50 protein-coding genes and 2 tRNA genes are annotated in these 57,671 nt (G+C 37.5%); 23 read left to right on the forward strand and 29 right to left on the reverse strand.

The genetic code is table 11. From position 1 onward, the window contains the following. The 6 genes from FHK88_RS11770 to FHK88_RS11795 all read right to left on the reverse strand — a co-directional run. The coding region (locus FHK88_RS11770; RefSeq protein WP_227430943.1) for a leucine-rich repeat domain-containing protein at window positions 1-730 on the reverse strand (730 nt) is incomplete at its 3' end. Between the two features lie 1,590 nt (window positions 731-2,320). After that, window positions 2,321-5,566 (reverse strand): CRISPR-associated endonuclease Cas1, encoded by a 3,246-nt coding sequence (gene cas1 / locus FHK88_RS11775; protein ID WP_227430944.1) that lies wholly within the window; start codon window positions 5,564-5,566, stop codon window positions 2,321-2,323. 119 nt (window positions 5,567-5,685) lie between these two features. Next, window positions 5,686-6,003 carry a CRISPR-associated protein Csx16 gene (gene csx16, locus FHK88_RS11780; RefSeq protein WP_227430945.1) on the reverse strand — a complete coding sequence of 106 codons (318 nt, stop codon included), beginning with the start codon at window positions 6,001-6,003 and terminating at the stop codon, window positions 5,686-5,688. A 73-nt stretch (window positions 6,004-6,076) separates the two neighbouring features. Next, window positions 6,077-7,387 carry a DUF4407 domain-containing protein gene (locus tag FHK88_RS11785; RefSeq protein ID WP_227430946.1) on the reverse strand — a complete coding sequence of 437 codons (1,311 nt, stop codon included), beginning with the start codon at window positions 7,385-7,387 and terminating at the stop codon, window positions 6,077-6,079. Window positions 7,388-7,782: 395 nt separating this feature from the next. Next, window positions 7,783-8,415, reverse strand: coding sequence for a hypothetical protein (locus FHK88_RS11790; protein WP_227430947.1), 633 nt, complete (start codon window positions 8,413-8,415; stop codon window positions 7,783-7,785). A 71-nt stretch (window positions 8,416-8,486) separates the two neighbouring features. Continuing rightward, window positions 8,487-8,684 (reverse strand): hypothetical protein, encoded by a 198-nt coding sequence (locus FHK88_RS11795; RefSeq protein WP_227430948.1) that lies wholly within the window; start codon window positions 8,682-8,684, stop codon window positions 8,487-8,489. A 291-nt stretch (window positions 8,685-8,975) separates the two neighbouring features. On the opposite strand from FHK88_RS11795, the gene FHK88_RS11800 reads away from it, so the two are divergent. Further along, entirely contained in the window at window positions 8,976-10,361 is a 1,386-nt protein-coding gene (locus FHK88_RS11800; RefSeq protein WP_227430949.1) for a Card1-like endonuclease domain-containing protein, read from the forward strand. Window positions 10,362-10,488: 127 nt separating this feature from the next. Here FHK88_RS11800 and csm6 read toward each other — a convergent pair whose 3' ends face one another. The 5 genes from csm6 to FHK88_RS11825 form a co-directional block, all read right to left on the reverse strand. Further along, window positions 10,489-12,000 carry a CRISPR-associated ring nuclease Csm6 gene (gene csm6, locus FHK88_RS11805; RefSeq protein WP_227430950.1) on the reverse strand — a complete coding sequence of 504 codons (1,512 nt, stop codon included), beginning with the start codon at window positions 11,998-12,000 and terminating at the stop codon, window positions 10,489-10,491. A gap of 302 nt (window positions 12,001-12,302) precedes the next feature. Continuing rightward, window positions 12,303-12,737: a tetratricopeptide repeat protein gene (locus FHK88_RS11810; RefSeq protein WP_227430951.1), complete on the reverse strand. Its 435-nt coding sequence runs from the start codon at window positions 12,735-12,737 to the stop codon at window positions 12,303-12,305. Window positions 12,738-12,789: 52 nt separating this feature from the next. Next, window positions 12,790-13,026 (reverse strand): hypothetical protein, encoded by a 237-nt coding sequence (locus tag FHK88_RS11815; protein ID WP_227430952.1) that lies wholly within the window; start codon window positions 13,024-13,026, stop codon window positions 12,790-12,792. Window positions 13,027-13,404: 378 nt separating this feature from the next. Further along, window positions 13,405-13,941, reverse strand: a complete 537-nt coding sequence (locus tag FHK88_RS11820; protein WP_227430953.1) for a tetratricopeptide repeat protein — start codon at window positions 13,939-13,941, stop codon at window positions 13,405-13,407. 12 nt (window positions 13,942-13,953) lie between these two features. Further along, window positions 13,954-14,313 carry a tetratricopeptide repeat protein gene (locus tag FHK88_RS11825; protein WP_227430954.1) on the reverse strand — a complete coding sequence of 120 codons (360 nt, stop codon included), beginning with the start codon at window positions 14,311-14,313 and terminating at the stop codon, window positions 13,954-13,956. A 780-nt stretch (window positions 14,314-15,093) separates the two neighbouring features. Here FHK88_RS11825 and FHK88_RS11830 point away from each other — a divergent pair. The 3 genes from FHK88_RS11830 (at window position 15,094) to FHK88_RS11840 (ending at window position 17,633) form a co-directional block, all read left to right on the forward strand. Next, complete coding sequence (locus FHK88_RS11830; protein ID WP_227430941.1) at window positions 15,094-15,747, forward strand: hypothetical protein; 654 nt, start codon at window positions 15,094-15,096, stop codon at window positions 15,745-15,747. A 37-nt stretch (window positions 15,748-15,784) separates the two neighbouring features. Further along, the gene (locus tag FHK88_RS11835; protein ID WP_227430955.1) at window positions 15,785-16,786 is read left to right on the forward strand and encodes an SMI1/KNR4 family protein; all 1,002 of its coding nucleotides are present in this window, start codon (window positions 15,785-15,787) and stop codon (window positions 16,784-16,786) included. A 433-nt stretch (window positions 16,787-17,219) separates the two neighbouring features. Then, window positions 17,220-17,633, forward strand: a complete 414-nt coding sequence (locus tag FHK88_RS11840; protein WP_227430939.1) for a DUF6911 family protein — start codon at window positions 17,220-17,222, stop codon at window positions 17,631-17,633. Window positions 17,634-18,147: 514 nt separating this feature from the next. Here the strand turns inward: FHK88_RS11840 and FHK88_RS11845 are convergent. Then, window positions 18,148-18,606, reverse strand: coding sequence for an Rrf2 family transcriptional regulator (locus tag FHK88_RS11845; protein WP_227430938.1), 459 nt, complete (start codon window positions 18,604-18,606; stop codon window positions 18,148-18,150). 69 nt (window positions 18,607-18,675) lie between these two features. Here FHK88_RS11845 and FHK88_RS11850 point away from each other — a divergent pair, with 69 nt between their 5' ends. Continuing rightward, window positions 18,676-19,116 (forward strand): CopD family protein, encoded by a 441-nt coding sequence (locus FHK88_RS11850; protein ID WP_227430937.1) that lies wholly within the window; start codon window positions 18,676-18,678, stop codon window positions 19,114-19,116. A 92-nt stretch (window positions 19,117-19,208) separates the two neighbouring features. Here FHK88_RS11850 and FHK88_RS11855 read toward each other — a convergent pair whose 3' ends face one another. Continuing rightward, window positions 19,209-20,441: an NnrS family protein gene (locus FHK88_RS11855; protein ID WP_227430936.1), complete on the reverse strand. Its 1,233-nt coding sequence runs from the start codon at window positions 20,439-20,441 to the stop codon at window positions 19,209-19,211. A gap of 348 nt (window positions 20,442-20,789) precedes the next feature. Between FHK88_RS11855 and FHK88_RS11860 the strand changes: the two genes are divergently transcribed. The 4 genes from FHK88_RS11860 (at window position 20,790) to FHK88_RS11875 (ending at window position 24,069) form a co-directional block, all read left to right on the forward strand. Then, complete coding sequence (locus tag FHK88_RS11860; protein WP_227430935.1) at window positions 20,790-21,275, forward strand: hypothetical protein; 486 nt, start codon at window positions 20,790-20,792, stop codon at window positions 21,273-21,275. 246 nt (window positions 21,276-21,521) lie between these two features. Further along, window positions 21,522-22,397, forward strand: coding sequence for a molybdate ABC transporter substrate-binding protein (gene modA / locus FHK88_RS11865; protein ID WP_227430934.1), 876 nt, complete (start codon window positions 21,522-21,524; stop codon window positions 22,395-22,397). Between the two features lie 76 nt (window positions 22,398-22,473). Further along, window positions 22,474-23,187 carry a molybdate ABC transporter permease subunit gene (gene modB / locus FHK88_RS11870; protein ID WP_227430956.1) on the forward strand — a complete coding sequence of 238 codons (714 nt, stop codon included), beginning with the start codon at window positions 22,474-22,476 and terminating at the stop codon, window positions 23,185-23,187. 420 nt (window positions 23,188-23,607) lie between these two features. Continuing rightward, a complete protein-coding gene (locus tag FHK88_RS11875; RefSeq protein WP_227430957.1) occupies window positions 23,608-24,069 on the forward strand; it encodes a hypothetical protein in 462 nt (153 codons plus the stop codon). Window positions 24,070-24,196: 127 nt separating this feature from the next. Here the strand turns inward: FHK88_RS11875 and FHK88_RS11880 are convergent, their stop codons facing one another. The 8 genes from FHK88_RS11880 to FHK88_RS11915 form a co-directional block, all read right to left on the reverse strand. Beyond that, window positions 24,197-24,661, reverse strand: coding sequence for a molybdenum cofactor biosynthesis protein MoaE (locus FHK88_RS11880; protein ID WP_227429712.1), 465 nt, complete (start codon window positions 24,659-24,661; stop codon window positions 24,197-24,199). 86 nt (window positions 24,662-24,747) lie between these two features. Beyond that, window positions 24,748-25,002, reverse strand: coding sequence for a molybdopterin converting factor subunit 1 (gene moaD, locus FHK88_RS11885; protein ID WP_227429710.1), 255 nt, complete (start codon window positions 25,000-25,002; stop codon window positions 24,748-24,750). After that, window positions 24,999-25,511 (reverse strand): cyclic pyranopterin monophosphate synthase MoaC, encoded by a 513-nt coding sequence (gene moaC, locus FHK88_RS11890; protein ID WP_227429709.1) that lies wholly within the window; start codon window positions 25,509-25,511, stop codon window positions 24,999-25,001. The genes moaD and moaC overlap by 4 nt, the downstream gene beginning before the upstream one ends. Beyond that, window positions 25,501-26,235 carry a molybdenum cofactor guanylyltransferase gene (locus FHK88_RS11895; protein ID WP_227429708.1) on the reverse strand — a complete coding sequence of 245 codons (735 nt, stop codon included), beginning with the start codon at window positions 26,233-26,235 and terminating at the stop codon, window positions 25,501-25,503. Before FHK88_RS11895 ends, moaC begins: the two co-directional genes overlap by 11 nt. A 10-nt stretch (window positions 26,236-26,245) precedes the next feature. Next, window positions 26,246-26,779, reverse strand: a complete 534-nt coding sequence (moaB, locus tag FHK88_RS11900) for a molybdenum cofactor biosynthesis protein B (protein ID WP_227429707.1) — start codon at window positions 26,777-26,779, stop codon at window positions 26,246-26,248. Between the two features lie 42 nt (window positions 26,780-26,821). Beyond that, window positions 26,822-27,802, reverse strand: coding sequence for a GTP 3',8-cyclase MoaA (moaA, locus tag FHK88_RS11905; RefSeq protein ID WP_227429706.1), 981 nt, complete (start codon window positions 27,800-27,802; stop codon window positions 26,822-26,824). Between the two features lie 194 nt (window positions 27,803-27,996). Next, on the reverse strand, window positions 27,997-29,376 hold the full coding sequence (gene glp, locus FHK88_RS11910; protein ID WP_227429705.1) for a gephyrin-like molybdotransferase Glp: 1,380 nt from the start codon (window positions 29,374-29,376) through the stop codon (window positions 27,997-27,999). Window positions 29,377-29,457: 81 nt separating this feature from the next. After that, window positions 29,458-30,174: an NYN domain-containing protein gene (locus tag FHK88_RS11915; protein ID WP_227429704.1), complete on the reverse strand. Its 717-nt coding sequence runs from the start codon at window positions 30,172-30,174 to the stop codon at window positions 29,458-29,460. Window positions 30,175-30,744: 570 nt separating this feature from the next. Between FHK88_RS11915 and FHK88_RS11920 the strand changes: the two genes are divergently transcribed. The 9 genes from FHK88_RS11920 (at window position 30,745) to FHK88_RS11960 (ending at window position 45,918) form a co-directional block, all read left to right on the forward strand. Continuing rightward, entirely contained in the window at window positions 30,745-33,567 is a 2,823-nt protein-coding gene (locus FHK88_RS11920; RefSeq protein WP_227429703.1) for a LuxR C-terminal-related transcriptional regulator, read from the forward strand. 532 nt (window positions 33,568-34,099) lie between these two features. Beyond that, window positions 34,100-36,019 (forward strand): hydantoinase/oxoprolinase family protein, encoded by a 1,920-nt coding sequence (locus FHK88_RS11925; RefSeq protein WP_227429702.1) that lies wholly within the window; start codon window positions 34,100-34,102, stop codon window positions 36,017-36,019. Between the two features lie 73 nt (window positions 36,020-36,092). Then, on the forward strand, window positions 36,093-36,545 hold the full coding sequence (locus tag FHK88_RS11930) for an acetone carboxylase subunit gamma (RefSeq protein ID WP_227429701.1): 453 nt from the start codon (window positions 36,093-36,095) through the stop codon (window positions 36,543-36,545). Window positions 36,546-36,559: 14 nt separating this feature from the next. Then, window positions 36,560-38,716, forward strand: a complete 2,157-nt coding sequence (locus FHK88_RS11935) for a hydantoinase/oxoprolinase family protein (protein WP_227429700.1) — start codon at window positions 36,560-36,562, stop codon at window positions 38,714-38,716. A 10-nt stretch (window positions 38,717-38,726) separates the two neighbouring features. Then, the gene (locus FHK88_RS11940; RefSeq protein ID WP_227429699.1) at window positions 38,727-41,033 is read left to right on the forward strand and encodes a hydantoinase B/oxoprolinase family protein; all 2,307 of its coding nucleotides are present in this window, start codon (window positions 38,727-38,729) and stop codon (window positions 41,031-41,033) included. Window positions 41,034-41,152: 119 nt separating this feature from the next. Further along, window positions 41,153-41,935 (forward strand): hypothetical protein, encoded by a 783-nt coding sequence (locus FHK88_RS11945; protein WP_227429698.1) that lies wholly within the window; start codon window positions 41,153-41,155, stop codon window positions 41,933-41,935. 182 nt (window positions 41,936-42,117) lie between these two features. After that, the gene (locus tag FHK88_RS11950; protein ID WP_227429697.1) at window positions 42,118-42,393 is read left to right on the forward strand and encodes a hypothetical protein; all 276 of its coding nucleotides are present in this window, start codon (window positions 42,118-42,120) and stop codon (window positions 42,391-42,393) included. Window positions 42,394-42,695: 302 nt separating this feature from the next. Next, a complete protein-coding gene (locus FHK88_RS11955) occupies window positions 42,696-44,606 on the forward strand; it encodes an AAA family ATPase (protein ID WP_227429696.1) in 1,911 nt (636 codons plus the stop codon). 157 nt (window positions 44,607-44,763) lie between these two features. Then, on the forward strand, window positions 44,764-45,918 hold the full coding sequence (locus FHK88_RS11960) for an McrC family protein (RefSeq protein ID WP_227429695.1): 1,155 nt from the start codon (window positions 44,764-44,766) through the stop codon (window positions 45,916-45,918). A gap of 290 nt (window positions 45,919-46,208) precedes the next feature. On the opposite strand, the gene FHK88_RS11965 is transcribed toward FHK88_RS11960, so the two are convergent. Beyond that, a tRNA-Asp gene (locus FHK88_RS11965) sits at window positions 46,209-46,285 on the reverse strand. Window positions 46,286-46,304: 19 nt separating this feature from the next. Next, window positions 46,305-46,380, reverse strand: a tRNA-Val gene (locus FHK88_RS11970). A 207-nt stretch (window positions 46,381-46,587) separates the two neighbouring features. Between FHK88_RS11970 and ftsY the strand changes: the two genes are divergently transcribed. Beyond that, entirely contained in the window at window positions 46,588-47,754 is a 1,167-nt protein-coding gene (gene ftsY, locus FHK88_RS11975) for a signal recognition particle-docking protein FtsY (protein ID WP_227430958.1), read from the forward strand. A gap of 309 nt (window positions 47,755-48,063) precedes the next feature. On the opposite strand, the gene FHK88_RS11980 is transcribed toward ftsY, so the two are convergent. Continuing rightward, window positions 48,064-48,624 (reverse strand): hypothetical protein, encoded by a 561-nt coding sequence (locus FHK88_RS11980; RefSeq protein ID WP_227430959.1) that lies wholly within the window; start codon window positions 48,622-48,624, stop codon window positions 48,064-48,066. 220 nt (window positions 48,625-48,844) lie between these two features. Here FHK88_RS11980 and FHK88_RS11985 point away from each other — a divergent pair, with 220 nt between their 5' ends. Continuing rightward, complete coding sequence (locus FHK88_RS11985) at window positions 48,845-49,543, forward strand: hypothetical protein (protein WP_227430960.1); 699 nt, start codon at window positions 48,845-48,847, stop codon at window positions 49,541-49,543. A gap of 41 nt (window positions 49,544-49,584) precedes the next feature. On the opposite strand, the gene FHK88_RS11990 is transcribed toward FHK88_RS11985, so the two are convergent. Next, window positions 49,585-50,328 (reverse strand): YebC/PmpR family DNA-binding transcriptional regulator, encoded by a 744-nt coding sequence (locus FHK88_RS11990; RefSeq protein WP_227430961.1) that lies wholly within the window; start codon window positions 50,326-50,328, stop codon window positions 49,585-49,587. Window positions 50,329-50,498: 170 nt separating this feature from the next. Here FHK88_RS11990 and FHK88_RS11995 point away from each other — a divergent pair, with 170 nt between their 5' ends. Beyond that, window positions 50,499-51,329: an ion transporter gene (locus tag FHK88_RS11995; RefSeq protein ID WP_227430962.1), complete on the forward strand. Its 831-nt coding sequence runs from the start codon at window positions 50,499-50,501 to the stop codon at window positions 51,327-51,329. Between the two features lie 44 nt (window positions 51,330-51,373). On the opposite strand, the gene FHK88_RS12000 is transcribed toward FHK88_RS11995, so the two are convergent. Together FHK88_RS12000 and aroQ are read right to left on the reverse strand one after the other, a co-directional pair. Continuing rightward, the gene (locus tag FHK88_RS12000) at window positions 51,374-52,672 is read right to left on the reverse strand and encodes an ABC1 kinase family protein (RefSeq protein WP_413680513.1); all 1,299 of its coding nucleotides are present in this window, start codon (window positions 52,670-52,672) and stop codon (window positions 51,374-51,376) included. 99 nt (window positions 52,673-52,771) lie between these two features. After that, entirely contained in the window at window positions 52,772-53,284 is a 513-nt protein-coding gene (gene aroQ / locus FHK88_RS12005; protein ID WP_227430964.1) for a type II 3-dehydroquinate dehydratase, read from the reverse strand. Between the two features lie 445 nt (window positions 53,285-53,729). Here aroQ and FHK88_RS12010 point away from each other — a divergent pair, with 445 nt between their 5' ends. Both FHK88_RS12010 and FHK88_RS12015 read left to right on the forward strand, forming a co-directional pair. Next, window positions 53,730-53,942: a cold shock domain-containing protein gene (locus FHK88_RS12010; RefSeq protein WP_227430965.1), complete on the forward strand. Its 213-nt coding sequence runs from the start codon at window positions 53,730-53,732 to the stop codon at window positions 53,940-53,942. A gap of 433 nt (window positions 53,943-54,375) precedes the next feature. After that, window positions 54,376-55,578, forward strand: coding sequence for a DEAD/DEAH box helicase (locus tag FHK88_RS12015; RefSeq protein WP_227431000.1), 1,203 nt, complete (start codon window positions 54,376-54,378; stop codon window positions 55,576-55,578). Here the strand turns inward: FHK88_RS12015 and FHK88_RS12020 are convergent. Further along, the gene (locus tag FHK88_RS12020; RefSeq protein WP_227430966.1) at window positions 55,567-56,601 is read right to left on the reverse strand and encodes a threonine aldolase family protein; all 1,035 of its coding nucleotides are present in this window, start codon (window positions 56,599-56,601) and stop codon (window positions 55,567-55,569) included. The two genes, FHK88_RS12015 and FHK88_RS12020, sit on opposite strands and share 12 nt — an antisense overlap. Window positions 56,602-56,668: 67 nt before the next feature. Next, window positions 56,669-57,604 (reverse strand): HpcH/HpaI aldolase/citrate lyase family protein, encoded by a 936-nt coding sequence (locus FHK88_RS12025; protein ID WP_227431001.1) that lies wholly within the window; start codon window positions 57,602-57,604, stop codon window positions 56,669-56,671. Window positions 57,605-57,671: the final 67 nt, after the last annotated feature.

Below are 57,671 nucleotides of genomic sequence, written 5' to 3' on the forward strand. Positions count from 1 at the left end.
ATATATAATATTCCAATTCACTTATTTTTTTTAGTGTATTTTCATGCCACTTTATATATACGTTATATGATTTTTCTTTCTCTATTTCTTGCAATATTTTTAATTTATTTTCATGAATAATAATTTTGTCTGAGAAATCAATACAATCTAGAGGTTTGTTTATATCATTATGTGAAATATCTAGTTTGGTTAAATTAATTAAACTACTAATACTATTGGGTAAGTTGGTTAATTGATTGAAACTGATATCAAGTTTAATCAAATTAGTTAGTTTTCCAATTTCATCGGGTAGTGTAGTTAATTTATTGTTATATATAATTAATCTATTTAAATTAGTCAAACAACTAATATAATTAGTTATTTTATTGAGGTTATTATGCGAAATATCTAGATCAGTTAAATTAACTAGATTGCTAATACTATCAGGTAAGCTAGTCAATTGATTGAAACTGATATCAAGTTTATCCAAGTTAGTTAGACTACCAATCGAATTAGGTAACTCAGTCAGATTGTTACAACTGATATCAAGTTCTTTTAAGTTAGTTAAGTTACAAATACAACAAGGAAAATAAGACAATTCTAGACTACTCAAATCAAGTTTAGTTAACTTAGATAACTTATCAATATCCCTTGGTATTTTAGAATATGGTATACCATGATTATCTGCCCAAGAAATTATGGGGTAATACTTATTTAGTAACATACGTGCCTCTATATTTTGTATGCTCATATTAAAATTAGTCTTCTATACTATGATATAGGCAATCTAATATAATTTCACCATAAGAAAATTAAGTGAAGATAGTATATCTAGAGGGTATGTCGTCACAAGAAAAATAAGGTAGTAAAATAGTGAACCATCCTGATATAGTCAATTCAAGATAATACTGTTATAAGGAAAACGAGCGAAGGTGTACAAGTAGTCATACCAGAGATTGAGTATACATTGAATCAATCAGAAAAGTCTTAATGACATGCATATCTAGTACTATACCGTACCTCTTGTGTTTTATAGCCCTTATTTTATAAGGCTTTCTGCCGATAAAATTTGGGATATGGATAGATACACTCTAATATTTAACCTGTTTTAGCATAGGTTACAGTAAATCAGATATTTCTTAGCTATATATTGTGCTAGGAGGTTAAGTATATTTTGTACTATACCGTACCACTTGAGTTTGCTCAACACAATAATATAAATGTCTTAATGACATGCATATCTTGTACTATACCGTACCGAGGTAGATAAAAAAGTCGCTGTGTTGACTAGTCTTAATGACATGCATATCTTGTACTATACCGTACCTCTTGTATTTTATAGCCCTTATTTTATAAGGCTTTCCACTTATAAAATTCGGGATATGGGTAGATACACCTTAATACTTGACTTATTTTAGCTTAGGTCACAGTAAATCAGATATTTCTTAGCTATATATTGTGCTAGAGATTTAAGCATATCTTGTACTATACCGTACCCCAGACGATTTATGCTTACTTCACACCTTAGTCTTAATGACATGCATATCTAGTACTATACCGTACCTCTTGTATTTTATAGCCCTTATTCTATAAGGCTTTCCGCCGATAAAATTCGGGATATGGGTAGATGCACCCTAATACTTGACTTATTTTAGCATAGGTCACAGTAAATCAGATATTTCTTAGCTGTATATTGTGCTAGAGATTTAAGCATATCTTGTACTATACAGTACCACAAAAGAAAACCAATATATTACATATACTCCGTCTTAATGACATGCACATCTTGTACTATACCGTACTCTTGTATTTTATAGCCCTTATTTTATAAGGCTTTCCGCTGATAAAATTCGGGATGTGAGTAGATGTACCTTAATACTTGACTTATTTTAGCATAGGTCACAGCCACCCAAATATTTCTTAGCTATATATTGTGCTAGGAATTTAAGCATATCCTGTACTATACCGTACCCCGCTATTCTAATAGTTATGGACAGGAATGTCTTAATGACATGCATATCTTGTACTATACAGTACCCCAGACGATTTATGCTTACTTCACACACCTTAGTCTTAATGACATGCATATCTTGTACTATACCGTACCTAAATAATTAATATACAATATTAGGAAAGTTTTAGTCTTAATGACATGCATATCTTGTACTATACCGTACCCATGGGAGAAAAACTCAATGGAACAATCAAACTGTCTTAATGACATGCATATCTTGTACTATACCGTACCTCTTGTATTTTATAGCCCTTATTCTATAAGGCTTTCCACTTATAAAATTCGGGATATGGGTAGATACACCTTAATAATTATTTTAGCATAGGTCTACGCTGTTCCAAAAGGTAAAACTGTTGCCTCTTTACGCCAGCGAAACCAAACCAGTGACCCTTGAGCAGTCGCCCACTGCTTGATGATGCGTATTTGCATCAGCAGTATGTCATGAATGATGGTTTGATTAATCTCGCTATTAAAAGTAGCTTCTAGTTGGCTAGTGTATAGCCCAATCGCTTGATTGGTCAAACGCCAGCCTTTATCTGTATGTTGATAAAAATCCTTAGCTTGTATTTGTTTACGATTAATCAATCTAAGTGCCGTTTTATCAACTTGTACTCGAAACAATTCTATGACGTCATAAACAAGGGTTTCATAGCTGGTATCTTCATGTACAAACCCCAAATAAGGATTAAGACCATGACTTCTTAATAGGGCACTGGTACGAGTAAATAACCAATAATAGCCAAAATTTAATAGTGAATTTAATCTATCCACACCCCCTCTGGCACGTTTTTTACTATAAAAGCTGGCTTGTTGCTCCTCAATAATCAACCCTCGTAGTCGATTATAAAAATACTTATGGGTACTGCCTTCATATCCTCTTAGTTGTTGTAGGTCTTTTGCGTTTAATATACTTAATTTAAACGTTTCAGTATTTAGTAATTTTAACAGTGCTTGATCAGTATTAATATTTGGTAGTGATTGACTGGCTGTTTTTGTAGAATTTTGGTAGTCATCTGATACTTTTTTGTCTAGCCATAGTTGTTTACGATAGCTGTTTTGTACCCATATTTTATAGTTATTTATCTTAGCCAAAATGATGTCTTTAGCTACAGCAAGTTTGGCAGAGGGTGATAATAGTTGATACATTTGTGCTTGCTTGGCACTCACTGAAAAATATTCGGCATTCATAGGGGCAAGTGTACCAATTTGAAACCCCCAATTATTCACCATATGCAGGCTAATATTTTCTCTAGCCAGTGCGCTCATCAATCCTGTAGATACACTATGATTGCCTAATACCACGACTTCACTGATACGTCTAAGAGGCAAGGCTTGTATTAGCCTTTTTTGAGCGACTATTTTGCTATTACTTTTGGTGTTTTTGCGGAGTTTATGTGATGGTTTTTGATAGTAGCGAATTTCCAGCGCACTACCATTAATACCAAGATACATGCCTGAGCCAGTAATAAATACGGGTTTACGCTGTTGAATAATAGGTACAATATGGTGGTCTTGTTTAGATTGAGTATCAAATCGGTAACCTAAAAAATCAAAGCCAGAAGCAATATTGGTAATCGCTGTTTTATCCACAGCTAATGATAACCCCATTTCTGCCAGTGTTGTACTAACCAAAGCAAGTGCATCAGTGGCAGACTTTTGCTGTTTACACAATATTAAAAAATCATCACTATAACGTACAAAAGCCAGTTTATTGTTCTGCAAAGTGGTGTCAAATTGGGTCAAATATAAGTTAGCAAGCGTTGGTGAAAGTGGGCTACCTTGCATAAGCCCTTTTTGGCGTTCAATCAAATTACCTTTAGCGTCAAAATAAGGGGCTGTGATGAGTGTTCGTACCAATGCTATCAACAGTTGTTCTTTTTTGGGTAGTAGATTAGCCAAGCGTATCAGTAATGGCTCAAGAGGTACGTTAGCAAAAAAATCAGCAATATCTGCTTCTACTACCCAATGATAACCTTGTTCTAGTAGAGTAACGATTTGTTGATAAGCATCTTGTCGAGATTTACCTTTTTGATATGCCAAAGAGGCAGGGTGCTGGATGTCATCAATAATAGGTGCAAGTGTGTTATGTACAAGGCGATGTACAACCATATCTTTTTGGTTAAGATGCTCTATTTGACGGATATTTTTAGTGGCTAGTTTCGTGGTGTTTTTGGGTAAGTTACTACTATGTAGATGCCGTATGTTTTTATCAATCAAAACACTTTGGCTAGGTGATGGTTTGTATTGAGTGGTTTTTAGTGCTTCATAGAGCTCTGATGCAAGTTCATTTGTGGTTTTTAGGCTACCATTTTTATTAAACATATCAAACATTGGAACAGTATCATGACGAAGCGTCATATCTTCAAATGCTTTAATGATACTTTTTGGATCAAGTATTTGCTCTTCCCATAACACTGCTCGTTGCTTTGGCAAATGATAGTCAGTTTGGTTAATCAGTGGGGCATTTGCAAATTGTATATAACTTAGCCCATTATCACGTAAGCTTTGTCCTTGTAAATGGATGGAATTTAACGCTTGCCATAATTCTATAAGTTCTGCCCAAGCACCTTTGACATAAAACCAACCAATTCTACCAGCATGAGGTTGTTGGTGTAGTGAGCCGTCCGCTTTTTTACCAGATGATTTAGAATAAGTGATGATTTTTTTGTAGTGCATGTCATTTAGATAAACGGGACTTGCTTTTAGTTGTTTTTCGTACTTTTTAAACCACCGTTTGATTTGACCTCTTTGATCTGGAAACCAGTCTTGTAGTCGCTTATAAATATTGTCATATAAAGTAAACTCAATATGATTGGGCTGATTTTGATGACTTTCCTCATTGTCTGCAATGATGTTGGTAGGCATATCTGCATAAATAGCCAACTCAGGCATTATCTTATTATCTTTTAAAGCGTCACTGTTAGTCCTATGGCTTTTCAATACCTGACTCATTTGGTTTAAATATAATGATTTATTAATAATCTCGTAAGTTTTAGCCAGTGAGAATCCAGTATTTTTTAGTGTTAGCCGTACAGTCAGCCAGTTTAGCCACTGTTTGGCAAGGTATGCGTATTGTCCACCAAAGGCAATATGGACGCATACTTCATGATTACTTTTAAGATGAGCTAGTCGAAAGCTATGCGGGTGGTTTTTATTGGATGATTTTAAGATATGTACTGCAAATAACGGATAGTCATCTGATGGATAATGCTCAAGCTTTGCACTAAGAATCCTCTTTATATTGGTAATATCCTCTTGTAGCCTGACTATATTTTGTTTGGCGGTTTCTATGTTTTTAAAATTCTCTTCAAGTTGTGCTAAGGCTTCCTCTGCTAGAGTACTTGAATTTTTTTGTATGTTTTTTTTGAATCGTTGAATATTATTTTGTTCTTTTATGATTATAGAGGTTTTTTGATTAATCTTGGTATTAAGCTGGGCGGAAGTTGTATTAATGGTTTTTAGTAGCCCCATAATTTTAATATAAGCTACTCCTTCTTCAGTGACAGGATTACCATGCCAAATGAAATTTACAATAGCTTGTTGCCAATATAATGTATCATTATAAGTTGTCATAAGTTACAAATCATTTTTGAGTGCAACTGTATTAAGACAAACAGCGATATCAATACAGTTGCTAAGATAGATAATATGGATATCTCATCTTCCCATGAGTCAGTTATGTTTGCAATATGTCATTTAGAGTGTGGTGTATGATCATCACTGCGGATGACGCTAAAAGTTTCTAACTTTGCCTCCAGTCTAATCAATTGCTCTAGGCTTAACTCAACTCCTCTTAGCTCCTCAGGAATGACTAAACTTAAGTGCACATACTTTACTCCTAGTTGATTAATATCTGCGACGATATTAATAGGTAAAGAGCCAATCACAGTGTCGCCTTTGGCTAAATTATCATAACTGGCAAGATGGTTAAGATGTTTATCGTAATGATGTCCCATTGCTTGCATCCATTTTACGGCTCCAACATGTCGGGTTAATAAATAAGTGGTCATAACAACGCTCCTAGTTCTTCGATTATCAGTTGCTAAATTATTTCAGGGTGATATTTGGCTTAATTCTTACTCCTTAGAACTCTGTATCATCGATATCGGTATCAGTACTCTCATCTAATTTAGAGTTATACTTATTTCGAGCAGTTCGCTTGGCGCGCTCTGCCATCTCTTCAACCTCTTTAATCTCAGAAAGGATCTTTCGTCTAGCGTTAAATTTCAAAAAGTTGGTACGTTTCAGCTGTTTTTTTCGATGTTCGTTGACACTCTCATCAATTTTTTCTGACACATCTAATATATCTTGCAGACTGGTTTTACTTGCTAACGCAGATATTACTCCTGTATAATAATCAGCTTGCTCTTTGTATCTATTTTGTTGGACTTGCTTTTGAAAGTCATAATACAACTCATCTTCTGAAGTATTGAGCCTATCAAAGCATTTTAGTTTTGATTCATACACATAGTCGCTTGCCAACTTTGGCATCAGTATCTTAATGCTAATGACTAGCATCTCCGCTAAGATGAGTAAGCCAGCGAAAAAAAAGTGGGTTTTGGCGACAGAAGGATGTCGATCCTTCAACTCCCCCAATGCTTCTGTACGAGCGATCATATCGTTAGCATAATCTGTACTCTTAGTCGCCCTATCTAGCTCTGCTTGAATTGGTGTTAGCATATCTGCAAGATCAGCTTTTACCTTTGCAATTTCCTGTTCTTTTTCTGTAATCTTACTTTGGATCTGCCGACAGTCGTCTCCACATGATGCACCCTCTCCCGAGGTACTGCCACAGATAACACCACTATCGGTTCTAATGGTCTTTATGGTCGTATTGTCGCTACCTTTCTCTTCACGTAAGAGGGTTGTCAGGCAAATACTTTCCTCTTCTAAGGTACGAAGCCGTGATGCAAAAAGATTATTAGTATCAGTGACTTTAGTCTGTAGATTTTCAATTTCTTGTAAACGTTTTTTGTTGCTATTCTCTACTAATATCTCAGTGATAGAGTCATCATAAAAATAATTTACTACCACACTATCAGTAATTGTCACCGATGCAAAAAATGTTAAAAGTAGTCTAAAGGCTACTAATACAAAATTTTTCCAAATATCTTCATGATTCATTGGTATTACAATCATAAATTTTTCTATGATTAGTATCACTAGCCCCCAAAGGATAGCAACAAACCATTGAACTATTTTTGAATCAGTAAAAGTTTCAGCAAAAAAGTAACCTCCTGCACCTCCTATTACAGCAATTATAATTATCCAAATCCCACATAATGCATAAAAAGTAGTAATACGTGGTTTAAAATCACCTGTCGCATCTCTTGTGATTTGATCTGATCCAGAAAAATTTGCAAGTATATCCTTGATAGGTGTGTTAAGCTTCATGGTAGATGACTCCTTTGTCAAAGATAGTAATGAGGCAGGGATATCCTTATAGGTCATCTTTAATATACATGGCTATGGTCATCATGGGCTAAATGACAACCTTGTTATACAAATCTTCTAAAGCAAACTAACTTTGTCAAAATCGCTTAGCTTAATATTTGGATAGTCAGTTGAAAACAAAGTCATCACAAAGTGCCTGACGGTTGTACAGCAAACGAGGAGGATACAGTAGCTGTTTAACTATATATAAACTAGTTTTAGGTTACTAGGAGGTTGGTTCATCGTGATTAGATCTTAAGTGAGTTATTCAAGAGATATCATGATGAGTGTTAGTGAGTCAGATTCTAATCTAACTCACTAGGTACTATACTGATCAATAAACTTTCCAAAATTACTTATAAATCTATAAAGTATGGTTTGGCATCACTTGGCAAGCGTTGTTTTAAGCTTTTAGTTGCCTTTTTTAACAGCTCATCCATCGCCTTTTTCTGTAGCTTTAACTGCTTACGTAAACTTTCTGCAGCAAATTCTTTTGTTTCAGCTTGAGTGTACAGACTATCAATTTCCCCCATTCTCTTATCAAATTTCATGGCAAATTTATGGTTTGACTGTGCAACCATTTCAGATACCTCATCAATACATGATGTAATCGTATATGAAAGGCTTGTAAGGTTGTGCATTGATAGGGTTTGTAAGTATGTTTCAGCTTGTTCTCTAAGAAAACCTATCTTGATTTGATGAGCCAGTTGTTCCAGCTCTTGTAGCTGTTTTAGTTGTTCTTTATAACTTAGCTTATAAAATTCACGTAACTCTGGATCTGGCTTTCCTTGGATCATACGCTTTAATAAATTGGGTTTTTTAGATAACAGTTCCTGCAATTGATTTTTCTTTTTTTCAGGATCTGATTGTTTTAATAGCTCCTGTAGTTGATAGGATGTTGATTGGCTCAATGTATGGCGCTGTTGATCCAGTTGTTGATGACTTTCATTATAGGTTGTAACTGATTGATGCTGATTAGAATTACTCATAGCAATACTCCTGATTGGTAGTTTATAAATATATAGTGTGTAACAAAGTTAATAATTCCCTGTATCTAACTTTATATCTCATCTTCAATGCTATCTTTATGTTCTTCTAAAAGCTTTAGCTGCATTTCAATATACTCATGATGCATTTGCCTGATTTTTTGACTAATCTGAAGTATTTCTTGCATTTTTTTATTATAGTTTGCATGCTCAATTTGTTTACGAGGTTCATTGTAGGTTGTAACTGATTGATGTTGATTAAAATTATTCATAGCAATACTCCTGATTTGTAGTTTATAAAGGTTTAGTGCTTATCAAAGATAATTATCACGATAATCAAACATAGTAATCACATACTCCATATAATTGCATTTATAGATAATCTTTAATATGGCTTTATACTAGCATTGCTATGATCGTCATTGTCTAAATGACAACCTTGTTAAATAAGATAATGTTATAAATAAATTGTTGTAGTAGTGATTGACTGAGCCTTGCTAATCAGTGCTATACTTCTGTTAACTTACTTATAGTTTTTAATACATAAACATACAGGTTTGGCTATGACAGAACATACTTTCCGACCATACACTATTAAAGACAAAGCACTTAAGCAATTTGATAAACAGATTAAAACCATACGCAACTCAACAACTAACCATGATGTTGTATTAAAAGCCTATATCAAGCTAAATCAATATTTACGCCCTTCTGATACCAAAGTATTATTTATTACTGCTACAGCCCAAGCAGAAGCAAATTATTATCTCATTTGGCAATTAATAAAAATTAATGAGCAAGATATCCAAAAAATTGTCATTATTAGTACGGACTTTAGTCGTAAACGTGGTTTTGTGGGTCAATTAAAAAGTCTACTGTCGCTACCACCTTTCTCTCTTGATGCCAACCTAGTAACAGAGCTCCATATCCCTAATGGTAAAGAAGAAACAGATATTAATTTTATAAAAAATATCATTATTGATTGGATATTCACTCATCATCCCAAAGAAATTATTTTTAACATTACAGGCGGTACCAAGCTTATTTCAATCGCCCAAGATCAAGTGGCGACTCTCTCACCTCTTTATTACTGTGCATATCAAAGTAGAGCCAGTAATCAACTTATCTGGTATAACCGTGCTTATAAGAGCAAACAGGTTGAGCAACTTGTGTTACCTGAAGACATCAGTACCAGACTCAAAGCTAGAGGTTATATAAAGCAAGGAGGAACTTCTGTACTTAATACTCTAGATGCACGAGATTATGTTTCTGTAATACATGAATACCTCCAACAAGATTTTGAAAAGACTCAAAGTTTTATTAGTTTTATGAACTATCTTTGCCATGTTAAAGTGAATGAAGAAATTAATAGTAAATCGATGGCAAATAGACAAGAATCCATATTCCCTATATCTATTAAACTTAATTATAATGAAGTTAGTAGATATGATGATTATCTATCTAGTTTATCTGCTGTAGATCAACCTTATTTGGAATATCATTCAGAAGGCTCTAAATTAGTCATTAAGTCTGAAAAAGCAGTACAGTTTCTTGGTGGGGAGTGGTTTGAAGTATTAGTAGCCTACTTTATTTTTCTACATTTTAGCAGTCAAAAACAGCAAGTAGATGTGCAAATCGGTTTAACATTTTCAAAAAATAGTAATGGCAACGAAGTGGATGTGGCATATCTCGAGTCCAATGGCTATTTTAGTTTTTTGGAGTGTAAAACAGTAAACTGGAAAAACAATAATAGCCCAACAACAACAGTAAATGAAAAGCTACATAAGCTTGCCTCTATTGCGAGCGTAGCAGGGCTAAATAGCCACGTTTATTTTGTCAGCTTATATGGACTTACACCACAATCCATGCAAGTTGCCAAAGAATTGAATATTCGTATCATTCAAGGCAAGCAACTCTTAAATTTTACCGATTCATTGATCAAGATTTAGTGATCATAAAACTTTTATTTTTATGAAATAACTGAGCCAAATTTGTAGTAATAGACTCAGCAAGTGACTTCAGTCACTTGCTATTATCAAACAAAAACACTGGTATTGAGAATATTAATATATGTGCTTATTTATCAATCTCAAACCTCATTTTATCAAGTGGAATATATAGCGAATTATTATCAATCGTATGAGTCTTAATACCAATCTCTTCTGCAATTTGTGTAGTAAATTTATTCTCAATATCTTTATTAATTTTAGCAATGATACTTTTTAACTTCTCATCATCCATATATTTAAAAACATCATAAATTGATTTGTCAATACTTGGTTGATATTTCAATAATTTTTCGCACAACTCTTTTATCTCGCGTAAATGGTCATGTAAAGGATTGTCATTTTTAGATAATTCAATTATTGCTTTGTTATCCAGCTTTCTTATGATAATCCATAGATATAATATAAACTCTGTAGCATCAAGTTTATAGACTTCATTTTTAATAGTAATAGAAGCATCTTTTAAATATAAAGTAACCTTATAACTGCTATTTTCATTGTCTATAATTTCTGGATCTTCTACCCATATAATTGAAATATCAGCAGGTTTGATATTACCCAAAAAACTTTGATAATTTTCAGTGCGAATATGTATTTTTTCAGCAATATTAATACCAAATGAAGATATGAACTTATTCTTTATCTTAGAGTAATTTGCTGTAATATCAGAAATATCGTAGGTTCTATTTTGTATTTTTTTATTAAATTTATCAAATTCATCTTGGTAATTTGTTATATCGACACTGGGCGATGGAATGGAAGGTTCTTTTAATTCCATGTGCCGGTAAGCTAGCCAGCTATATATACTAAATTCTAAGGGAGGTAACTTACAGCTTAAATCATTAATATTTATTGTTTTATCTTTTGTATTTATTTTCATTTTTAATGGTCGTAATGCTTCATTAACTACCTCAATGATTTCAGTAAATTCCTGTGAAACTAAGTGTGCTTTATATATTTCTTGAGGAAGAATATATCGTAATCTGATAAACGGTACATCAATAAACCACATCTGTGCACCATAAGCATCTAATGCTTTTCCATTTCTATCATAAATTAGAGTATCTTTGTTTTTTGCAGGATAAAAGAATTCTTGTAGATTCTCAAAATCTTTTCCTACTCTGACATGCGACATACTGTCATTTTCACGACCATATAATGACATGGCATAACCAGCATAATAAGTCATGGTTTTGAGACCACCAGCTATAGACATATGCACTTGAGTATTTTTGTCCTCTGTATATTGATGAACCAGTTTTAAAATTTGATTGGCTGCTAAATTATTTTCTCTTGGTTCTCTTAAGTCTTCTAAAAGATTGCCATCTTCACCTTCTAGTGTATGTAAAGACAAATTATTTTTGATATCAAATTGCAAGTTAAAATCATCCAACATTTTTTGCAAATTGCCCTCACAAAGTAAACGTTTTTTCACCTGATTGATGCCATAAGCAGTACTCATAATATGGATCTCATCTGGTATCCATGCCTCATCAGAGTTAGGCATAATCGCAAGCCCATATAAAGTTTCTGTAATAATCTGTGGACTACCACCAGTTACCATCAATAAAATATTTTTCATATCAAATCCTTATCAAGTATTAATTATACATTCAATGATGCTCACTAATTATGAGCGCTATATTATAGTTGGGAGTTGGGTTTATATTTAATTATGAAAATTTAAACATTGCCCTCAGCTCACCTTGTTTTTTAGGAATAGCTAAACTTCAATACACATACTTTACTCCTCGTTGATTAATATCTATGATGATATTTATGAATAGAGAATTAATAATCATGACACCTTTTACTAAACTATCATATAAATATAATGATAAAAACGAAAGATAATAGCTTAAAATAAATAGATCGTATCTCTTGTCAATTGTGTTCTACTATTGCAATTGCTTTTTCTATCCAGTAATCTGCCCTTCCATCTGATTTTGTAGTACCCTCTCCCCAGATATAACGATAACCTAAAGTGTACATGGCTTCAGGGTGACCATTTTCAGCAGCCTTCCTATACCAATATGTCACCTCATCTTCTGCTACATCAGTAAAACCTTTGTTCCAGTCCATCATATATGCAAGGGTATATTGTGCAGATGGATAACCATTTTCTGCTTCTTTTTTAATCAATGGTACAGCCAACTCATACAGTCCTTTTGACAAATACACTCTTCCCAGCTGAAAGTGCATTCGTTGTGCATATTGCCCCCCCTTTACAGCTTGTAGGCAAGCTTCCAAAGCTTCTTTATGCATGATACGTGGATATGACTTCCTTGGGAAGTTAGTCATTGCTATTTCAAGCTCCACACCTATAATATCCTTAGGTTTCAAAGGGTCATATGGTTCAGCAGCTAGCACATCACAACGAGTATATATCTAACGATTTTAAATAGTTATCAGAAAAGTCATGTTGGATAAAATGGTCATTTTCACTATTATTAGAGGACTGTTCTTTTGTCTCGGTGTTCAGATTACCTTGACTATCAGTACTAATGGATAATGAAGGCGTTTCTGACTTAGGTGCATTAAATGGTAAGATTAACTTATAACTAAGTACCAATATGGCAATTATGATTATTAAACGTAGAAATGACATAAGCTATTCTCCATAGGTAATCTTTAATCTAACTTTATATTAACACCGCTATGGCTCATTATTATATGAATGACAACCTTGTCAAATAATGTAAATTATAAATAAAATATCGCTCTTGACTTTTTAGCGGCTGGAAAAAATACAGGTACTAATATGATAGAAAGGCACTTGGTTATTAATTGCCAGCGTAAATGAATTGTTTTTATTCATACATATTACGTTTGCAAGGTGTTAAAGTAGCATTTGACTTGATCGAGTAGAGGGGTATAACGAATGTTGTTATGTTCGCTGTCAATAAGGGTAAAGACAGCGAATCGTTCAGGTAAGAAATAGATAACTGCTACAGCAAGATAGATAAATAGATGGATTGAATTTCACCTATGATAAAGAACTCAAAAAAAGTTTGATGGCATGAGGTATATCTCTATCAACTCCTTTGCCTCGAAAATACATCCATGCAAGATTTTTTTGTGCTACTCGATTATGTTGCTCTGCACATTTATTCAACCAAAAAACAGCTAAGCTTTCATTTTTTGGAGTGACTGAGCCATCAGCATATAGATTACCTAGTTTTAGTTGAGCAAGTTCATGACCTTGTTGAGCAGACTGCTTAAGTAACTCGATTGCTTTACTTGCATCAACTTTTGTTCCTATACCTTGCAAGTACATATTTGCGAGTTGATATTGTGCAAAATCATCATTTTGATTTGCAGCTTTACTCATCCAGTAAAATGCTTGCTCCTCATTTTTATCTGTTCCTTCACCATATCTATAAGCCAAAGCAAGAAAGTATTGTCCATCATAACTCCCCTGTAAAGCTGCCTGCTTATACCAAAAAAAAGACATTGGTAAATTATCTTTAAGAGCCTGAGAATAATTGCCTAGATAAACTTGTGCTTCTACATGTCCAGCCATATCAGCCTTTTCTCACCAACACATACCAGTTGATAAGTTTTGTTCAATATGATCTCCTTTTATGAGCTTTTTCCCCAACTCATACTGAGCCAATGGAGAACCGAGTGTTGCAGCTTTTAGAAGTAGCTCATTAGACTTTTGAATATCTATGTTAGTACCATTGCCTGTTTCATACTGTCCAGAAAGTAAGAACATAGCTAGAGTATTTCCTTCTTGCGATAGTTTAGTTAGCAAAATATTGCTTTGTACTTTATCGTTATAGGTGCCAGACTCTAAACTCTCCAATGCTTTAGCTAAATAAGACGTAGATGTAAGCTGTTGATTATTGATGTGATCATCAGCCGTTGCCAATGCTAAATTCGATATAGTCATACTAGCAACCATAGTACCAATAACTAGTTTTCTGTGACAGCTTTTAACGAGATGTTGCATAGATAGCCTCATAAGTTAGTAAGTAAGCAGTAAAGTAAAATAATCTTGAACTGTTGATACTATATCTTTTATGTAGACTAGTTGTGATTAATGACAACCTTGTTATTATTATCATGGGTAAGGTTATAAAATAATAATGCATAAATTTTATGCTTTTAGAGTGTCTTGAATGTATAAATTTTATGCCTAGTTAGTGACCAAAAATGTAATTATTGACCTTATAAACGACTTTAAAACACGCTAAATATCATTATGTCGTTTTTCTATAAAACTCTTATAATGTAAGTGTTTGACGATTAATGTATATTAAAATAACTTAATGAAATTTGGTGGTTTTAGCCTGTCACGCCGGGGGTCGCGGGTTCGAGTCCCGTCCGCTGCGCCATATTTCAAAACTAGATTTTAGACTAAAAGTTTAAACAAGTTTCGCCTCAAGTATCCCCTTACTTGAGGTTTTTTTATGTCTGTAGGTTTTTGGTTTTATAGGGGGTTGGTTAGGTTTTGGGTATAATGCTGAGTTGTATTATTGCTTTTAGTGGGCTTGTTTTAAGAATACCTCACTTCTATTTTAAAACAATTATAAAATAAAGTTGGAGGTCTATGGTTACCACATAATGATTAAGATATTTTTAATATTATGTTATATGATGAAATGTTGCCATGTGCCACATATAAACTAAACCTAGACATATATAACGACGTAGCTACAGGAGGTAGATAATGAATAAAGACTATCCACAACTTAAAAGACAAATGAATGAGCTTATATTGGCATATGCTGATGACGTTGTACCAGTAAATCGCAATATCATTGTTAATTTTTTTAAAGAGAGGAACATACCCTGTCGAAAAGATTATATTGACTTTTTAGCAAGATTTGGTGGTAATTACTCTTATTTTTTTAGATCAGAAGGCAGTGGTTATGACTGTACTTTTCAAGAGATAAGTGAAATATATCTTGAAGAGCCACCAGAAGAAATGCCAAGCAATGACTATGCACTAATATCCAACCATACTTTTGCTGATTTTTATTTTATTGAATATAGTACAGGTCATATTTGCCAACCCTATTCTGATAACGAAGGAAATTGGACCTATGAATATTATTCATATAAAGATATTGATTCTTTTTTATGGTGTCAACTGTATTACACCTATTATAAGGAGTTTACAACCCAAGTCATACATCACCTAACGGATGCAGAATTAAATAAATTTTTTATTGACTATCATGATTATTTATTAGTGGGCTTTCCTGATAGCACTGCTGGAAGCTATTTTAAAGATAACAAAATATATGCTCACACATCTAATACCAATATTATTGAAGAGCATATCTTATCTGATGATTTTGTCCGTAAGCTTTATAAGTGATTAAAACTTTATTAATCAGACAGAGAATGAATAAACAATGAGTTATATAGAAGAAGTCGCCCAAGGCAAATGGTATCGACCTGATCTGGTAAAAGGCTATAGTGAAGATGAAATCAAACAGATAGAAGCACTTTATAGCATTTGTATTCAAGGGGAGTTTAAACAGTTTATGCGCTGTATGGGACGCTCTTCGGGTGGGCTATTAGCAGAAAGAACTATGATGCTATATAACTTACAGCCCAGATCACATATGATACGCTATAAGGCTTATAATGATGACCTTTTACATTATAGTGGTTATGACTTTTCCTATAAAAACTCTTTTTTCTTTGCTTGTATTTGGGAAACTAATCTATATTTTTTAAAAACAACTTCTAATAATCCAGATAGAGTCTATCATTATTCAGAAGGTTCAGAAGATATATCAGATACAGGTCAAAATTTTACTGAATTTTTAAAAGGTGTGGTGATACATTATGCCCATAATGGCTCATGGATTTTACAACACCGTTATACTGGAGAGTTATTACCACAATCAACCCATATTGGTGCAGAATATGTGGATGATTATCTAAACAAACAACAGGCTTACATTAATGAATTAATCAAGATTCATCCTAACCGCCACTATGATATCACCCAAATCAAGGGTTATAGCTTAAGTGAAATATCAGCATTTGAACATGTTTACAAAATTCAGATTACTGGACAGCTTAAAGACTTTATGCACTATATGGGGCGGTCATCTGGTGGGTTACTAAGTGATGATTTTATTTTTTATAATAAAATGAGTTTAATAGAAAAAGTGAATTATATCGATCGTACTATAGAGAATACATGGAGTAAAGAGCCAGAAACTTGTCATTATAAAGACGATTACTTTATATTTATGACTTATAAACGAGATAATCATTTCTTTTTAGTGACCAATCGTAAAGATGCAGATATGGTGCATCATTATAATAGCTATGACCTAATTTTAGCCAAAACAGGTAAAACCTTTTTAGAATTTATCAAAGAAGTGATTAAATATAGTTAGATGCTAGGACTGGCTTATAAGGTGGTATTAAAAAAGGCGGATAGTTATCCGTCTTTTTTAATACAAGCAAAATATAAACACTCACTGTTACCCCAACACTGTCTGCTGCCTATGACATTGTATTTATTCAAGCCTATATTACCTTGGCGAGCTATTAAACTTCATCTTGAAGATATAATAGATAAGGCACGTACATTATGGCATATACAGTTAGCAGATAATCATACAATCTTGTTGCAATAACATTGGTGAAATTTACATTCAGACTTTAGGATTTAAGAAAAAATAAACCAAGCTGGGGAAAGTGATAAAATTATAAGGTATAAAATATAACTGTAAGAAAAAGGCTTGATACGGCGTTTTTCTAGGTAAAGTAGAGCTTGATAGTATGAGTGACTCAGATGCAATAGAGGTCAACTAAAGAGGTTAAATAATGTTGAATATGAAGTTTGAGGGCTATTATATTAGTAATGGTCTAAGTCAGAAAATTGCAATTAATATGAACCCTGCCAGTGAAAAAGTTTTGGCTGAGTTAAATAAGTTAAACAATACAAGTACTGGAACTATTATTATGGAAAACCTTGCATCTATAGAAGATATAGAGCCCCTTAGTCTAACAGTATATTTCAATGGTGGTAAATATTTGCTAATGCTATTAGACTACGATGATGAAGGATATCCCAATGTTAGAACTGCCTTTAATCCTAAAGCTTTAAGAGATGATTGGGAGTATATAAATGGAGAGCTTCATAGCTCCACGACGATTATTGATGACTTAGAGGTGGTCAAGAAGTGCTTTTTGGAATTTAATTCTACTGGCGATGTGTCTAAGCAACTTTTGAGCTAGAATATATAGTGAATGAGAAACTTATAGGAAAAACTTAATAATTATAATAAATAATATATATAAATTTAACAATGTAAAATCAACTCAAGTAAGAAACAAAAGTAACAAAGTCCGTTTCAGTTGAGATTAATATTAATATTACATACCTCTAATAGTAGCTTCAAATGTAGTGTCATAATAAAACTAAACAGCCAATAAGAGGTCATACTCACCTAAAAAGTAACTGAGTATGACCCATCAGCACAATAACTTTACCTGAGAATTACTGATGATTTTTATTGGTTATCTTGAATTATACTAATATCTACAGGCGATATAGCTACTTTTTACTTTTATATAAAAACTGGCTATATTTGCCTTATCCTGTGTTAATGAGCTTGTTATTATCTGTTTTTATTAACAAGCTCTATCTATATATTGCCTTGATTCAGTCATTGCTGATGAAAATCAGTATCTTAGTTTTTTCTACAATGATGAAAGTTTAACGACCTTAGTTAGATAGTAGGCTAGGCTATCAGCCCAGTTTGCTTTGTAAAGAGATATCATTACTAATAATATCTGCCAATGTATGGCTGGTGAGTACAGCAATAAATGCTTGCGTTGCTTCCCAAAAAATGGGTTTTAGTTTGCAGACAGGTGTGATACGGCAGTCGGACTTGGTTAATGCCTCATCTGATGTATTTTGACTATCAAAACAAGGAACGATAGCAAAGTCTGGCTCGGTATGGCAGATGACTTCACCAAGGTTAATGTTTTCGGGGGCTTTGGCAAGACGTATGCCACCATTTTTGCCACGAATACTCTCAATATAGCCAAGCTGTGCCAATTGATGAATGACTTTGGTCAAATGGCTTTTGGATATTTGGTAGCTGTCTGCCACATCAGAGATGGTTGCTAGTTCATGTTTATCTGGTACAACAGCAAGATAGATGAGAGTACGTAAAGCATAGTCACTATAGTTAGTTAAGCGCATGGTGATTCTCAAAAGTATCATTTATAATGAATGTTATAATACGTCAATTTTAAGAGCAAGCAGACCGCCATGCTAAACTTTTTACTCATTATTCATCTATTGGGAGCGTCAATATGGGTAGGTGGACATTTGATGTTGGCATTGACTGTATTACCGCCAGTATTAATCCGCCGAGATGTACCAGCATTATTAGCATTTGAGCAACGTTTTGAAAAAATTGGCATGCCTGCCTTATTGTTGCAAATCATCACTGGTATCTGGATGGCACACCGTTTTTTACCCAATGTGAGCCAGTGGTGGACATTAAATAATGATATTAGTAAGTTAATTTGTTTAAAATTAGGCATCTTGACCATGACGGCAATCATCGCCTTACATGCACGTTTTCGAGTCATTCCCACGCTATCTGAGCGCAATCTTAACTTTTTTGCCCTGCATATTATTTCTGTTACTTTATTATCTGTTGCCTTTGTGGTGGTGGGAACGATATTTCGTACAGGCTTTAGCTAGAAGCTAGAAGTTTGTAAATAGCCCAGAGTGTATTAAAAAAATACCTTAATACACTCTGGATTCTATTTGGTTTAGAGAAAGACGCTTTTAAATTATCCAAATAGCCCATCAGTACGAGGTTTTGCCAGCATTGGGATATAGCTGATACAAAATAGCATAAAGCAAGCAATCCAAGCCGTTTGAGCAATCATAATCCAGATAATATAATGCTCCATATCTAGCAGTGGTAAAAATACCCGAAAAATAAAAGCAATAATCATCAATATAAACATGGCATATACAGTTTTTGGTGGCTGATGAATACTACGCCCTGTATGCCCCAACGAAACCCGAGCCATCATTGCAACAGTCATCATGCCGATACCAGAAAGAGCCAATGCGTGGACTGCCAAGCTGTGATTAAAGCCAAGATGGGGCTGAATGGCAAATAAAAAGAAGCTGATACACATCCCCAAAAACGCCAGATACAGTGACCATAATAATGGCTTTTTCCAGATACCGTGATGATACCAGCCTAATAGGCGAATGATATTAACTGCACCCACAGCAAAGGCACTGATGGACATAAACCATTTGTCGGTTACAAATAAGTCACTAATCATAAATGCCACAAAAAGTAGTAAGCTGGCAATATCAAGCCAACGATTATTTTTAACCTCAATCTTGTGTGGACTGTCAAAGCTAATTCCTTTTTCAATAAAAAAAGGAATGACTCGTCGACCAATGGTTAATACCAAACCAAGAATAAGATACAGTCCTAAGTAATCACCAATTTTGACTAAGGACATATTGTTGCTAAATATCCCGACATAGCACAATAAGTTACCACACGTAAGAAACGCAATTTTTGATAATATCCCCATTTGTTTGTATTGCTTGACTGCTAGTACAGCTCTAAAAATTGCGTATGCCATCAAAAGCATAAACCCTGTATCACAGATGCCTGCTAATGCAAACCACAATGAAGGATTTGGCACACCCAGCCCTACCATCATCCATGCAATACGTGCCACCATCCATAGCATAAAAATTCCCAAAAGCTTATATCCATGAGGCATCATAATGCCTGTCCATGTCTTGACTGCTGTCAACAAAAATCCAGCAATAATCGCCATGGTATAGCCATAGAGCATTTCATGTGCGTGCCAATAAAATGGATTGATTTGCCCCACATCAATATTGGTTTTTCCCATAAATACAAAGACCCAGAGTGCCATGGTAAGCATGGCAAAAACTGCACCTGCTGAGAAAAAAATACGAAATCCAAGGTTAAGAATGGGGTGTACAGAGACGGGACGTGCGCTAGGTGGCTGTATTTGCTTCATGCTATGACCTGTAAAATGTTACCTAGAAAGAATATGGCGAAGAGGATAAGGCGTTAAACTTTTTGGGAACAATGATGCAGAAACATTCATTTTAAATGAATGTTTAAGGGTATGACTCACTGCTTTGCTTATTATAACAGTGTTTCAGTGTCTGTGGAGAGTCAAGTTTAAAGAGTTTATGGAGAAGATATGAGAAAGAAAGTTAGATAATATTTCATAAATAGTGATAATTTGATAACAAATTAATACGATTTATATTTTAGAAATAATTATGATAGTAAGTACTTACCTCTTTGGTAGGTAAAAAAGAACTATATTAATTTAATATTTATACTTTAGGAGTTTGTTATGAAACATATTCAATTGACTGCAATTGCATCATTATCAGCATTGGCTTTATTTGGTTGTCAGGCACCTAGCCACACTCAAACAACACAGCCAACTCATACAACTACACAAACACAACCTGTCACTCATAATAATGCGGTAAAACCAATCCGTACATTAAATGCAGTAACTTGTAATGACCAAAGCGTTAACTTAAACTTAAATCAAGGTGGTGTGGCGCAACAGGGTATGCTACAAGGCTATAAGTACTGTGAATATAATATCCCATTACAAGCGGGTCAGCATTTAAATGTTGATTTTGATAGTTCATCGTTGGGTGCTTATGTTATAGTTTATGGACGAGATGACCTATCTATGACTGAGTTGACTGATAATGGCTATACAGCAACACAAAATGAAGTATTGCCTGTACGTGTTTTATTGACTCGTAACGAAGCTCGTAATAATACACAAGTACCATTTAAAGTACAGTTTAATCTAAGATAATATAAACACATCTAGAGCATATTAGCTATATTGTGAAATGAATTGGTTTTTCTTAGCACTTTATAGCTGACACTCAATCGTAGTGAGCCTAGAAATATAAAACAGCAAACTAATTATGGTTTGCTGTTTTTTTGTGTCCTATGGATTTAGAATGACCCATAAAGAAATAGCCATAAGATGTATTTTCATATATTTAGAATTTGGGTATTGTAGCGAAAATCATATGGTAATAAGTAGGTAGTTTGTATGACGGTAAATTTTAATGTCTTATCATTTAAGTTGCGATGGGTGTTTGTTGGGTGGTGGTTTTTATTATTAACCAGCAGTTTGTTATTGGGGTGTCAGCCTCAAGAGAAAACGCAAGCACAAGCTGATACGATAAAAGATGAACAACAAGCACAGCCTATCTCAATTGCAGCAGCTGCAAATTTAGCTGATGTTTTACCTCAAATTATCTCAGGCTATTGTATAGATAGAGGTTTGAATGTTTGCCCTATTGAAACAGTGTTTGCGTCGTCAGGTAAGCTATATGCACAAATTATTGCAGGTGCGCCCTATGATATCTTCTTGGCAGCCAATCAGTCATATCCTGAAAAACTAGTAGTAGAAATGGTAGGTGAGCAAGCTCAGCATCAGCCATTTACCTATACAAGAGGGCAGTTAGCCTTATATAGCACAACGCAGGTTGTTGAGCCTGATGGTAATAATTTAACCTTATTGAAGAATCCTGATTTTAAAGTGGCCATTGCTAATCCTGAGTTAGCACCTTATGGGGTGGCGGCACAAGCATATTTAACTGAGTTAAATTTGTATGATGTGTTAAATAAACAAAAACGATTGATAATGGCAGAAAATATTGGGCAAGCATTTCAGTTTACTAATACTGGGCATGCAGATGTTGGCTTTGTCGCGTTATCACAGATAAAAGGTCTGGAAAATCAAGTATCTGAGTCAAAGGTAGGTCATTATCAAGTGATTCCTAGTAATACATATCCTGCGATTTTACAAGATGGTTTGGTGATTACTAATAATAGTATGGCAGAGGATTTTGTTCGTTATTTGCAGTCAGATAAAGGACAAGCTTATTTTGCGCAGGCTGGATATTTGTCAGTCTTGGAATAATCATTATTTGATTTAATTGAGATGTCATAAGAGGTAATAAATAATTTTGTTGCTATCGTTGTCTGTGTCATTACCTATGTCTTTGCCGATGTTTGCAAGGTTAGAGTTGCTGTCAATGCTGTTGCCATTATGGCTAAGTGTTAAGTTAGCAACTGTGACGGTGCTGTGTTTGTTATTTATGGCGACACCATTGGCATATTGGCTAGCAAAAAAAAGTCAGTCTCAGGTGTTATCTCGATTTAAGGTGGTGATATTAGGATTGGTTAGCTTACCGTTGGTGCTACCGCCAACGGTAATTGGCTTTTATTTATTATTATTTTTTAGTCCTAATTATGGCGTAGGGAAGTGGCTTGCTCATCATGGTATTGGCTCATTGGCGTTTAGTTTTAATGGATTAGTCATTGCTTCTATCATCTACTCTTTACCATTTTTTGTACAGCCTGTTTATGCTCAGTTTGTGCGTATTCCCCAAAGTGTGCATGATGCGTCTTATTTATTAGAGTCCAGAGCATGGCGCCGTTTTTTACGAGTGTCTCTACCGCAGGCACGTACGGGGATAATTTTAGGCTCTTTGATTAGCTTTGCCCATACCATTGGCGAGTTCGGTGTGGTATTGATGATTGGTGGCAGTATTTCAGGTGAGACAAAAGTGATATCCATTGCTATTTATGAGCAGGTGGAGGCATTAAATTATGAGACAGCACATGCAATGTCGCTAATTTTGGTGTTATTGTCAGTTATATTTGTAGTGGCAATTGCCAGTTTTAATAAGAATTTTGAACATCAGTAATAATGTCCTATAAAGTCAAGGTGTTATTTTTTTATAGATGGCTCTGTGTGATAAAAATAGAGCTATTTATACCTTCCAACTTAGTTGCTTCAAGCATTCTATCCTATAGCGATAAGTTTTCAAAACTCTTAGCAATAGATGGAGAAAGTCCTCGTTGTTACAAATATCCTATAAACCATAACTTATGGTTTTATTGTAATTAATAATTATTTATAAATGGAAATACTTTAATATAATCAAATATATACTGTTACTTCCATTCTAATGTTCTATTGTAATTTAAAACTTTTTTTTATAGATTTAACGTAATTAATAACTTTTATGTATTATTTACTCAATCTTTGTGCTACATTGTAGGTAGTAGATACTGCATAAGGATGCCCCTAACTGCTAGATATCTACTTTGATACCGAGGTCATTATGAGTATTTATATAGATAAGTTGTTTCATAATCAGGGCATATGCTGTACTGAAAAATGTTTAAAAGTGTTATCTGGTGTTGAGTCTTGTGATGAAGAGTTGACAGGGCGTGAGCGACAATTTTGCATGCTATTAAAAAGTGAAGATAAAATGAGTCGCCACATTGGTCTAAAAATGATTGATAAAGTTGACTTGGATTATCTGCTGAATACAGGATATATTGAGTTAACCGAACAAGCTATTCAAATGCAGTATCAGAATGAGCGGCAGTCTAAAAATATGAATAGCCTTATGGCAACCCAAGCTTTAACTGCACATAGTCAGGGTAGTGATTTAGAGCTAGTAGATATTGAATATACAGAGGCTAATATCCTTCTAAAAGAAGGTGATGATGCTGTTTCAGCACCATCATCAGTGGATGATATTGATCCAATATTACAGCTTGCCGCTGGCAATATCTAAGCATTTACATACCATCAAAAGGCTCTATTTTTATAGGCTGTATTTTTGAATTTAGAGTCTCCTCTTGTTTTCTACTTGGCTTTTCCTCTAACTATCACTGATTGACTAGTTTTCAAAACATGATTATTTAACCATTATTACTGAGCCATTTGCTCGCTTGGTTAGGGTAAAATTCTTGTTTCCAAATCGGAATGTCTGCTTTAATGGCATCTAATAACCATCGGCAGGCATCAAACGCAGGGTAGCGGTGGCTTGCAGTGACTCCAATCCACACCGCCATATCACCAATGTTTAGCTCACCAATACGATGAATGGCAATGGCGTGTTCAATGTCAAAGCGTTGTTTTGCCTCTTCAATAAGCAGTTTGCCTTGATTCAGTGCCAGTTGCTCGTAGCCATAATAGGTTAAGTGGCTAACCGATTGAGCGTTATTGTGGTTACGTACCCAACCCTCAAAGGTAGCTAATGCCCCGCAACTGTCATTATTTAATGCCTTTTTTAAGCGTCCTTCATCAATGGCAATATCCAATAAGGCAAAGCCATCATTAATGGCAATCTGATACGCCTCGTCATGACTACAGGCAATTTTCATGGCTTGTTGGTGTGGATTGTTTAAGTTTGAATCTGAGTTTTGCAATCCTTGTAATTCTTGCAATTCTGAAGAGTCATTAGACATGATTAACCTCCCGCCACAGGTGGGATAAAGGCAATGCTATCACCTGCTTGAATCTCGCTTTGCCAATCACAAAAGTTATCATTAATGGCGATGCGTAGTTGTGATTGGGATTGTTTAAAGTTGTGTTTGACTTTAAGGGCGGTATACAGCTCGGTTAGGCTGGTGTTTGGGTCGATATTTAGGGTTTCGCTGTCGCAACCTGCTTGCTCGGCAAGGCTGGCAAAGTAAAGTAGGGTAATGGGTTTTAGGGTGTTCATAGTTGATAATCCGATTTTCCGCCTGTTTTCTGTAATAGTTGAATATCACTAATGATGATGTCATGCGATAAGGCTTTGGTCATATCATACAAGGTAAGACACGCCACAGACACAGCAGTAAGGGCTTCCATTTCTACCCCTGTTTTGTGGGTGACTTTGACGGTGGCGGTTACTTGTATGCTGTGGCTGTCGTCTTGATAATCAAAGGTAAGGTTAATGCCGTCAAGGGGTAGGGGGTGGCACAATGGAATCAGCTCGTGGGTGCGTTTACCCGCCATTATCCCTGCAATATGGGCGGTCTGTATGATACTGCCTTTTTTACTCATACCATCATTGTCTTTGATTTGTTGATACACGGCTTGTGGAAATATCACCCGACCCTGAGCGGTGGCTTGACGCTGGCTGGCGGTTTTATGGCTCACGTCTACCATGTGTACATCACCTTTTGCGTCAATATGGGATAGGTTATGGGTTAAGGTGTTGGGCGTTTTTTGCTTATTAATTGACATGATTTTCCTTAGAGATAAAAAGGATATTAGAGTTTAATAACTGACACGCTTGTATAAACTGCTCAGGGGTGTTTATATTGACCAGCCCTTGCCAATCTTTGGGCAAATCAATAGTGATCTGATAAGGCTTGATAAAGCTCATCACCCGTTGTGAGCCTGTGTGCAAATAGTCTAATAACGCCTGTTTTAAAGCGTACGGATATAAGCCGAGTAATGGGTAGCTGTGCTCACTATCAGCAAAACAAAAAATATGTGGCTGATTTAATAAAGGCTTTGTTTGTAAAGTTTGCAAATAAGTATATAACGTTTGCCAAATTTCATTTGCTGTCACCATCGCATCACAGCTCAACACCAATAGATAGGCATTATCTGTTTGTGGCTCAAATTTTTGTTTTGTATTTAGCTTTTCACTAAGTTTCTTATTAGGTTTATCACTGGCAAGCATTGCCCCTGCAATGGCTGATAATGCCCCTTGTCCTGCTTGATAATCATCAATACTGATGATGGGTATCTTACTATTAATAGGTTTTATTTTAGCTAAGAAATTCTTTTGGTTATCAGCAATTAAAATAGGTACACCCAATTTATCAGCGAGCGTTATTGCCCCATCAATATGATGCTCAAGTAAGGTTTGCTTTGAGGGCAACGTGAGTAGGGCTTTATCTGCACCCATTCGCCGAGATTGCCCCCCTGCTAATATTAGTATGGCTTGTAGGTGTATCATTTTTTATTGGTTATGAGCCATGTGATGGATTATTGCGTAAAAAATGTGGCACAAAGTTGCAAGGGCGGGTGCGGTTATCTAGTTGCTCTTTTAAAATACCTTCCCACGCACAACGACACGCCCCAGTCGACCCCGGTAAGCAAAAAATCCCAGTGGCATTTGCCATACCTGCAATGGCACGAGATTGAATGGTTGCCATGCCGATGTCATCTTTGGAGATTAGGCGAAACATTTCACCAAAACCAGCAATCTGTTTATCAAATAACACACTTACCGCCTCAGGCATGCTGTCACGAATATAAAATCCTGTACCGCCTGTGGTGATGATGGCGTGAATATCAGCATTGGCAATCCAATCGCTGATTACTGCTCGAATGTGATAAATATCATCAGTAATCAATTTACGCTCGGCAAGGTTGTGCCCTGCTTGGGTAATTTGCTCAACCAAATAGCTACCTGAGGTATCTTCATCAAGGCTACGGGTATCAGAAACAGTAAGCACAGCAATATTAAGCGGGATAAATTCGGCTGGTTTTTTTGTCATGGGATTGTCCTATTATATGAGTTTAGCTATTTTTATAAATGTCTAACCACCAATCAGCGATAAATTGTGCATTAGCCCGCTGTCTTGCTCTTGTAAGTGGTGATGCTCAGGTTTAATTGGCATTAAAGATTGTAAGGCATCAATCAGTCCCTCAACGTCATCATTTTGCAAATAAGGGCGAATGTCATAACTGGCATTGTCAAATAGGCATAGATGCACTTTACCTTGACTGCTGACCCGTAGGCGGTTGCAACTGTGGCAAAACTGCGGGGCATACGGGGCAATAATACCAATGCGACCTGCGTAATCAGGGTGACAATATTCAATAGCAGGACCATCGGTGATGCCACGCTGTTTGGCTTGCCAGCCATTTCTAATCAGATGCTCGCTAATCAGCGGTGTTTGGGCGTGTTGGGCAAAAAACAAATCGGCATTATCACTGGTCTGCATAAATTCAATAAAACGAAAGCTAATCGGACGCTGTTTGATATAGTCGAGTGCTGAAATCAGCGTGTCATAAGCCGTTTCAGCCATTAAAATGGCGTTCATTTTTAGGCGAATGTCGGTGGTTGCTAGTAATGTATCTACGTCATCTAATAGTTGTGGCAAAATATCAAAGCCAGTGATTTGCTTAAAGGTGTCGGGAGTAAAGCTGTCGATACTCAGATTAAGCTGGTTCAGTCCTGCTTGTTGCCAGTTTTGGATATGTTTACCGAGTTTGTAGCCATTACTGGTGATGGCAACGGTGTTGATGCCTTGAGTTTGTTTGGCGGTAGCGATGATGTCGCTAATATCTTTGCGAATGGACGGCTCACCCCCTGTCAGGCGGATTTTTTGTGTACCAAGTTTGGCAAAAGCGGTCATTAAAGTTGCCATTTCAGCAAGGGTAAGCTCATCATCAGGTCGGCGACCCTGATAACCATTAGGTAAGCAATATTGACAACGAAAATTACAAAAATCCGTCACCGATAAGCGTAAATAGGTCAAATGCCGAGAAAAGCTATCGGTTAGAGTTGGGGTCATAATGCCTGTACCGTTTTGTTATGAGTGAGTGGTGTGCTTTAAGCGTTGCCTCAGGTTGTGAAAAAATTTGTGCCTGCCATTATGTCAAAATAGCACCCATAATGACACTATACTAATGGAATCTCTGATGGAAAAAAGATACTACTTTGGTGGTAGTATTATTAATCTAACATTCCCCCGTCATTGATCTAGTATCAACCCAACCGCCATGTAAATGGTTGTACGTTGACCGTTTCGCCTGCTTGCACGTTACCACTGTCCTCATCCAATACAATTAAGCAGTTGGCATTGCTTAACTGTTTGATGCGGTGTGATTGCTGGCTGGCAAGGGCGGTGACTTGATAGCTACCATCGGTAAGTTGAGTGAGTACGCCCCGTTGAAAATCCAGTCGTCCTGCTGACTTTTTAATGTCATTGTTGACGGTGGCTTTTAGGGTGAGCGTAAGCGTAAGCGGTAAATCATCTTCAGCCACACCACTCATTTGCCATAATGCAGGCATCACCAGTTGCAAACAGCTTACTACTGCTGATAACGGATTGCCCGGTAAGCCAAAGTAAAAGACGGTATTATTATCTTGTGGCGATTTGTCTGCTTGTAGCGGATTTTGTTTTTTGCCTTGTAGCTCACCAAAGACAAAGGGTTTGCCTGGTTTCATTGCCACTTTATAGTGGTTGATTTTGCCCAGTTTTTCAATCGCAGTGGTCAAAAAATCATAATCGCCTACCGATACCCCCGCACTAGAAATCAGCACGTCACATTCTTGTGAAGCGGTGATAAGACATTGCTCAATCTCAGATAAATCATCTTTTAAAATGCCATAATCTTTGATGCTAATAGGTAGCTTAGATAGTAAGGCTTTAAGGGTGGGGGTATTAGAATTATAAATTTGTGCTAACGAGGTTAACGGCTGACCCAATGCCACCAGTTCATCCCCTGTTGCCAATAAACCAACCACTAACGGCTGATAAATTTGCACCTGTGCTATTCCTAGATTTGCCAATAGGCTAATATCAGTGGGGTTTAATAGTTTGCCTTTGTTTAATACCACGTCACCGAGTTCGATTTCATCGCCTTGTTTGCGAATGTTGGCGTTTGCTTTGGCGGTTTGGCTCAAAGTGATGTGATAAGGCTTGGATTTATCTAATACTTGTTGGCTATTTTTATCCGCTTGTGGGTCAGGGTTTTTGAGTTGTTCAAAATTGGTATTTTCTTGAATCACCACTGTATCACAGCCTTCTGGCACAATCGCCCCTGTAAAAATCCGCACTCCTTGTCCTGTTTGTAACTGTTGTTGGTTGGTGAGTTGAAACGGTTGTCCTGCTTGCGATTCACCGATGATTTCTATTTGTTCACCCTCTGCAAGCGAGCTGTTTTGAGCAATGGCAAAACCGTCCATTGATGATAAGTTTTGTCGAGGAACATCAAAAGGGGCGGTGATATCTTCTGCTAATACATGCCCCATACTGTCTAATAAATCCACATTTAACCTTTGCCGATGTTGATAAAATGACGTGTCATAATAACTGGCAATGCGTGCTTTGATGGACGTTTTTAGCTGGGAAAGGGATATCATGATGACCTCTGTTTAATATCAGCAAATAAATGAATAGATAATAAAATTTGTATTGTCGAAATTGTGAGTTATTAGTGGTCTTTACGATTTACGTTTATCTTTTACAAACATCTGTGAGCGATTGTTAGATAACTTGACCTCAAATAAATCAATGGCTTTTACAAGATCACTAAGTTTGGCGTAACCATAGTTTTTACTATCAAAAGAAGTTTGGTTACTGATAATACTACCAACGGCACCTAGATTAGCCCAACCTTCTTCATCACAAGCATGAGAGATGGCATCTCGTAATAGATTCATTAAAGAGGTATCACATTTAAGCTCACTACCTGATTTTTTGGCTATACCAGTATGGTTGGCATTGTCATCTTTTGCATCAAGATATAAAAAACGGCTACAAGCTTTGACCAAAGATAATGGTGTTTTTTGTTCACCAAAGCCAATAACCTGTTTTCCTTCCGCTTTGATACGCATGGCTAAAGGGGTAAAATCGCTGTCTGATGAGACGATACAAAATATGTCAATTTTGCCACTGTATAGTAAATCCATCACATCAATGGTCATTGCCATATCAGTGGCATTTTTACCTTTGGTATAGTCAAACTGTTGTATCGGTTGGATGGCATATTCTAGTAAGATATCTTCCCAACCTTGTAAGGTTTGATTTTTCCAGTTGCCATAGATTTTGCGTATCATGACAGCCCCATAACTAGCCAGCTCATTGATAATTAAATCAATTTTTTTTGCTGGAGCATTGTCTGCATCAATAAATAAGGCAACCGTAATTTGTTGATTCATAATAAACCTAACGTTATTTAAATATCTTGGTATAAATTTTGACACCAGTAAAATCAATAGTTTAGGAAAACAAGTTGAAAGTGGAGTAACTTTATATAGATTTACTTCATGTTTTTTGTAAAATTTATATAAACTTTCCTTGTTTATATATTAATTAATTGGTTAGTATTCCCACTTGTATTAACAAGAGTTACCTGCGTTCATTACTTTGATTAAAACACTGCTTGTAAAATCAGCCTCTCAATTTTTCTACAAAGTTCAACATACCTTAGTATAAAACCATTTCCACCTTGTTCATTGTGATGTACTAAGATAGAATACGATTTATGTCACTCATCGTTTTTTATAAACCGTTGAGTATCATTTATAGACCACTTGTAATGATAAGGTTATATGAAGTTTTAGCAATTTTTATTATTTTAATAAAGTTTTTTAAATTTTGTCATGTATTATCAATTATATGATGTTATATAAAGATTGTATAGGTATCTAAAATTCAAGAAAGGAGGTTTACCTATCAAAAAGTCATAAGTCATATATGTACTGATTAATATATCCCAAGGAGGGGTTATGGTACACACAAAAGGAACAAACAACATACGTTTGCCGTTAATTTTGACCAAACTCAAAGCACCGTCTGACTTTCGGCATTTATTACAGCGTCCACGCCTGATAGATAAGCTTATCAGTGCCATCGACTACCGAGTAATGCTGATTCAAGCACCTGCCGGCTTTGGTAAGACCAGTCTTGCCATGCAATGGCGAGAGCTATTAATTGAGCGAGGTTATCATGTTGCTTGGCTAAGTCTAGATAATGAAGATAACGACCCTGAGCGTTGTATTAGCTATATCGTTGGGGCAATTCATAGTGTCGCTGAGTGTATCAGTGTTGATACCACCGCTCTATCAGGGTGTCATTCTCATCAAGCCATTAAGTTTATTTTGACTGAGCTGATTAATCAAATTACTACCTTTGATAAAAAAATCTATCTGGTACTAGATGATTGGCATTTTATTGACAATCCAGTCATTCATGACGCTCTAAACTTTCTGGTTGAAAGTGCCTCTGATAATTTTCATCTGATAATTTGTAGTCGCAAACAGCCCCCATTACCCATTTATACTCTACAAGTTAAACATCAACTGTGCGTGATTAACAGTACTGATTTGCGGTTTGATGAAAATGAAACTGCGGATTTTTTACGCAAGGTCAATCAGATTAATTTGGGCTCAGCAGACATTCATAGCTTATGGCAAAAGACTGAAGGTTGGGTTGCCTCATTACAGCTAATTTTATTGATATTACGCACCCAAAAACGTGAAGATGGTGTGTTAAATGTATTTGATAATATTGAAAATACCCACTCTATCAGTGAATATTTGACTGAAAATGTGTTGGATAACTTACCTGCTGATACTTTGGAGTTTTTATTAAAAACTTCGATTTTAGAGCGATTAAATGGTGATTTATGTAATGCCATCACTGCTCGTACAGACAGTCAAAATTTATTAAAACAGTTATATAAACAAGGTTTGTTTGTTCGTCCATTGGACCCAGAGCAGCATTGGTTTCAATACCATCATTTATTTGCCGAGTTTTTGCAGCGACGTTTAAAACGGCAAATGCCTGAACAGCTCAAACCTTTGCATTTATTGGCTGCCCAGTGGTTTGCCAATATTGAGCATACAGATGAGGCGGTGCAACATGCCATCGCCGCTCAAGAGATGGAGCTTGCCATCTCATGGGTAGAAAAAGATGCCATGTGGCTGGTTGAACACAGCTTTATGGGTACATTGCTGCGTCTTAAAGACAAATTACCCGCCAAAAATATCCAAACTCGTTGCCAGTTACAAATGGCCATCGCATGGGCATATTGCTTGACCCATCATCAGCATGAGGCACAGCAAGCCTTAGATATTGTCAAGCAGGTATTGGCAGATAAAGAGCATGCCAATGAGAAAAGTATCCGCATAGAAATGCAGGTGTTGCAGGCATGTATTGATATGTATGCTGACCGCTTGGACAGGGTTGAGCAGTTATTACCCACCCAATTTGATGAGGAAGAAAACCTTAATCCTTGGGTGAGGGTAGTTGCTAATAACATCATTACTTATGTGCTGATACATAGTAATTGCTATACACAAGCAATACAGCTACAACAACAAACCAGCCGTTTTCATCAGCACACACGAGGGACATTTAGTAGTGTGTTTAGTGATTGCTTTGCAGGGATTGCTTATCTGGAGCAGTGTCAATTTGACATGGCAGAGCAATGCTTTAAACAAGCCCAACAAAAAGCATGGGAAAAAACAGGCAAACACTCACATGCCGCTTATTTATCGGGGGCATTGTTGGGGCAAGTGTATTATGAACGCAACCAAATTGATGATGCCACGCCCTTATTGCTTGATAGCCGTAAATTAGGCGTTGAGGGGGGAATTGTTGATTTTTATATGGCAACGTATTGTTTTGGCAGTCGGATTGCCATGCAACAGCGTCATTTTTCTGAGGCCCACGCTATTTTAGACGAAGGTCAGAAAATTGCCCAAAAGCTAAAGCTTATCCGTTTAGAGTTTGCTTTAAAAGCTGAGCTAATCAAATTATACCTATTAGATAATAAAGTAAAATCAGCAGAACAACTGATGAGACAGTGGCAACAGCAAATCATACCTGTCGAATATGCTCGTTTGGGTGAGCGAATACTGGATATTCGCCGTTGTGCCAATGCCCGCCTGCTATGTCGTAATGGCAAGCAAATGCAAGCCATTGAACAGCTTAGTACAATGCTACACAATCATATTGAACAGCAAAGACATTATGCTGAAATGGTAACCCGCACATTATTAGCAACCATTATGAATAAGGCTGGACGCTATGCTGAGGCAGAAGAAATGCTACTGCCTGCACTACAGCAAGGCTTTGCACAAGGTATTATTCGTACTTTTATTGATGAGGATGAAGATACCATCAAAGTCATTAGCAGGCTTGCCAAACGCTGTCGTCAAGAACCTGATAGCAAATCCGATATAACAGAAAATAGCGACACTCATGATACGACAACTTATAATAATGCGGAATTTAGCCGTTGGTTAGTGGGCTTAATCGCACTGTATAAAAAGCAGGCAAGTGACAGTAATGCACCATCAGCAAAAGATGATAATGCCACGACAACCAATCAAAACGAGGAAGTATTGATTGAGCCATTTAAAGATAAGGAAATCCATATCATTAAGATGTTAGAAAAAGGACTGACCAATAAAAAAATCGCCCGAAATCTAAATGTCAGTGTTGATACGGTCAAATGGTATCTAAAAGCCATCTATAGCAAGCTGGGTGTATCTCGGCGTACACAGGCAGTGATTGAAGCAAGAAAACTGCGGTTATTGGATTAAGGCTATCTGTTAACACATGGGTTGCGAAGTTGGTTTTGATATGATATTGTTATGTTATAACATTATTTTTATAAAATGCTAAAAGTAGTATTGAAAATAATGCCCTTTCAAATCAAACAAAATCACCTTTAGTCAAAAAATATTGCTTAATCATCAACATTTTTTGGCTGTTTTGTCATGCTACCCATGTATGACTACCCGTTTTTACCCTAATTATTACCCACTTGTGTAGTTCGCTACACCGTCACTCTTGTTATTATTAACTCGTTCTCAATTTATATGCCCACTATTTCATAACATGATGATAGTTATTAATTAGTTGAGAGCAAGGCTGGTTGATGAGAAGGATTTAATCGACCATATAAAACAAACATCGGAAGTGTCTCTAAAATCATGCTGTTTTTGTTGAGCCATTAGCTCAAATACACAGCTTTATTACCCACGTCTTCCTTCTGCCAATCTTATGGCAACACTGGGAATAAAGTGGCATGTTTTAGAACACCACCTAAATAATCAAGGGAGTGAAACCATAATGCTCATAAATATCGATAACGGGGGCACACTGACAGACATCTGTGTCGTCGGTAAAGATGAGGTGTATTACACCAAAACGCTCACCACCCCGATTGATCTCTCAGAATGCTTTTTTGAAGGTATCAACAAAGCGGCCAAAGTTGTGTATGGTGAAGGCAGTTTTGCCACCCTTTTACATAACAGTTCTTTAATTCGTTATTCATCAACTCAAGGTACTAACGCACTTGTTGAGCGTAAAGGCCCTAAAATTGGCTTGATTACTGATGAAGCAGACCTTGTCGAAAGACTTAACAAAACAGACGCTGAAAAAGACATGTTCAAAAGTCTTGTTGGCGACCGTGTTGCTGTCTTAAAACAGACCGATGATCATGAAGAGATGGATCAGACGTTGGTCGCTGCAATTAATGACTTGACCACTGCTGGTGCAGAACGTTTGGTCATTGCCATCCACGATAAGGAAAAAGAGAAGGAATATAAGCATTTCTTCTTACTACGTTTCCCTCGTCATTTGCTAGGCTCTGTACCTGTCTTGTTCTCATGGGAGTTTACCACTGACCCTTCTCGTGAAAGACGTATTTGGTCAGCCATTATCAATACTTTCTTACATCCAACCTTAGAAAACTTCTTATATTCTGCTGAAAACAGACTAAGAGCCCATAAGGTGAAAAACCCACTACTTATTTATCGCAATGATGGTGCATCATCTCGTGTTGCCAAATCTGTGGCATTAAAAACCTATTCTTCAGGCCCTCGTGGCGGTTTGGAAGGTACGCGTGCATTGGCAGAAGCTTACGGCTTTAACCATGTATTGATGATTGACGTCGGTGGTACAACCAGTGACATTGGTGCAGTGGATAATTTAAGTATTGTTGCTGACCGTCGCGGTAAGGTTGAAGGCATCGCTACCTCATTTGAGCTAAGTGATGTGCGTTCTTACGGTGTGGGTGGTAGCTCTATCATTCGTGCTAAAGATGGCAAAATCGAAGTTGGCCCAGAGAGTGTGGGTGCTGCACCCGGCCCTGCGTGTTTTGGCTTTGGGGGCAAAGAAGCAACCATTACTGATGTGAACTTACTATTAGGTATCCTAGACCCATCAACTTACTTAAATGGTGAGCTAAACCTTGATACTGAGCGTTCTCGCCAAGTCATTAAAGCCAATGTTGCCGACCCATTAGGGGTTAGTGTTGAAGAGGCCCTATTCTTAATGCAAGAAGCCTTTGCAACTAAGATGGCAGACAGCTTTAAAGATTGGAAACATGATGGTGATGAAACGGTACTAGCAGCCTTTGGTGGCGGTGGTCCAATGAGTGCCTGTCAAGCTGCTCGTAAAGCAGGTATCAAGCGAGTCATCATTCCAAAATTGGCAGCGATTTTCTCAGCTTATGGTCTAAGTTTCTCTAACGTCTCGCAAGAGTTTGAAGAGGACATCACAGGCTTTAGTGACGAAGAAATGCAGCATTCAAGAAAACGTCTGCTTAAACAAGCCAAACGCCACATGTACCAAGAAGGTTACTCACTTAAAGATGATTGTGACGTTCACTGGAGTGTGATTGTTGAAAACGCTGATGGTAGTGAAGATACACGCTTAACCCTAGAAGAAGATGCCAATCATACCGATGACCAAAGACGGATTTTGGTATTAGAAGCAAGCTATGAGTTAGCACACCCAACCTTAGATGCGACATTACCTGATGGCAGTAATAATGTTGAAGCCAAAGCCTCTGGCACTCGCAAAGTGTTGATAAAAGATGAGGGTGAAAAAGACGTGCCTGTGTATGTGCTTGATGACCAAGACGCTAACGCCTCAGCACAAGGACCTGCCATTGTTGAAGGCCCATTCTTTACCGCTCGTGTTACTAAGGGCTGGAGTTTTGTGGTCACTGATGCAGGCGACCTTATCTTAACTGACAATGCTTAAACCTAATAGTAACTCTTAGGATATTTAGAGTAAAAGCCAACTAGGAAATAAATCTAATAGAAGGAAAAATTCAATGAGAGTTCCAATGACAGAGTATTTGCTGATCGATTTAGACAGCGAACGTTGGGTATGTCGTATCTGTGAGCATGATTTTGGTGATGCTCGAGATACCTATAAAAAAGGTACATTGGTTTACGACCGTAACCCAGAAGAGATTCACCCACCAGTAATTGATCCAAAACGTTACAAATATACATTCTCGCCAGATCCGAATTATTGCCGTATCTACGAGTATTACTGCCCCGGTTGTGGTACACAAATCGAAACTGAGTATGTACCACCAGGACACCCGCCCACCATTGATATGCTTTGGGATATCGACGATTTACGCCGCCGTTGGGAAGAGATTGGCGAAGATCCTGAAGAAATTGTTAACTATGGTCCAGGTGAAAATGCACAAGTTGACTTACGTGAAGGCTGTCGTCATCACGGTCATGGTCATCATCGTGCACCGAAAAAACTATAAAGGGGGAGAACATTATGAAAAGAATATCTGTTGATATTGGTGGTACATTCACCGACTGCTTTTTCGCATGGGACGACTTATACATTGAGTCAAAGTCACTAACCACTCACCACAACTTAGCTTTAGGGTTTAACAACGCACTTGATAATGCGTGTAAACGTGCCGGCTTAACGCGTGAGCAAGTGTTAAAAGAAGTCGATTCAGTACGTTATGCAACCACATTGGGTACTAACGCTTTGATTGAAGGTAAAGGTCCTCGTGTTGCTGCGATCGTCACTCATGGCTTTGAAGACACCATTCACATTTCACGCTCAAAAGGCTATGGTGAAGGTTTAGACCCTATCAAACAAGGGGATATGGCAGATGCAGAACGCCCTGAGCCTATCGTACCTCGCAACATGGTACGTTCCATCAAAGAGCGTATTGATACCATCGGTGAAGTGCTAGTACCACTACAAAAAGAAGACGTACGCGAACAGGTACGTGAGCTGATTAGTAACGGTGCAGAAGCGATTGTGGTTGCTTTGGTTAATGCGACAGAAAATCCAGAGCATGAACAGTTGGTATTAGAAACCATCTTGGAAGAATATCCCGCTCACGAATTGGGTTCAATTCCAGTCATCTTAAGTAGCCAAGTATCTGGTCGTAAAGGTGAATATGTACGGGCAAAAACAGCGATTATTGACGCTTTCTTGCACGCCATCATGTTTAATGCCTTAAACCAGTTATCAGGTAACTTGCGTACTTCAGGTTATGAAAAGCCCATGCTTGTGGTGCATAACTCAGGCGGTATGGCTCAGTCAAACTCAACTGACGCACTACAAACCATCCACTCAGGACCTATCGCAGGGGTTGGTGGGGCTCAGCATTTATCAGAAAGTACTGGTATTGGTGACGTTGTGACTATGGACATGGGTGGTACATCATTTGATATTGGTCTGGTGCCTGAAGGTGGTGTTAAGCACTATGACTTCCATCCTGTTATTGGACGTTGGTTAGTCTGTGTACCTATGATTCACCTAAATACGCTAGGTGCAGGTGGTGGTTCGATTGCCAGCTTTGACCGTATTCACAAAGCTGTGAAAATTGGTCCTGAATCAGCAGGTTCTGACCCCGGTCCTGCCTGTTATGACCGTGGTGGCTTATACCCAACCGTAACTGACGCTGACTTACTGCTTGGTTACTTAGACCCAGAAAACTATGCCAATGGCTTTATTAAGCTAAATCCAAAACGTTCACGTTTTGTGATTGAAGAACAGCTTTGTGATGAGCTTGATTTAGACGTCATTGAAGTTGCTAAAATCATCAAACGCAGTGTTGATGAGCAAATGGCGATTGGTATCGAGATGGAGCTAAGAAGTAACGGTGGTGTGGTCGAAGACTTCACCATGGTTGCTTATGGTGGTAATGGTCCATTACATGCTTGTGGTATTGCCAACCAAGCTGGTATTTCAAAAATCTTATTCCCTCCATTTGCCTCAGTATTCTCAGCACTGGGTGCAGGTAACATGAAACCATTGCACATTCATGAGCGTAGTGCTTATGTGGTGCTATATGAGCCATTATCACGCACCTTGTTTGATGAATATGACCGCTTTAACGGTTATGTCGAAGAGCTTGAGAAAAAAGGCCGTGAAGACTTAGTCCGTCAAGGCTATGATGTGGAAAAAGTTGAGCATGGCTTAGAGCTAGACATGCGTTATGGTAACCAACGTGTCACCACTTCGGTTGCTCTAGATATCAATCGCATTGAAAACGTTGGTGATGTATTGCATGTTATCCGTACATTCTCTGACATCTATGCTGACCGTTATGGTAAAGGTATCGAAGCCCCAGAAGCTGGTGTACGTGTGCAAACCATTCGTGTTGCCTCATACATTGATGGTGAAGTGGTACGCTTTGATGAATTGGAGTACGCAGGAGAGCGTACTGAGCCGACACCAGTGACTCATCGTAAAGCTCACTTCGTTGGTGAAGATAAAGCCGTAGAAACGCCTGTTTATGATGCCACAGCATTAAGTGAGAAATATGTGGTACATGGACCTGCCATTATTACGACAGAAAGTACGACGTATCTGATTGAAAGAAACTGGCGGATTGAGCCCACACCTCAAGGTGCAGTGTGGCTATTAAAGGACAACGCTACTCAAGGTAGTGCAAAAAAATCATAGGGAGATAACCATGACTACAGATACATACAATCCAAAACGTGAATTGACCGATGAAGAAAAAGCATGGGTTGAAGATTTCATGAATGAAACGACCTTGTTTTTGGGTCCTGACCCAGAAATTATGCGTCACCACTCTATCTCAGAGCGTTCTGAGCTAGAAAAAGAAGTCATCGCTAAAGGTAGTGACCCCATTTTATACGACCGTATTCGTCGCAGATTGGTTGGTTCACTCGATGAAGCTTTCGAGATGTGTGAAAGTATGGGGGCAGCTCCGGGTGCGAAATGGGCGGACTTATCAGTTGCCGTTTATACTGCACAAGGTGACGTTTGCTATATGTCAAACCGTGGTGTTATCGCCTTCTCAGCGGTACTGCATCACCCCATTCGCTACATCATGAAATACTGGAAAGATGAGCCTACCGTTGGTATCAACCCAGGTGATGGTTTCTTCCATAATGATGCACGCTTTGGCTGTGTGCATAACACTGACCAATCACTACTAACACCCGTTATCCGTAATGGTGAAGTGGTGGCATGGGTAGGTGCAACTATTCACGAAGGTGAAAACGGTGCCTGTGAGCCGGGTGGTATGCCATCAGGTTCAGAAACCCCATTTGATGATGGCTTACGTGGCTCACCAATGAAAATCGTTGAGCGTGGTAAAGTACGCCGTGACTTATTAACCTTCTTACAGCACTCAACACGTGACCCTAAGCTTATGCTTGCGGATATTAAAGTGAAAATGGGTGCGGTACGCCGTGTGATGGAAATCGTTGACCGCTCTATCGAAGAGCATGGTCTAGACGCATTCATCGGTGCGATTCGCATGACCGTTGAGGACGTGGAAGAAGAAGTACGTCGCCGTATTGATGCCATGCCAGATGGTACGGTCACTGTTAATCAGTTTGTTGACTCAACCTTAAAAGAAAACATCTTGATTAAGTTTGCCTGTAAAATCACCGTTAAAGGCGACACAATGGTTTGTGACTTGCGTGGTACAGGTCCTGAAATCCTAAACCGTGCGATTAACTCACCACTAGCATCGACCAAAGCCTTCTTTGCCCAAGCGGTATTATCTTATTGGTGGCCTGACCTACCACGCTCAACAGGGGCATTATCACCGATTGAGTTTATCAGTGATGAAGGTACATGGGCTGACTGTAGCTATGACGCACCAACAGGACAAAACTTGCAAGCATCGTTCCGTGGCTTTACTGCATTGCAAGCTGCTTATGCAAAACTACAGTTCTCAATGCCTAATAAATACGCCAACGTCATTGCTCCATGGTTTAACCAGATTAATGACTTCTTATGGGGTGGTGAAACACAACATGGTGAACAAGTTGGTAACTTGTGTGCAGACTTAAATGGTATGGGTGGTGGTGCAAAAGCCTTTAAAGATGGCGAAGACGCTGTTGCTCCTCTATTCTGTGCCATGGCTGATACTGGTGAGCAAGAAGTGATGGAAGAAGAAGTACCCTTCCTACAGCTTGTCTCAAAACGTATCGTCCGTGACAACCAAGGCTTTGGTAAATATCGCGGTGGTATGGGCTATGAGATGATTGTTGCTGCTCGTAACACACCTGAGTGGGGCTTTATGACCGTTACTTCTGGTGCGAAGTTCTCCAGTGTTGGTGGAATGTTTGGTGGTTATGGTTGCCCAACATATCCATTATCCATAGTCAAAAATATTAATATCTATGAGATTATTAAAAATGACCCCAGCCAGTTTAACCTATCTATTGAACGCATCATGAATGAGCGTCCTTTTGAAGGTGGCGACTACATCACCTATCACATGGGCTTACAGTTTGAGCGTTGCCAAGAAGGTGAGCTGTACATGATTTCGCAAGGCTCTGGTGGTGGCTATGGTGACATCTTAGAGCGTGACCCAGAGCTTGTGATGGACGACTTGCAACTCAATCGTATCTCAGCACATACCGCAACCAACATCTATAAAGTTGTTTGGGATGAAGAAACCTTTGTGGTTGACCAAGAGGCAACAGAACGTCTGCGTAACGAAGAGCGTCAAGCTCGTCTAAAACGTGGCGTGCCTTATGATGAGTTTATGAAAACACATGTCAAAGATGAGCCACCAGAAGATTTATTCTACTACGGCTCATGGGGACAAGATGACGACGAAGAGCTATACGCTACCATATGGGAAAACAACAAACCGAAGCGAGTTCATGGTAAACTAAATGAGTTACCATTGGTCACTGTTCCAAACCGTCATGTGCTTAGGATTGAAGAGCTTGAAGCTCGGGTACGTGAGCTTGAAGCAGACCTTGGTCTCGAAATTCAACATCTCACCTAACAATGAGAGACGTTGTGTAAGCAATACTTTTCGCTGTGCGTTGGGATTTGGCTTTTGTGGTCAAGTCCCAACAATGCATTAAGGAAGACAACAAAAACCTGATAAATAAGGACATTATCATGCCAAATAGATTAAGAAACTTATTAAACGATTCAGCCACTAATACCAAACTTATTATCAATGCCGAAGACTATGCACAAAAAGTCTTGCTCCAAGGCAAACCCATTCCATGGCATGACGCAACTGCCTACGCCAATCACTTAAGCCAAACGGCAGCATTATTAAAGCCTGAAGTATCCGTCATCTCCATTGACAAAATGATTATGCAAGAGCTTGCCGATAATGAGCAACTGACCAGTGCGATGGGAGAAAAAAGTCGGGCAGGCTATGCTCTAAAAACCTTTATGGGTAATGATGACTTTAAAGCTGCTGTCAGTGCATTGGTTGCCTCAACTGTGCAAACCCAGCGTGTACCCGTATTGGTACAAATGCCATCACCGCTACAAATGCTTTATCTGACTGCTCGTGCAGCCAAGCCAGATGATGAGCATGAATTTGATGATGACTCTGCTGAAAATGCAGCCATTTATTGTGCTGACTGGTTACGTGCTTTTAAAGATGCAAATATTGCCGGTCTTATTTTTGATGAGCGAGAAGGTGATGTCTCTGATGAAGCCTATCAGCCCATCAAAAATACCGCTGAACATTATCAATGGGTTGTTGGTATACGCCGAGACAACGAAATCATCTTTAAAGACCCACAGCTAAGCATTGCTGTACTACCTTCTGATTATTGGACATCAGGCGATAGTAATGTAGATACTTCAGGGGTGGTTTTCACCGAGATTGCCCAAAATGCTGTACCAGAGCAGGTACTAGAATTTAGAGAAAAGCTGGGTTAACGTTAAGTTGGTGTTAGCTTAGATAAGCCATAACCTTATAATTTATTTTTGATAAAAAACACACCCAAGAACCAAGAAGGTGTGTTTTTTGTTATAGTCATAGTCAAATAGTACTAAAGTAGGTATAAGGTGATGTGATAAGAGCTTTGGTTTAACCCTCTGTCTAAAAATGAAATACTTTCATGTTATTAGAAGAAAAAATGAGCACTTTATTTTTTGATAATGATACAGAGGCTGCCGATTGTCATGTAGACAAACATGTGGGCAAAATGATACGTGAATCAGTTCAACTATTATCCACTACACACCGAGTGCTAGATGTGGATGATCTAGATGAACAGAGACAGGACAAACTTTATAGAAAGACTCACTCCAATCAACCTTCAGCAGTCTGGGTAAGAGAATCTTCCGAACATTACAACTGGTCTTACAGCCTATTTTTATCTTTAGTCGAATAGCATAGCTCTTTGGCGGGTATTCCTGCATCGGCTTCTTTTAGTATCGATACTATTTGACTCTCTGTCATTTGTTTACTCATTTTAAAACTCCTTATAGATATTTTATAAGAATTTCTATGTTTGAGCTGTGTTATTTTAGGGGATAGGTACAAAAGTAGCTGTATTATCTGAAATGACTATAGCTTAGAAATTTAGATAATGCTAAGATTTGTTTCTCGCTAAAACTATTTATTAAAATTTTGAGATGGGTGCTAATATTGAACGGTCATACTTAAGGCAAAAATATAAATAAGGAATAAATAATGAATTTTTGGCATATGCAGTTGCATCCTGATAATTTATCTTGGGGTAGAGAGAGAAGGGTACTAGAAGAAACTAGCTATATAGGGATTGGAGTTTGGGAAGATCCAGATGAAGATAAAATACAAGAATACAAATTTGCCAAACAAATGAAAATCGGAGATATTGTCGCTATAAAAAGAGGAGGTACGATAATAGCTTTAACTAAAGTTGTTGGCGACTATAAGTTTGAGAAGAATATTAATCAGGATTTAGATTGGTTTCAACGGAGACGAAAAGTTGAAATACTTGATTGGTATAATAAGGCATATGATTATTATATAGCTCCAACAGCTGCTCTAACAAGATGTGATATGGCTTCTAATAATAGTGCGCCAACTAATAACTCAATTAAAAAATGGTATGAAAAAGTTATGAGTGACTCTGACATTAATGAAGTAATTAACCTTCTAAAATATAAACACCAAGTTATTTTGCAAGGTCCTCCAGGTACGGGTAAAACTAGACTGGCTAAATTAGTGGCAGAACGTATCATTCAGCCCGAAAATAAAGGAACGCCAGATCAGATAATTGATGACTTGATTCAATCATTTGATGCTGATAGTACAGAAACTGAATTTGAGCGTGAAAAGTGTCAACAGTTATTATCAGGTTTTCATAATACATTTCCTAGGGAAAAACTCAAAGATCTTACTTTAGAAAGTTACTGCATAGGGACAGGTGAAAATAACTCTTTTTGTTGGTGGATAGAAAGAGGATTACAAAGCTTGGGCTACTATTTCCCCGGTAGTTCGCTTTCTTATAAGATATATTGGAGCAAAGCTAAGGATATTTATAGTAAACATGGTTTCGTTGAAGATATAGAAAATGATGATCTCGCCATGAAGATGATTGCCGAGACTCTACATGATCTAGTCAACAATCATAATACGGCACAAGCTTTTGAGCGCTTTGGCAATAGTTTCGTACTTAAGGTATTGCAAAGCTATTATCCAGAAGTGTACTTCCCAATTAATAGCGAGACAGCGATTGATAACGCATTGAAGTTACTCCAAGGCTATGATGAGAGTCTAAGTTTACTCGATAAAAATAAAAAATTGACAGAAATATACTTAGATAAAAAGAAGCAATTTAACATTGAGATAACGAAAAATGAGTTTGCTCGTATTATTTGGGATAACTTTGATTTAAAGTCTGGGCAGGATTTGACACAGTCAAATGAAGTTAAAGCACAGGGAAAATATGAAATTATCCAATTTCATCCGGCTTATACCTATGAGGACTTTGTCAGAGGCATAGTTGCTAGTAGTGATGAGGGCAATATTAGTTATCATGTCGAAAATAAAAAACTCGCTGAAATTGCCCAAGAAGCCTGCGACAATCCTAATGGTAACTATGTGCTAATAATTGATGAGATTAATCGAGCCAATCTACCGTCAGTGTTAGGAGAACTTATTTATACGCTTGAATATCGTGGTGAGTCTATACAGACGATGTATGAGCATAATAATTCACGAAATATTAAATTGCCTAAAAACCTATATATCATTGGTACTATGAACACAGCTGATCGCTCAGTTGGTCATATCGACTATGCCATTCGCAGACGCTTTGCTTTCTATAATGTTTTGCCTAACGTTAATGTTGTGAAAAATGAACAGGCTAAAAGGCTGTACAATGAGGTAATGGAGCTATTCGATAATACTTATCTGTCAGCAGATTTTGATGCTAACGATGTGCGTATAGGGCATAGCTACTTTATTGCATCTGATAAGAATATGTCTGATGAAGATTTTATTATTGAGCTTAGACAAAAGCTTAACTATGAGATTAAGCCGATACTATATGAGTATATAAAAGATGGCATCTTATTAGATAGTGCTAAAGACATTGTAGGAAATTTACATGTCTAAGCTAATACAATTTAACCACTTAGAGACCATACGAGAACACAATCAGATAGACTTTGATTGTGAAGGTATAGAAGTATCAGATATATTTTTTCAAGACAACATAAACAATGAGCGTTGCGTTCAGGTTATTTATGGTAGAGGCAGTCAATCACTTAAAATGTCATACTTTATCGGTGCAGACTGGCTTGTTAAGAACCAACAAGCCATTTATGTTGCACCGAAAATTAATGAGGGTGATAAACAAATTGATTATCTTGGCATGCTTCACTCATGTTTGACTCATGGTGATATCGCTAAAAACACCAAAGATCTATACCACATTAAGCTAAACGAACCTTTTATCGAAATAAATCAACAATTTGATTTATTAACACCGCTACTAATCATGCAGTTTCTTCAGTTAGTAAAAGATATTGTGCGTAAAGGCTTGCGGCAATCTTATTATAAGGTTGAGCATAATCTTACTTGTAAGATTAAAGGCAGGGTATTAGTCGCTGAGAATATAAATAAAAACCTGACCAGAAACAAACCTACTAACACATACTGTCGCTATGATGAATTTGGATTTAATAGTGTTGAAAATAGGGTTTTAAAACGTACATTAAAGTTTGTTCAACGTTATTTGGCAAAGTGTCCAGAATATCACCACTCAATGAAACATCTAATGGATTTCTGTATGCCTGCATTTGAGATGGTTAGTGATAAAGTAAACTTGCATGAAATGAAAGCCACTAAGCGCAATCCATTTTATAAAGAGTATCAAGAAGCACTAACATTGTCTCAAATCATTCTTAAGCGCTTTGGCTATCATATTAATGAAATTGAAAATAGCACTACACAAGAGACAACTGTACCGCCATTCTGGATAGATATGTCGAAGCTTTTTGAGCTGTATGTTTTGGGACTTTTAAAAGACAAATATGCAGAGAAGATTATATTTCAAGCCAAAGGTAGCTACGGAAGCCCCGATTATTTACTCATAGATGACGTACAGCCACTTATTATTGATGCAAAATACAAACCTACTTATCAAAAGGACAGAGGATTAAGTAATATCATTGAAGATATTAGACAAATAAGTGGCTATGCAAGAGACAAAGGTATATTAAATAAATTAGGTTATCATACAGAAGAGGTGCAAACCATGAACGTGGTTAGCTGTGTGGTTATCTATACGGACCAAAGAGAGGGAAATGAGCTACCTGATAGCTTAACAGATGGAAATGCAATTAAAGGCTTTACTAAGTTTTATAAAGTTCCGATTGCTGTGCCTATTCTAAATAATAAAGAACTAAATTGTTTTGATAATTAAGATTTGCTTCTTGATACTAGTTTTTAATAGCTTTGGTCACAAAATGGTCACCAGTTGGCTACAGAGCAGATGGTCACCGTGGTTTTTCTAATTTTATTTTATAATTAAATTAAAATATAGAGAGGCATTTTTAAAAGTACCTAAGACCAATAATCCAACTCATCATTACACCCAAAATATCATAAACTCCTGACAAACCAAAAACCTACAGACATAAAAAAACCCCAAGTAAGGGGATACTTGAGGCGAAACTTGTTTAAACTTTTAGTCTAAAATCTAGTTTTGAAATATGGCGCAGCGGACGGGACTCGAACCCGCGACCCCCGGCGTGACAGGCCGGTATTCTAACCAACTGAACTACCGCTGCTTAGGTCGTTTACAACAAGTGGTGGGTGGTGACGGGTTCGAACCGCCGACATTCTGCGTGTAAGGCAGACGCTCTACCAACTGAGCTAACCACCCTTGCTGTGGGTGTGTATTATATAGATTTGAGTTTCAGTGTCAAATGTTTTTTTTAGATAATTGCAAAATATATGGTGTTTGCTGTTTTGATTAGCAAAATGCTAATTAAGATACCTGAATATCAAGATGATAGATTATGCCAAACTGTGCAATATGCTAAACTAGATAGTAATAAAATAACCTGACTAGATGAGTTTGAGTAGATATATGAATAATAGTAACAATCCTAGCCGTATCGTTATTGACTTAGATGGTGATTTAGATGATGACGACATTACTTTACCAAGTATGCCAGTTCAGCAAGTGCCTATTGTTGAATCATCAGGTATCACAAATGAAACAGATGCTATAGAGAAAAATAAAAATGAGATAATCGCACCATCTAATATACAGTCCACACCTATTAGTACAGATGAAGTGGAGGCTACTGAAGATAAACCTAAAAAGGGTAGTTGGTTTGATAGGATGAAATCAGGTCTGTCTAAGTCGCGTAAGAACTTAGCAGAGGGTATGGTTAATATCTTAATTGGTGGTAAAGAGATTGATGATGAGCTATTAGAAGAAGTTGAAGACCAGCTACTAGTCGCTGATATTGGCGTCAATGCAACCAATCGTATCATTACTAGCTTGACAGAGCAGACAGATAGGGGAGATTTGATTTATTCGCATTCCTTATATAAGGCACTACAAAAAGAGTTGGTGGATATTTTAGAGCCAAAAGTTGCACCATTAGTCATTGATACGAGTAAAAAGCCATTTGTTATTTTAATGGTGGGTGTCAATGGGGTAGGGAAGACCACGACCATTGGTAAGTTGGCTAAGCGTTTGCAAGCTGAGGGCAAGTCAGTGATGTTGGCAGCAGGGGATACCTTCCGTGCAGCAGCGACAGAGCAATTACAAGTCTGGGGAGAGCGTAACAATATCCCAGTTATTGCACAGGGTCATGGCTCGGATAGTGCTTCGGTTATTTTTGATGCAATGCAGTCAGCAAAAGCAAAAAATATTGATGTACTGATTGCAGATACAGCAGGGCGACTGCAAAATAAAACTCACCTAATGGCAGAGCTAGAAAAGGTAGTACGTGTGATGCGTAAAGCTGACCCAACTGCACCTCATGAGGGTATGATTGTGTTAGATGCAGGTACAGGGCAGAATGCAATTAATCAGGTACAAATCTTTAATGATGCAGTACCTTTGACAGGGATTACCATTACTAAGCTGGATGGTACGGCAAAAGGTGGTGTGGTATTTAATATTGCCGAGACGACAGACATTCCCATACGTTATATTGGTGTCGGTGAGTCAATTGATGATTTGCGAGCCTTTAGTCCAAAACAGTTTGTTGCAGCGTTGTTTGAGACTGATAAAGAATAAACTGCTATGTATCAGATTGATATAAAAAATCGAGAAATGATAAAGTTGGAGACAGTGTCGTTTTCTCAAATGCAGTTAAAAGAGAGCCAAGATTTACAAGAGTGGATAGTTAGTAATCCCTCTTGTTTGGGCGAAGAGCTATTAATATGACGTCGTCAGATCCATACAGAACGGTTAACTTTTAGCTTCATTTGTGGTTGAATGGACTATAGAAGAGAAAGTCACAAATATGAATGATAAATAATGATAAAAATGAAATTATTGATACGCTCTTCTTACCAGTCATGGTGTGACATAAAAAATTATAAGTCAGTCACAAGTTTCTGTCATGGACTCAGTATGGATTTTAATGGGTCTTGTATTTTCAAGACTGATAAAAACATGAGGACGACTAAGAGCCATTGTTACAGGGCAGTTGGCATCTCTGCTTGTATGCAGGAAAATAACATGAACAAACTCACCATCATCATAGACTTGTTTTACAGTCGTTTCCATTGAGCCACTATATAATAATCCTAAGCTATCCATCACCACACGTTGTTTGGAAAAATCAATGCTTGGGGCTAAGGCATTGCTAAATTTGGCAAATTCTTGCTGAAAGGTTTGACTATCATCAATAACCTTTTGATAGGCTTCACTTTTTGTGGTTGATCCAAAGTCATCATAGCTTGAGTTGAGTAATATTTTATAATCAAGCTCAATACCACCTGAGGGTATATGGGTAGCTGTGTCTGAGCCAGTCTTTGTTGAACTTTTTGTTGGGATTTTTGCAGGGTTACTGGTTTGGCAAGCTGTTAGAGTGAGCAAACTACTTAACATAATACTGATAGTCATACTGAAGGCTGATGGAGTTTTAATGGTTTGTATCATGTTATTACGTCCTTTTGTTATGGGTTGTTGTAGATGATAATTGTTGAAATAAGATATAACCATTTTTATTTATACTAAAAGTTATGAGTTGAATCAATCTTTTAAGACATATCATGATGGTAGACACTAATCAAAAAATAATAATCTAAACTCATAAGCCAAAATTAGAGTATTGTTAGGTAAAAACTACCATTTATGGGTTGTGAATATAGGTTTTAATATGCAATATCATAGCCAGCAACGACAAAGCAAACGCCAGCGAGAGTGGGTGTATTTATGTCACTATCTTGCCATTACAGGCTTAGACCCTGTGCATATCATCTCTGGTGAAGATGATGGACATGAGCCAGATTTTACGCTGATATTTTGGCAAAATGAGCAGTTACGTTATATCGGTATAGAGTTGACAACATTGCCACGTCTGCGAGACCAAATGGGGGAGGTGGGCTTGATTGCAAAGCGTTGGTATTGGCAGTCTTTAAGAGTGTTGGCACGTATCAATGCTAATACTACTAATAAAATAGATAGCCAATATAAAAGAGAATATGATGAGCAATCACTATATTTGCAGATAGATACTGAAGGTTTATATCAGTATGGTTTTGAGAATTTTCGTTTACCAATTTCTACTTGGTATATGCCAGATTATCAGTTTTCTGAATATCGTCATCATTTTTCAGAGATTAGCCAAGCTGATATGGATGCTGTTTTACAAAAAAAGGCACATAAAGTAGATGCTTATCAGCGCCGTCGCACATTAGATGAGTTATGGCTTTTGGTACATACAGATAAATATCAGTCAAACGGGATTTTAGTTGCTGCAAAAAAGCCACTGCTTCATGACAGTGGCTTTCAGAAAATCCATATTACCCGATACCCGAGCCATAAGATTATTGATGTACAGTCAGTCAACGGATAAATAAGGACTGTCTAAATCATTTATTATATGTAGGTCACTTACTATAGCTGTGCCATGATGTCATCACTAAAGTTGACATTAGTATAAACTTCTTGCACATCATCTAAGTCTTCAAGCATTTCAATCATTTTCATAACTTTTTGAGCATCATCAATATTATCAATATCAGCAGTGGTTGATGGTGACATCGTTACTTCAGCATTATCAGAAACCAGCCCTGCCTCGTTTAAGGCATCTTTGACAGTACCAAAGTTTTCAGGGTCAGTCACAACAACCAGTGAATCACCATCATTTTCGATATCGACTGCACCTGCATCTAAAGCAACCATCATGACTTCATCTTCAAGTGAGACATCGTCAAAGATAATCTCACCACGCTTGCTAAATAAATAAGCCACTGAGCCTGACGTACCAAGATTACCATCATGTTTACTAAAGGCATGGCGTACTTCACCAACGGTACGGTTAACGTTGTCTGTCATGGTTTCGACCAAGACAGCAACACCACCAACACCGTAGCCTTCATAGGTGATTTCTTCAACATTATCACTGTCACCACCACCAGCACCACGCTCAATAGCACGTTTAATGGTGTCTTTAGTCATATTGACGGATAATGCTTTTTCAACAGCAGCTCTAAGACGAGGGTTTTTGTCTGGCTCAGGCTCACCTTGCTTGGCTGCTGAGACAATTTCTCGAATAATTTTGGTAAAAACCTTACCTTTTGCTGCGTCTTGCTTGGCTTTACGATGTTTAATATTAGCCCATTTGGAGTGACCTGCCATGCTACTTCCTTAAATAACTTGTAAATATATATGATAAACACTGGGTTAAATGGCTGTATGCGCTAGTTTAACGTATAATAGCGCCAGATGACGAAAACATTATTATAGCCAATCCGTCATATTTGTACTACAGTATCCCGAATTATGCCCAATAGAGACTCAGTCATTATATGAAATCCACCACTGCTGATGCCATCAATCATTTACGTAATCGTATCCATATTATCGTTGAAGGTACAGATACACCGCTAGGAAAACTGTTTGATATTGTGCTATTGATTGCGATTATTGCCAGTGTCGGTGTTGTTATGCTCGATAGTGTTTTATATTTGCGCTTGCAATATGGAACACTGTTTTTTTACGCAGAGTGGTTTTTTACAATTTTATTTACCTTAGAGTATTTGTTGCGGTTGTTCTCTGCACCAAATCGCCTACGCTATGTTTTTAGTTTTTTTGGTATCGTCGATTTATTATCTGTGTTACCCAGTTATTTAAGCTTATTCTTTGGTGGTGTTCAGTATCTGATTGTCGTACGTGTACTGCGTATGTTGCGAGTCTTTAGGGTATTAAAGCTTAAGGCTTATATGCAACAGGCAGGTTTCTTGGCTGCGGCACTCAAAACCAGTCAGCATAAAATCACAGTCTTTTTCCTATCCGTGCTGTTATTGGTGACGATATTTGGCTCAGTGGTTTATGTGGTTGAAGGTCCAGAAAATGGCTTTACCAGTATTCCGTTATCCATCTATTGGGCAATCGTAACTTTAACCACGGTGGGTTATGGTGATATGTCACCAAAAACTCCACTTGGTCAAGCGATAGCAAGTATGGTGATGATAACTGGTTATTCAATCATTGCCGTACCAACGGGTATTTTTACGGCTGAGTTAGCAAAGACCATGCGCCCACAGCTACACCCCATTACTTGCCCAAACTGTGGTAAATTTGGGCATGCTGCTGCTGCCAATTTTTGTGACCGTTGTGGTCACGACCTGCATTTGTAGTGATTTATAGTGGTTTATCTTTGTTAGTTGTGCTGCAACAAAGCTTAGTAATCAACATAATGGCGCACGTCTTCAGAAAAGTCGACACTGACACCGAGGTTAACCAAGTTCCAGTATTGTCCTGATACGGTTCTATCAACCATCATTGTGGTTGCTGAAGGTTGAAATTGATTAAAGTACTTTAATGAGCTTTTAAAATTTTCCATAACTGCAAAGTGCACATCACTGTTCCCGTAATCAAATTCTCCTTGATAATAGGGGGCAATGGCTAATGGTTTTAGCATAATATCTATCCACTGCTGATAAAATTCACTGGGGATAATCTCATCATCACGACGGCGAATGCCTAAGGTTACCAAATCCTGCTCTAAAGCAGTGATGTCAGATTTTATAGCATGTTTGACAAAGCGTCTAAAAAGTTGTACCTCAGCATCAGAATAACTACGAATACCACCAAAGTCATAAGCAACAACGCTACCATCGGGGCGGAAAGCAAAGTTGCCTGGATGTGGGTCACAGTGCATACGATATAATTCAAATAGTTGTCCTGCACTAAAATGGAACAGATGCTTAGCAATTTTTTGCTTAATGGCATTATCCCATGTTGCCGCTACCTCTAATGACTCTCCCATCTCTTCAGTCAGAGTTAAGACTCGTTTTGACGAATGACTGCTAATCACTTTAGGAATAATAATGCCACCGTCTTTTTCATGAAATGCGCCGAAAATAGCTAGGTTTTGTGCTTCTTTGACATAATCTAGCTCATCATGCAAACTTTGACGGATTTCATGAAATAGCTGATCTTGTAGCTCACGGCTCATATTGAGTACGCCAGCAATTTTTAAAGCCATACGAACTTGTTTTAGGTCGCTATCACAGTTTTTATCCACATCTGGATATTGGACTTTGACCACCACCTTTTGTCCTGATGGTAGCGTCGCTCGATGTACCTGACCAATAGAAGCTGCCGCAAATGGCTCAGTTTCAAACTGCGCAAAGCTCTCTGTAATTGGCTTGCGTAGCTCTTTTTCTACTTGTTTTTTGATAACGGCAAACGGCATGGGAGGTGCATCTTTTTGTAGCTTTTCTAAGGACTTAGCAATTTCAGGTGGAAAGATGTCTTTATATTGTGAGGCAATCTGCCCGACTTTCATGACCGCCCCTTTCATCTCACCAAGTGTATCAGCAATTTGCAAACCAACATCCTGCATAAGTTCGGCTCGTGCCTCATTACGTTTAGTCTCATCACTAGATAGATGCTTTAATGAGTTTTTTGCTGCTTTTCCTGCGATACTGGCGGTCATACCTGCCAGCTTCATAAAACGTTTACCTGAGCTTGCCATAATTATCATTACCTTGGAAGTTGCTTTAAAATCTATTTTTTCAAAAAAATACAAAAAATTTTTACTATATTTTCTACATTATTTGCCATATTTTTATTTTTAATCTTTATTTGTATATTGCCTTGCCAGATATTGTAAAGCCATTTCATAACCTTGTGCGCCAAATCCACAAATAACCCCAATAGCACAGTCACTTAAATAAGAGTGGGTGCGAAAAGATTCACGTTGATGAACGTTGGATAAATGAACTTCAATAAAAGGAACTGAAACTGCCAATAATGCATCACGTATGGCAATGGAAGTATGTGTAAATGCACCAGGATTAATAATAATACCATCAACACGTTGCTGTACTGGGTTGAGCAAACCAAATTGGTGAATGGTATCTAAAATTTCACCTTCATGGTTAGACTGGAAGCAGATTAAGTTAATATTTTGATTTTTAGCAATATTTTTTAGATTTTCTTCGATGTCTGTTAATGTATCTGAGCCGTAAATCTCAGGCTCACGTTTGCCAAGTAAATTTAGGTTTGGACCATTGATAAGTAAAACTTGTTTTAATTGGACAGTTTTTTGTGATTGATTTAATTGAACGGAGGTTAAATCAGACATGTTGACTCCAATATTACAATAAATTGCATGAAATTTATGTTAAAACACTTTGTGTTACAAAATTAGCATGCTATGATATTTTTTTAGATAGAATATATTTCTATATTATTACAGTCTGCTTGATGCGATAAATATGGATGAACCAGATTCACTCTAAATCATAATAAACACGATGATAACGATTGACTGGCATACATCATAAAATTGTGAAGCAGAATGTGGGTTGCATAACAGACTATGTACTCTATGTATGATGCTTAAAGCAGTAAGACATATCATAGCGGATTTTGCATCAACAATTTGTTATTTAATTTTTTTGGTCAGTGAGTATATACTCACACTGGTATCTATTATGAGTAAATGTGTATAAATAGCAATATTTATGTATCATTCATATGAGTAGTGGTTATCAGTATTTGTTTTCGTTTGTTTAGGAAGTTTTATTATGTCAGATCGTGAGCAAGGTGTTGTTAAGTGGTTTAACGATTCAAAAGGCTTTGGCTTTATTCAACGTGAGAGTGGTGAGGATATTTTTGTTCATTTCCGTGCCATTCAAGGTGAAGGCTATCGTTCGCTACAAGATGGTGAAAAGGTAGAATTCAAAGTTGTTGAAGGACAAAAAGGTCTACAAGCAGAAGAAGTAACGAAAGTTCAATAACTGCAAATGGCTGTGCCTTTTCATACTTTATATTAGAATGTGTCGCTGTGCTGTATGGTTGGTAGCTATAGGACAGGTAACACTTGATATAAAGCATTGTATAGCAACACTTATACTCTGGTGGTCAGATAATACTTATATTTTGTCGCCAGTTTCTTGGTATTTTGATAAGTTTTTACGAAAGTTTTGATAAATAGCAAATATATGGTGCTATCCAGTATAATCTAAGCCAATGTGGGTGGTTTGTGTTAAATAAATCATCTGCATTGGCTTGTTTTTTTGTCTATTTTTTTATTTAGAGATTGCTATTCTTGTATTGTGTGGTTAAATAATTATAGCTTTAATGTTTTAATAATAAGTTTCAATAATAATAAGGATGTTTGCATTGACTACTGCTAATATGACAAGTGATATGAGCAATTCTAATACAATGATGAATGATACAAATATAGACACCGACCCTGATACCCAATCAGAGTTAACCTCAGATTTTTCTACTTTTGAGTCTTTACCTTTGTCACCACAGACCCTACAAGCAGTACAAGCGTTAGGGTTTGAGAAGCTAACACCGATTCAGGCACAGATTTTACCGCATACATTGGCGGGGCAAGATGCCATTGGTCAGGCACAGACAGGTACAGGTAAGACGGCTACTTTTTTATTAACTTTGATTGAGTTTTTGCTTAAGCATCCATTTGCTCAAGATGAGCAACGCTATCTAGGTGAGCCAAGAGCATTGGTGCTTGCACCGACCCGAGAGCTGGCACAGCAGATTTATGAGGACTGCTTACAAATGACACAGCATACACAGCTACATAGTGTCTGTTTGATGGGTGGGGTGGAATATCAAGCGCAGTTACAGAAGTTATCACAGGGGTTTGTAGATATTATTATTGCGACACCAGGGCGATTGTTGGACTTGATTGAGAAAAATGAAGTCTTTTTAGACCGCATTGAGGTATTGGTATTAGATGAGGCAGATAGAATGCTGGATATGGGGTTTATACCAGCAGTTAAAACGCTGATTGGGCAAATGCCTGCCAATACTGACCGTCAAAGTTTGCTATTTTCGGCAACATTTAATCAAGATGTGATGAATCTTGCTTATCGTTGGCTCTATCAACCCATTTTTGTAGAGATTGAGCCTGAGCATAAAACCAGTGAGCTGGTGCAACAGCATTTTTATATTTTGACTGAAGCTAAAAAGTTAGAGGCGTTACAGCAGATACTTCAGCAACAGGATGTCTCTAAAGTGATTATATTTGCCAATCGTAAAGACCAAGTAAAGCGCTTATATCATAAACTGCGCTCGCACTTTAAAACGGTGATGTTATCAGGTGATGTGGCGCAGTCTCAACGTGAAAAATATTTAGAGCGTTTTAAAAATGGTGATGCTGAAGTGATGGTGGCGACAGATGTGGCAGGGCGAGGTATTCATGTCGATGAAGTCAGCCATGTGATTAACTACACTTTACCTGAACAGCCTGACGATTATGTGCATCGGATTGGACGTACGGGGCGGGCAGGGCAGACAGGCATTAGCATTAGCTTTGTGAGTGAAGATGATGCGTTTAACCTGCCTGCTTTAGAGTCACATTTACAGACTAAATTTGACCTTGAGTATTTAAGTTTTTAGGTTTTCTAATGTCGCAATAAACTTATCTATTTGTTTATCTGCTGTCGCCCATGAGGTGACAAAGCGTACGATACTATGCTGATTATCCAGTTTTTTCCATTCATAAAAGGCAAAATCTGTCTTGAGCGCTTGAATAAGCGAGTCAGGTAATATGGCAAAGACTTGGTTACTCTGTAGTGGTGCATAAAGCTGAATACCTTGTGCTAGTAGTGCATCAGAGAGACGTGTTGCCATTAGGTTGGCATGTTGGCACAGCTTTAGATATTTGTCATTATCCAGCAATACCTTAAATTGTAACGCTAATAGATAGCCTTTAGCCATCAATGCACCACGTTGCTTGAGATGCACAGCAAAATCTTCGGCAAGTTTGGTATTGGGAATAATGATGGCTTCACCAAACATTGCACCCATTTTTGTGCCACCCAACCAGAATATATCTGCAAGTTCGGCTATATCAGCCAGTGAGCCAGTATTTTCTTCACTAGCAAGTGCTGAACCAAGCCTTGCACCGTCAATAAATAGATATAGCTGATGCGCTCGGCAATAGTCAGAGATGGCTTTTAGATCGTCATAAGTGTAGACCGTGCCAAGCTCTGTACTATTAGAAAGATAGACGGCTTTGGCACGGACAACGTGGGGTAAAAATTGATGGCGCTGATATACGTCATCAATCGCTGAGACAGTAAGCTTTCCATCCGTATGTGGTGCGGTGATGACTTTATGTCCTGTGGCTTCGATTGCACCTGCTTCATTACTGGCAATGTGTCCAATATCACTGGCAATGATGCCATCAATCGGAGATAGTAGAGAGGCGATACAGACTTGATTGGTTTGTGTCCCTGTGATGGCAAAATGTATGGCAATGTCATTGTTATTAAGCTGTTGACGCAAAGTCGCTTTAACGACTTCTGAGATATCATCAAAGCCATAGCCTGTGTGCTGTTGTAAATGGATATCTTGTAAGGCAGTGATGATATCTGGGTGTGCGCTTTCACTATAATCGTTTAAAAAACTGTATGTCATGGTTGCGATGCTCTAATGATTTTATGAATTATGTTTATGGTTGATGCTAGGTTTTGCTTGATGGCAGTTAGCATGTTCCAAAGACTTCTGCACGTTCAATAATTTGTGTTGCCCAGATGCGGTGAGTGGCTGGCTCTAGCATACTATTATTATATTTAAACACAGCTTTTGCATCACTGTGTAAGATGGCTTGTGCTTCGTCAAGGACATGATTTGGCACGGCATAGGCTTGTTGCACCAGTGCAATTTGGTTAGGGTGTATCACAGTCTTACCAACCAGTCCTAAACTGACATCAGTGCTTAGCTCTTGCATAAAGAGGGTAGGCTGTTCAAGATACTCAAAGACAGGTGCAGTCAGATAAAAGCCATGTGGCACAAAGCATCCTAGAAGCTGATAAATCAGCGTACCAATGGGGGTATCGTAAATGTGATGTTGATGAGGTCGGCGCAAGCGTAAGACGGAAAATAGGTCATTGCCACCAATGCGTAACGCAAAGATAGGCTGGGTAAAGGCTTCTTTGAGTGCGATGGCTAAATCCTGATTGTGTAACGGCTGAAATAAAGGTGCAGTTTCCAAAGTTGGCATTAATAATTGCTTGTCAGAAATATACTGACAGGCGATGCGCCATTGTGACAGGCTATTCATATCAATTTTGGGCAAGACAAATCCATCTATCAACTCAATATCGGTAAAATCAGCAAGCTGTTGCAACATTTGCGGATGACGAGGACGGATAAAAACTAAGGGTCGTTCGCTCAAGTTAGTGCTGTGGGTTGCCCATGTCGTCAGTAGCGTTTGTAACTGTTGTAATGCCATGTCTACATCAGCACTATTCACCGCATCTTCAAAACAAATAATCACACTATTGAGTGTGGGTAGTTTCTCTCGGCAAATCACCTGCCAAATATCTTGGCGAGTGGCAGGCATGTATAGACTTGCCCCAAGATGGTAAGGGTGTAAGTGTTTTTGTGACTGAGGCTTTGTGTGTGCTGACGCAGTCATTATAGAGGTATTGGATATTGGTAAATGAGAGCTAGGATATTGATGAGAAACGGGTAGCGTAACAGGG

The organism is Psychrobacter sp. I-STPA6b, from assembly GCF_020662265.1.
GTDB lineage: Bacteria > Pseudomonadota > Gammaproteobacteria > Pseudomonadales > Moraxellaceae > Psychrobacter.

Bases quoted from the DNA above. Each gene is read 5' to 3' on its own strand.
- cas1 (WP_227430944.1), bottom strand. From the start codon at position 5,566: ATGACAACTTATAATGATACATTATATTGGCAACAAGCTATTGTAAAT.
- csx16 (WP_227430945.1), bottom strand. From the start codon at position 6,003: ATGACCACTTATTTATTAACCCGACATGTTGGAGCCGTAAAATGGATG.
- FHK88_RS11785 (WP_227430946.1), bottom strand. From the start codon at position 7,387: ATGAAGCTTAACACACCTATCAAGGATATACTTGCAAATTTTTCTGGA.
- FHK88_RS11790 (WP_227430947.1), bottom strand. From the start codon at position 8,415: ATGAGTAATTCTAATCAGCATCAATCAGTTACAACCTATAATGAAAGT.
- FHK88_RS11795 (WP_227430948.1), bottom strand. From the start codon at position 8,684: ATGAATAATTTTAATCAACATCAATCAGTTACAACCTACAATGAACCT.
- FHK88_RS11800 (WP_227430949.1), top strand. From the start codon at position 8,976: ATGACAGAACATACTTTCCGACCATACACTATTAAAGACAAAGCACTT.
- csm6 (WP_227430950.1), bottom strand. From the start codon at position 12,000: ATGAAAAATATTTTATTGATGGTAACTGGTGGTAGTCCACAGATTATT.
- FHK88_RS11815 (WP_227430952.1), bottom strand. From the start codon at position 13,026: ATGTCATTTCTACGTTTAATAATCATAATTGCCATATTGGTACTTAGT.
- FHK88_RS11820 (WP_227430953.1), bottom strand. From the start codon at position 13,941: ATGGCTGGACATGTAGAAGCACAAGTTTATCTAGGCAATTATTCTCAG.
- FHK88_RS11825 (WP_227430954.1), bottom strand. From the start codon at position 14,313: ATGACTATATCGAATTTAGCATTGGCAACGGCTGATGATCACATCAAT.
- FHK88_RS11830 (WP_227430941.1), top strand. From the start codon at position 15,094: ATGAATAAAGACTATCCACAACTTAAAAGACAAATGAATGAGCTTATA.
- FHK88_RS11835 (WP_227430955.1), top strand. From the start codon at position 15,785: ATGAGTTATATAGAAGAAGTCGCCCAAGGCAAATGGTATCGACCTGAT.
- FHK88_RS11840 (WP_227430939.1), top strand. From the start codon at position 17,220: ATGTTGAATATGAAGTTTGAGGGCTATTATATTAGTAATGGTCTAAGT.
- FHK88_RS11845 (WP_227430938.1), bottom strand. From the start codon at position 18,606: ATGCGCTTAACTAACTATAGTGACTATGCTTTACGTACTCTCATCTAT.
- FHK88_RS11850 (WP_227430937.1), top strand. From the start codon at position 18,676: ATGCTAAACTTTTTACTCATTATTCATCTATTGGGAGCGTCAATATGG.
- FHK88_RS11855 (WP_227430936.1), bottom strand. From the start codon at position 20,441: ATGAAGCAAATACAGCCACCTAGCGCACGTCCCGTCTCTGTACACCCC.
- FHK88_RS11860 (WP_227430935.1), top strand. From the start codon at position 20,790: ATGAAACATATTCAATTGACTGCAATTGCATCATTATCAGCATTGGCT.
- modA (WP_227430934.1), top strand. From the start codon at position 21,522: ATGACGGTAAATTTTAATGTCTTATCATTTAAGTTGCGATGGGTGTTT.
- modB (WP_227430956.1), top strand. From the start codon at position 22,474: ATGTCTTTGCCGATGTTTGCAAGGTTAGAGTTGCTGTCAATGCTGTTG.
- FHK88_RS11875 (WP_227430957.1), top strand. From the start codon at position 23,608: ATGAGTATTTATATAGATAAGTTGTTTCATAATCAGGGCATATGCTGT.
- FHK88_RS11880 (WP_227429712.1), bottom strand. From the start codon at position 24,661: ATGAAAATTGCCTGTAGTCATGACGAGGCGTATCAGATTGCCATTAAT.
- moaD (WP_227429710.1), bottom strand. From the start codon at position 25,002: ATGAACACCCTAAAACCCATTACCCTACTTTACTTTGCCAGCCTTGCC.
- moaC (WP_227429709.1), bottom strand. From the start codon at position 25,511: ATGTCAATTAATAAGCAAAAAACGCCCAACACCTTAACCCATAACCTA.
- FHK88_RS11895 (WP_227429708.1), bottom strand. From the start codon at position 26,235: ATGATACACCTACAAGCCATACTAATATTAGCAGGGGGGCAATCTCGG.
- moaB (WP_227429707.1), bottom strand. From the start codon at position 26,779: ATGACAAAAAAACCAGCCGAATTTATCCCGCTTAATATTGCTGTGCTT.
- moaA (WP_227429706.1), bottom strand. From the start codon at position 27,802: ATGACCCCAACTCTAACCGATAGCTTTTCTCGGCATTTGACCTATTTA.
- glp (WP_227429705.1), bottom strand. From the start codon at position 29,376: ATGATATCCCTTTCCCAGCTAAAAACGTCCATCAAAGCACGCATTGCC.
- FHK88_RS11915 (WP_227429704.1), bottom strand. From the start codon at position 30,174: ATGAATCAACAAATTACGGTTGCCTTATTTATTGATGCAGACAATGCT.
- FHK88_RS11920 (WP_227429703.1), top strand. From the start codon at position 30,745: ATGGTACACACAAAAGGAACAAACAACATACGTTTGCCGTTAATTTTG.
- FHK88_RS11925 (WP_227429702.1), top strand. From the start codon at position 34,100: ATGCTCATAAATATCGATAACGGGGGCACACTGACAGACATCTGTGTC.
- FHK88_RS11930 (WP_227429701.1), top strand. From the start codon at position 36,093: ATGAGAGTTCCAATGACAGAGTATTTGCTGATCGATTTAGACAGCGAA.
- FHK88_RS11935 (WP_227429700.1), top strand. From the start codon at position 36,560: ATGAAAAGAATATCTGTTGATATTGGTGGTACATTCACCGACTGCTTT.
- FHK88_RS11940 (WP_227429699.1), top strand. From the start codon at position 38,727: ATGACTACAGATACATACAATCCAAAACGTGAATTGACCGATGAAGAA.
- FHK88_RS11945 (WP_227429698.1), top strand. From the start codon at position 41,153: ATGCCAAATAGATTAAGAAACTTATTAAACGATTCAGCCACTAATACC.
- FHK88_RS11950 (WP_227429697.1), top strand. From the start codon at position 42,118: ATGTTATTAGAAGAAAAAATGAGCACTTTATTTTTTGATAATGATACA.
- FHK88_RS11955 (WP_227429696.1), top strand. From the start codon at position 42,696: ATGAATTTTTGGCATATGCAGTTGCATCCTGATAATTTATCTTGGGGT.
- FHK88_RS11960 (WP_227429695.1), top strand. From the start codon at position 44,764: ATGTCATACTTTATCGGTGCAGACTGGCTTGTTAAGAACCAACAAGCC.
- ftsY (WP_227430958.1), top strand. From the start codon at position 46,588: ATGAATAATAGTAACAATCCTAGCCGTATCGTTATTGACTTAGATGGT.
- FHK88_RS11980 (WP_227430959.1), bottom strand. From the start codon at position 48,624: ATGATACAAACCATTAAAACTCCATCAGCCTTCAGTATGACTATCAGT.
- FHK88_RS11985 (WP_227430960.1), top strand. From the start codon at position 48,845: ATGCAATATCATAGCCAGCAACGACAAAGCAAACGCCAGCGAGAGTGG.
- FHK88_RS11990 (WP_227430961.1), bottom strand. From the start codon at position 50,328: ATGGCAGGTCACTCCAAATGGGCTAATATTAAACATCGTAAAGCCAAG.
- FHK88_RS11995 (WP_227430962.1), top strand. From the start codon at position 50,499: ATGAAATCCACCACTGCTGATGCCATCAATCATTTACGTAATCGTATC.
- FHK88_RS12000 (WP_413680513.1), bottom strand. From the start codon at position 52,672: ATGGCAAGCTCAGGTAAACGTTTTATGAAGCTGGCAGGTATGACCGCC.
- aroQ (WP_227430964.1), bottom strand. From the start codon at position 53,284: ATGTCTGATTTAACCTCCGTTCAATTAAATCAATCACAAAAAACTGTC.
- FHK88_RS12010 (WP_227430965.1), top strand. From the start codon at position 53,730: ATGTCAGATCGTGAGCAAGGTGTTGTTAAGTGGTTTAACGATTCAAAA.
- FHK88_RS12015 (WP_227431000.1), top strand. From the start codon at position 54,376: ATGAATGATACAAATATAGACACCGACCCTGATACCCAATCAGAGTTA.
- FHK88_RS12020 (WP_227430966.1), bottom strand. From the start codon at position 56,601: ATGACATACAGTTTTTTAAACGATTATAGTGAAAGCGCACACCCAGAT.
- FHK88_RS12025 (WP_227431001.1), bottom strand. From the start codon at position 57,604: ATGACTGCGTCAGCACACACAAAGCCTCAGTCACAAAAACACTTACAC.